39 protein-coding genes and 1 tRNA gene (1 of these 40 running past the window's edge) are annotated in these 44,830 nt (G+C 60.5%); 23 read left to right on the forward strand and 17 right to left on the reverse strand.

The genetic code is table 11. The features are described 5' to 3' along the window. Nucleotides 1-2,332, reverse strand: the 5' portion of a protein-coding gene (locus tag P9L99_21590) for a formylglycine-generating enzyme family protein (GenBank protein ID MDP8225969.1). It extends 275 nt beyond the left edge of the window; only the first 2,332 of its 2,607 coding nucleotides appear in the window; its start codon is at nt 2,330-2,332; the stop codon falls past the left edge of the window. A 155-nt stretch (nt 2,333-2,487) separates the two neighbouring features. On the opposite strand from P9L99_21590, the gene P9L99_21595 reads away from it, so the two are divergent. From P9L99_21595 to dapF, 4 genes are read left to right on the forward strand one after another with little or no spacing between them, the layout of a single operon-like run. Then, nucleotides 2,488-3,438, forward strand: coding sequence for a hypothetical protein (locus tag P9L99_21595; GenBank protein MDP8225970.1), 951 nt, complete (start codon nt 2,488-2,490; stop codon nt 3,436-3,438). Beyond that, on the forward strand, nt 3,431-4,330 hold the full coding sequence (locus tag P9L99_21600) for a hypothetical protein (GenBank protein MDP8225971.1): 900 nt from the start codon (nt 3,431-3,433) through the stop codon (nt 4,328-4,330). The genes P9L99_21595 and P9L99_21600 overlap by 8 nt, the downstream gene beginning before the upstream one ends. Nucleotides 4,331-4,340: 10 nt before the next feature. Beyond that, the gene (locus P9L99_21605) at nt 4,341-4,649 is read left to right on the forward strand and encodes a hypothetical protein (protein MDP8225972.1); all 309 of its coding nucleotides are present in this window, start codon (nt 4,341-4,343) and stop codon (nt 4,647-4,649) included. Beyond that, entirely contained in the window at nt 4,646-5,488 is an 843-nt protein-coding gene (dapF, locus tag P9L99_21610) for a diaminopimelate epimerase (GenBank protein MDP8225973.1), read from the forward strand. Before P9L99_21605 ends, dapF begins: the two co-directional genes overlap by 4 nt. Here the strand turns inward: dapF and P9L99_21615 are convergent. Further along, nucleotides 5,415-7,097, reverse strand: a complete 1,683-nt coding sequence (locus P9L99_21615; GenBank protein MDP8225974.1) for a glycosyltransferase family 39 protein — start codon at nt 7,095-7,097, stop codon at nt 5,415-5,417. The two genes, dapF and P9L99_21615, sit on opposite strands and share 74 nt — an antisense overlap. 71 nt (nt 7,098-7,168) lie before the next feature. After that, a complete protein-coding gene (locus P9L99_21620; GenBank protein ID MDP8225975.1) occupies nt 7,169-7,579 on the reverse strand; it encodes a Rid family detoxifying hydrolase in 411 nt (136 codons plus the stop codon). 596 nt (nt 7,580-8,175) lie between these two features. On the opposite strand from P9L99_21620, the gene P9L99_21625 reads away from it, so the two are divergent. Next, nucleotides 8,176-9,414 (forward strand): hypothetical protein, encoded by a 1,239-nt coding sequence (locus P9L99_21625; GenBank protein MDP8225976.1) that lies wholly within the window; start codon nt 8,176-8,178, stop codon nt 9,412-9,414. A 196-nt stretch (nt 9,415-9,610) separates the two neighbouring features. Next, a complete protein-coding gene (gene alaS, locus P9L99_21630; GenBank protein ID MDP8225977.1) occupies nt 9,611-12,220 on the forward strand; it encodes an alanine--tRNA ligase in 2,610 nt (869 codons plus the stop codon). A gap of 48 nt (nt 12,221-12,268) precedes the next feature. Here alaS and P9L99_21635 read toward each other — a convergent pair whose 3' ends face one another. Together P9L99_21635 and P9L99_21640 are read right to left on the reverse strand one after the other, a co-directional pair. Continuing rightward, nucleotides 12,269-13,510, reverse strand: coding sequence for a pentapeptide repeat-containing protein (locus P9L99_21635; protein MDP8225978.1), 1,242 nt, complete (start codon nt 13,508-13,510; stop codon nt 12,269-12,271). Nucleotides 13,511-13,587: 77 nt separating this feature from the next. Further along, a complete protein-coding gene (locus P9L99_21640; GenBank protein ID MDP8225979.1) occupies nt 13,588-14,490 on the reverse strand; it encodes an HDOD domain-containing protein in 903 nt (300 codons plus the stop codon). A gap of 79 nt (nt 14,491-14,569) precedes the next feature. Between P9L99_21640 and P9L99_21645 the strand changes: the two genes are divergently transcribed. Next, nucleotides 14,570-16,729 carry an ATP-dependent RecD-like DNA helicase gene (locus P9L99_21645; protein MDP8225980.1) on the forward strand — a complete coding sequence of 720 codons (2,160 nt, stop codon included), beginning with the start codon at nt 14,570-14,572 and terminating at the stop codon, nt 16,727-16,729. An 85-nt stretch (nt 16,730-16,814) separates the two neighbouring features. Here the strand turns inward: P9L99_21645 and P9L99_21650 are convergent, their stop codons facing one another. Then, nucleotides 16,815-18,224 carry a hypothetical protein gene (locus P9L99_21650; GenBank protein MDP8225981.1) on the reverse strand — a complete coding sequence of 470 codons (1,410 nt, stop codon included), beginning with the start codon at nt 18,222-18,224 and terminating at the stop codon, nt 16,815-16,817. A 527-nt stretch (nt 18,225-18,751) separates the two neighbouring features. Between P9L99_21650 and P9L99_21655 the strand changes: the two genes are divergently transcribed. The 9 genes from P9L99_21655 to P9L99_21695 all read left to right on the forward strand — a co-directional run bounded on the left by P9L99_21655 (nt 18,752) and on the right by P9L99_21695 (nt 25,349). After that, a complete protein-coding gene (locus tag P9L99_21655; GenBank protein MDP8225982.1) occupies nt 18,752-19,432 on the forward strand; it encodes a hypothetical protein in 681 nt (226 codons plus the stop codon). 14 nt (nt 19,433-19,446) lie between these two features. After that, on the forward strand, nt 19,447-20,094 hold the full coding sequence (fsa, locus tag P9L99_21660) for a fructose-6-phosphate aldolase (GenBank protein ID MDP8225983.1): 648 nt from the start codon (nt 19,447-19,449) through the stop codon (nt 20,092-20,094). Between the two features lie 163 nt (nt 20,095-20,257). Beyond that, a complete protein-coding gene (locus P9L99_21665) occupies nt 20,258-20,608 on the forward strand; it encodes a phosphomannose isomerase type II C-terminal cupin domain (protein MDP8225984.1) in 351 nt (116 codons plus the stop codon). A gap of 10 nt (nt 20,609-20,618) precedes the next feature. Next, the gene (locus P9L99_21670; GenBank protein ID MDP8225985.1) at nt 20,619-20,969 is read left to right on the forward strand and encodes a DsrE family protein; all 351 of its coding nucleotides are present in this window, start codon (nt 20,619-20,621) and stop codon (nt 20,967-20,969) included. A gap of 7 nt (nt 20,970-20,976) precedes the next feature. After that, complete coding sequence (gene tsaA, locus P9L99_21675; protein MDP8225986.1) at nt 20,977-21,510, forward strand: tRNA (N6-threonylcarbamoyladenosine(37)-N6)-methyltransferase TrmO; 534 nt, start codon at nt 20,977-20,979, stop codon at nt 21,508-21,510. Between the two features lie 79 nt (nt 21,511-21,589). Continuing rightward, nucleotides 21,590-23,311 carry an arginine--tRNA ligase gene (argS, locus tag P9L99_21680; protein MDP8225987.1) on the forward strand — a complete coding sequence of 574 codons (1,722 nt, stop codon included), beginning with the start codon at nt 21,590-21,592 and terminating at the stop codon, nt 23,309-23,311. Between the two features lie 57 nt (nt 23,312-23,368). Beyond that, complete coding sequence (locus P9L99_21685; protein ID MDP8225988.1) at nt 23,369-24,706, forward strand: 4Fe-4S binding protein; 1,338 nt, start codon at nt 23,369-23,371, stop codon at nt 24,704-24,706. Between the two features lie 38 nt (nt 24,707-24,744). Further along, nucleotides 24,745-24,826 (forward strand) — tRNA-Leu (locus P9L99_21690). 4 nt (nt 24,827-24,830) lie between these two features. Beyond that, on the forward strand, nt 24,831-25,349 hold the full coding sequence (locus P9L99_21695; GenBank protein ID MDP8225989.1) for a hypothetical protein: 519 nt from the start codon (nt 24,831-24,833) through the stop codon (nt 25,347-25,349). Here P9L99_21695 and P9L99_21700 read toward each other — a convergent pair. The 4 genes from P9L99_21700 to P9L99_21715 form a co-directional block, all read right to left on the reverse strand. Beyond that, nucleotides 25,333-25,791: a hypothetical protein gene (locus P9L99_21700; GenBank protein MDP8225990.1), complete on the reverse strand. Its 459-nt coding sequence runs from the start codon at nt 25,789-25,791 to the stop codon at nt 25,333-25,335. The two genes, P9L99_21695 and P9L99_21700, sit on opposite strands and share 17 nt — an antisense overlap. A 61-nt stretch (nt 25,792-25,852) precedes the next feature. Further along, a complete protein-coding gene (locus tag P9L99_21705) occupies nt 25,853-26,968 on the reverse strand; it encodes an SUMF1/EgtB/PvdO family nonheme iron enzyme (protein MDP8225991.1) in 1,116 nt (371 codons plus the stop codon). A gap of 52 nt (nt 26,969-27,020) precedes the next feature. Beyond that, on the reverse strand, nt 27,021-27,884 hold the full coding sequence (locus P9L99_21710) for an ARMT1-like domain-containing protein (protein MDP8225992.1): 864 nt from the start codon (nt 27,882-27,884) through the stop codon (nt 27,021-27,023). Further along, nucleotides 27,881-28,570, reverse strand: a complete 690-nt coding sequence (locus P9L99_21715) for an HAD family phosphatase (protein ID MDP8225993.1) — start codon at nt 28,568-28,570, stop codon at nt 27,881-27,883. Before P9L99_21715 ends, P9L99_21710 begins: the two co-directional genes overlap by 4 nt. Before the next feature lie 180 nt (nt 28,571-28,750). Between P9L99_21715 and P9L99_21720 the strand changes: the two genes are divergently transcribed. Then, the gene (locus P9L99_21720) at nt 28,751-28,987 is read left to right on the forward strand and encodes a hypothetical protein (protein MDP8225994.1); all 237 of its coding nucleotides are present in this window, start codon (nt 28,751-28,753) and stop codon (nt 28,985-28,987) included. 261 nt (nt 28,988-29,248) lie between these two features. Here the strand turns inward: P9L99_21720 and P9L99_21725 are convergent, their stop codons facing one another. The 4 genes from P9L99_21725 to trmD all read right to left on the reverse strand — a co-directional run bounded on the left by P9L99_21725 (nt 29,249) and on the right by trmD (nt 34,787). Further along, a complete protein-coding gene (locus P9L99_21725) occupies nt 29,249-30,559 on the reverse strand; it encodes a glycosyltransferase family 39 protein (GenBank protein MDP8225995.1) in 1,311 nt (436 codons plus the stop codon). A gap of 15 nt (nt 30,560-30,574) precedes the next feature. After that, the gene (locus tag P9L99_21730; protein ID MDP8225996.1) at nt 30,575-33,100 is read right to left on the reverse strand and encodes a bifunctional YncE family protein/alkaline phosphatase family protein; all 2,526 of its coding nucleotides are present in this window, start codon (nt 33,098-33,100) and stop codon (nt 30,575-30,577) included. 171 nt (nt 33,101-33,271) lie between these two features. Next, on the reverse strand, nt 33,272-33,619 hold the full coding sequence (gene rplS, locus P9L99_21735) for a 50S ribosomal protein L19 (protein ID MDP8225997.1): 348 nt from the start codon (nt 33,617-33,619) through the stop codon (nt 33,272-33,274). Between the two features lie 67 nt (nt 33,620-33,686). Further along, nucleotides 33,687-34,787 carry a tRNA (guanosine(37)-N1)-methyltransferase TrmD gene (gene trmD / locus P9L99_21740; GenBank protein ID MDP8225998.1) on the reverse strand — a complete coding sequence of 367 codons (1,101 nt, stop codon included), beginning with the start codon at nt 34,785-34,787 and terminating at the stop codon, nt 33,687-33,689. A 148-nt stretch (nt 34,788-34,935) separates the two neighbouring features. Here trmD and P9L99_21745 point away from each other — a divergent pair, with 148 nt between their 5' ends. The 6 genes from P9L99_21745 to P9L99_21770 all read left to right on the forward strand — a co-directional run bounded on the left by P9L99_21745 (nt 34,936) and on the right by P9L99_21770 (nt 41,883). After that, a complete protein-coding gene (locus tag P9L99_21745; GenBank protein MDP8225999.1) occupies nt 34,936-36,888 on the forward strand; it encodes a zinc-ribbon domain-containing protein in 1,953 nt (650 codons plus the stop codon). Then, entirely contained in the window at nt 36,885-37,199 is a 315-nt protein-coding gene (locus P9L99_21750; protein ID MDP8226000.1) for an aspartyl/glutamyl-tRNA amidotransferase subunit C, read from the forward strand. Before P9L99_21745 ends, P9L99_21750 begins: the two co-directional genes overlap by 4 nt. Continuing rightward, a complete protein-coding gene (gene gatA / locus P9L99_21755) occupies nt 37,196-38,581 on the forward strand; it encodes an Asp-tRNA(Asn)/Glu-tRNA(Gln) amidotransferase subunit GatA (GenBank protein MDP8226001.1) in 1,386 nt (461 codons plus the stop codon). Before P9L99_21750 ends, gatA begins: the two co-directional genes overlap by 4 nt. Before the next feature lie 64 nt (nt 38,582-38,645). After that, on the forward strand, nt 38,646-40,088 hold the full coding sequence (gene gatB / locus P9L99_21760; protein MDP8226002.1) for an Asp-tRNA(Asn)/Glu-tRNA(Gln) amidotransferase subunit GatB: 1,443 nt from the start codon (nt 38,646-38,648) through the stop codon (nt 40,086-40,088). A 16-nt stretch (nt 40,089-40,104) separates the two neighbouring features. Then, nucleotides 40,105-40,743, forward strand: a complete 639-nt coding sequence (locus tag P9L99_21765) for a hypothetical protein (protein ID MDP8226003.1) — start codon at nt 40,105-40,107, stop codon at nt 40,741-40,743. Between the two features lie 9 nt (nt 40,744-40,752). After that, entirely contained in the window at nt 40,753-41,883 is a 1,131-nt protein-coding gene (locus tag P9L99_21770) for a hypothetical protein (GenBank protein ID MDP8226004.1), read from the forward strand. Nucleotides 41,884-41,947: 64 nt separating this feature from the next. On the opposite strand, the gene P9L99_21775 is transcribed toward P9L99_21770, so the two are convergent. The 3 genes from P9L99_21775 to P9L99_21785 form a co-directional block, all read right to left on the reverse strand. Then, nucleotides 41,948-42,754 carry a hypothetical protein gene (locus P9L99_21775; protein ID MDP8226005.1) on the reverse strand — a complete coding sequence of 269 codons (807 nt, stop codon included), beginning with the start codon at nt 42,752-42,754 and terminating at the stop codon, nt 41,948-41,950. Between the two features lie 302 nt (nt 42,755-43,056). Then, nucleotides 43,057-43,641 carry a hypothetical protein gene (locus P9L99_21780; GenBank protein MDP8226006.1) on the reverse strand — a complete coding sequence of 195 codons (585 nt, stop codon included), beginning with the start codon at nt 43,639-43,641 and terminating at the stop codon, nt 43,057-43,059. A 26-nt stretch (nt 43,642-43,667) separates the two neighbouring features. Then, nucleotides 43,668-44,654 carry a hypothetical protein gene (locus tag P9L99_21785; GenBank protein ID MDP8226007.1) on the reverse strand — a complete coding sequence of 329 codons (987 nt, stop codon included), beginning with the start codon at nt 44,652-44,654 and terminating at the stop codon, nt 43,668-43,670. Between the last annotated feature and the right edge of the window lie 176 nt (nt 44,655-44,830).

The raw sequence follows: 44,830 nt of genomic DNA on the forward strand, positions 1-44,830 counted from the left end.
TGGTAAGCGGCAACCCGCTGGTGGCGCAGACGAGCATATACGAGGCCGTGTCGGCGTCGTAGTCGCGGTGCTCATCCTGCTTGCTGTTGTCGAAAATGTAGTCGGTGCGTTCGGCCAAGCCTTCTAGTAGTTCCAACGCCTCATCGTTGTAGCCGTGCATGATCGCCAACAGCACCGCGTCGATGTGAAAGATGCGGATGATGTTGCGGTCGTTGAAGTAGTGCTGCGCCGAGGCGATGTAATCGTAGATCAAACTTTGGCCGCCGCCGCAGTCGTTGGCCAGCGGCTCACGATAGGCAATAAAGGCGGTGCTGATCTCGGCGTCGCATTCGGCGTCGGGCACCACCGGATCGAAGATGACGAAACTGGCCAGGTCGTTGACGAGAAACTCGTACTCGGCGCTCATCGGAATGTACGTGTCACCGCTTTCGTCCTTCGTGCGGATGAAGTAGCCGGCGTTGACGATATCCTGCGTCCACTTCTCCATGTAGTATAACGCTTCCGCGGCGGCCTCACGCACGGTCGCGTCGGGCGCGTCGTCAACCAAACGATACAGATGCGGAATCATCCGGTAGAAATGCGGTACGTCATCCTTGCTGCGGTGCGTCCGCACCCAGATGTCGCCGTAATAGGGGTTGCCGTCGTTGGGAATCGTCCACCCGTTCCAGTCGTATTGCAGTTCGTCCTTGATCGGGTCGTAATTGACGAACAGTTCCCGCCCGTCTTCGATTTGTGTGTAGTTTTGCGGGAAGATCGTGCGCGGCATGATCCAGAGTTCCGGGTCGTCCTCGCTCCATAGGAAACCTTGCATCAAGGCTATGAGCCCGAGGCTGTATTTTTCCACCAAATACGCGGCCGTGGCGTCGCCGCTGGCCAGATACAATGCCGCCGCGGCGTTGAAAATCTTGCCGGTGCGAATCATCAGGTTGTCGCTGTTGCCGCCGACCGGAAGCTCAAGCACGTCGCCGTCCTTCACGGCCGAGCTATCCTGGTAAAAGAGCCGGAACTCCGGCCATCCCTGCGGATTGTCCGCGTCCATCCCATGGCTGAGCCACTGATACCGGGGGAAGAAGTGCGTGTCGATCCAATACTGCGTGATCGCCTGCGTAAACTCCGTAACCTCCTGCGCAGTCACCGGGTCGCCGATCTGGGGCCGCGTGAAGGTAAAGGGCAGCGAGTCCGGCCAGTCCCGCGGGCTCCGGATCGACTCCGTCACTTGGATCGGCGGGGGTGCGGGGGCTTCAAGCAGTTTGGCTGCCTGCGCCGGCAGCGTGCGGACGGTGCGGAATCCCAACGTGAACAATCGTTGATCGGGGGCGTGTCCCGTGCGGAACGCCGCGCGCGTGTTGGCCGCGCCGTGGAAGCGCGCCGCCCCGCCGCGCACACCGCGGAAGTTACCCTCGGCGCCGCCGAGCGGGTCGGAAGTCTGCGCCGTGATGTCGTGCGCGTACCAATCCCACACCCATTCCTTGACGTTGCCGAGCATGTCGTACAGATCCCAGGTGTTTGGGTGCTTCTGGGCCACGTCGTGCGTTTTGCGTCCGGAGTTGGCGCAGTACCAGGCGATCGGCGCCAGATTCGGGTCGCGCGGGAGGCAGGAGGGGGTTTCGATATCGCCGGTGTATACGGCGGTCGTCGTGCCCGCCCGAACCGCATGCTCCCACTCGGCTTCGGTGGGTAGGCGGAATCCTTCGCACTCGTAGACCGTCGCCGCGTTGAGGCTCACTTCGGCAGCGGCGATGCCGCCGTTGTCGCGGCAATAGGTGTCGGTATCGCCGGTTGTTTCATCGGCGCACAGCAGGTCGCTTAGCGTGTAGCACGCGGCGTAGCCCGCGCCGGTCGAAAGCCGGTTGGCGTAGGCCAGGGTGTCGAACCACGAAACCTGTTCCACCGGTTGGTTCGCGTGGTCTCCGAGGAAATTGAAGTAGGCCGGGTTGTAGCCCATGAGTTCTTCGAATTCCCCCTGCGTAACCTCGGTTTGTTTCACCTCGAAGTGGCGGGTGAGTGCTACCGTGTGTTGGGTTTCGTTGAAGCGGTGGCCGATTTCGGTTTCGGGGCTGCCCATGTTGAACGAGCCGGCCGGGACATAAGCGTACCCCTCGCTGGTTGGCGGCGGGGGCGTGGTGTCGTCGTTGTTATCGTCGTCATCATCATTGTTGTCGTCATCGTCGTTGTTGTCGTCGTCGTTGTCGTCATCGTCGTCACCCGGTATCGTGGTGTCGTCGTCGTTGTCGTCGTCATCGTCATCGTCGCCGCAGGCGACCAGAGAGAAGACCGACGCCGCCATGACGGCCATCAACAAACAAATGAAAAGGAGTTTCCTGAGTTTCATGAGAGGGACCTTTCAGCGAGTCGTTCCCGGCAACTTAAGAACATGCAGATTAGTACGCCCGTTAGCGACGTTCAAGGCAACCCGTAGCGCTTCTCTTGCAGTTCTGGCCTGACTCGCTAACATATCTTTGTGGCTCAACCGACGGGAAGGGTAAAATGCGCCGCATCGTTTTTCTTATTGCTTTGCTTTGCCTGCTGCCGGCGCTTGCCGCAGCGCAGGCCTCCGAAGCGCGTGGCAAGATCATTGCTACCACCGGCGCCGCGTTGATTGAACGGCCCGGTTTGGACGAGCCGATTCCCGTCGACGTCGGCTTCGAGGTGTTCGAGGGCGACTGGCTCGTCACAGGCCAAGACGGCCACGTCAAGATCTTGCTGGCCGGGCAGTTAGTCGTTTTCCTCGCGCCCAACAGCTACCTGCGCATCAAGCATACGATTCACAATCTAAAGAACCGAGCCCGCGTCAGTTTCCTGTACCTGAAAAGCGGCGCGGTGCGCGCCCTGGTGCGCGTTCGGCCCAATTACAGCAACGCCGTGCGCTTGGAAGGCCCGAATCTTGTCGTGAGCTCAACCAACGCGTATTTCTTCGCGCGTCTGGACCGGGAAACCGGCAAAACCATTGTCTACAATCTGGCCGGAGACGTGCGCGCCACGCGCCCGCTTCCCAGCGGCGTGCCCCCCGTCGACCTTCCCGTCGCCACGATGGTGAAAGCGGAGCCGCGCAAGACGTTCAGCGAACCCATCTATGTCGATTCGTTCAACGCCGGGCAACTATTGGCCGACACCGAAATCGACAACCGCTACATCTGGGATAACCGGCCCGGCGCTCCCGAATACCTCGTCGAGCGACGCGGCCGCGGCGGCGCCGATGGGGCCGCACCGGTAGTCGAAGGCCTGGTCAGCGCCCACGAGGGCGAAGGCGGCGCGGATTTCGACGCCTTTCGCGCGCCCGGTCTGCAACAGCGGCTGCGCCAGGAAGATTTGCCGCGTCCCGACAATGCCGACGTTTTCCCCTCGCCGCGCGGGTTTGGCAGCACGTCCGAGGACGCCACGGCGCGTATTCGTCTCATCTTCCCGGACGCGAAAGACAAAGAGGATGACGATGACTAAGTGGCGGCCGGGAGCCATTGTCGTGTTGGTCCTGCTGGCGGCTTGCTTGATCGGCGGCTGCCAAGGCGGGGATGCCGACACCGCCGAGACCACGTCGGTCGTCAAGGCTTACATGGGCGCCAAAGCCGATTTGCCGCCCAGCGTGACGCAAATCGAATTGACGGTGACCGGCGACGATATGCACACGATTGTCAAGATTCTCTCGCTGAACGATTTCGGCGAACTCGAAGATGTTTTCTTCGAAGTCAAAGTCTCGCCGGGCATTCGCCTGTTCACCGTGATGTGCCGCGACGCCGGGAGCTTCAGCTTGTATCGGGGCCAACGCCAGGTACGTATCGATCCAAAAGAAACCGTTGACCTCGAAATCAACCTGGCGGCGTGGGCGGCGGTGGGTGGACGTGTCACCTATCCCGACGGCAGCTTACTTTCCGACTACGACGAAATGGCTTTCGACCCGGAAATCGCGACGAATGACCTCGGCCTGTACGAAGTGGAGTCGCGCCTGACGACCCTGACTTTGCGGCTTCAGCCCGCGGCCGACGCCTATGCCTTCGCCGAAGTCGACTTGGTGGAGGCCGGGCAGCAGACCGTCACCAACCTCGTGTTGATCGATCCCACCGATTCGTCGCGTCCCTGGATCTCCGCCGCCGTGCCTCATACCGACTTGGCCGCCGGTCAACAAATCTCCCTCTTCGGGCAAGGATTTACGGTGGGTGACGCGTTCACGGTATGGTTTGGAGCCCCAGGCGACGGCGCCGCGGCGGCGATTGTCGATGTCGCCACCGATTCCCGACTGCAGGTGACCGTACCGACCGACGTGCCGGTCCAAGGGCTTCTTTTTGTGTGCTGGACGAACGATGAAGAATGTTCCAACGGCTTCGGCTTTAACTAGGACGGTCGCAGTGACTCGATCCAAAACCATGGCCCTCTTGCTGATCATCGCGGTGTCGGTCGCGTGCCTGAGCGTCGGTTGCGGCAAAAAGGGCGACCTGGTCCCCCGCGACACCGCGCCATACAAGGAAGGCGAACTGCCGCCCGAGTGGCGGGCCGATACGATATCCGGCGATCCGCCCGCCGCATTAGGTATTGAGGAAGTGCTGACCGACGAGACCACGCCGGATCCTCCCGACCAAGACCAGACCCCGAATGCCACGCCGGCGCCGCCCGATCCCGATACGGCCGACGCGAACGACGATGGGGGGCAAGAATGACGAATCAGAAAATCGACTTCGTAAAAATGACCGGCAGCGGCAACGATTTTGTCCTCATCGACAATCGCCGGGGCGTGATCGACGCGAATCAAGCCGCCGCCTGGGCGGCGCAAGTGTGCCGCCGCGGCTTAGGCATCGGCGCCGATGGTTTGATTTTGCTGCACGATGATCCCGACCCGGAATTCGATTTCACCTGGCGTTTTTTCAACAGCGACGGCTCCGAAGCCGAAATGTGCGGCAATGGCGGACGCTGCGCGGTGCGCTTCGCCTATGACCACGGCTTAGCGGCGTCCAAAGAAATGGCTTTTCGCACGCTGGTCGGCAAGGTTCGCGGCTGGATTCTCGACGGTAAAGACATTCGGGTCGGCTTGACTGAACCCCAAGATTATCGACCGAAAGTGATGGTCTCCGTGCCGGCCGGCGAAATCCGCCTTTCCTACATCGACACCGGTGTGCCGCATGCCGTGTGGTTGGTCCGGGATGTTGAAGCGGCCGACGTCCTGCGTCTCGGACGCCAGATTCGCGAGCACGAAGAGTTCGCCCCGCGCGGCACCAACGTCAACTTCGTGCAGGTGACCGGCCCGGACTCCCTGTCTATCCGTACCTACGAGCGCGGCGTGGAAGCCGAAACCTTGGCTTGCGGCACCGGGTGCGCGGCGGCGGCCATTACGATGGGGCTGGTGGGCCGCGTCAGGCCGCCGGTAATGATACGAACCCGCAGCGGCGACGTGCTGTGCGTCGACTACACTCAGGAAAACGACAAAATCACGAACCTGACGTTTCAGGGGCCGGTCCGCTATGTGGCGCGGGGGGTGTTGGACCCGGAAAGCTGGGAATAACCCGCGACGTCCGCTGTTTCTTTCGATACAACAGGACGGGCGACGTACTTTCCGGGTACGGAAAGTGATCCACCAATTCGAACTCGCCCTTCACTTCAAAAAACGCTTTGAACACGCGCTGAGCGAATTTTCGGTTGACGTCCTGCGCCCAATTGAAGTTGCGCGTGTCGGTGTTGAATCCCGATTTGACCAAAATGACGTCCGCGGCGCGCAAGTACTCCACCAACGAGCCGTCGGGCTCAAATTCCGGCGGCGTTCGCCCCGCCGCGGCCCGCTCGAACAAATTGTCGATATCCAACCGCGGATCCGCCAACCAAAGCTCACCCTGCAAAAGCGAGGTGTAGGGCGAATCAAGCAACATGACAAACTTTTTGTTCGCCGCCCCGGCCGCCATCTTGCTGGCGATCGGCTGAACGCTCCACCCCAATCGCTCCGGGCGCGGCAATCCCTCGATGTGCTGGCGCTTTTCGAAATCGCGGAAGGAAAACGGCGTTTGCTCCGCGCGAAGATTGTCGTACGCAGCCGCGCCGCCGAGGACGAAAAACACCACCAAAACCCCGGCCACCGCCCGCTTGCGACCGGTTTCGATTAGCCACTTTTCCACTCCCAGGGCCCCCAATATGGCCCCGGCGGGTAGTAACGGCAGCAGATAACGGGTGCTTTGCATCCCAAATACCGCGTGCAGCAGCAAAATCGGCGGCACAAACCATAAAAACAGGGCCCGATTGGCCCATTCGGCCTTGGATACCAAGATGAATCCCAGAATGGTTAAGACGGTCAAAAATGGCCCTAACCCGGTCGAAATCAATAATTTGAGGTTGTCGACGAAGCCGATTTGGTCCACGGCGAGATAAAATGCCCGCACGACCTGACGAGTTGTGATCCACGACTCAAGTCCCGGTAAATACAACATAAAAACGATGGCCAAGAAGATCCCGCTGGACCACGCGGCGTTCCGCAGACGAACTTTGCGCTTTTCCGGTTTGGCCGCCCAAAGGTACTGTACAATGAGGTAACTACTCGGAAGTATTAGATAAAGCATGAAGGATTGCTTCGTCAGCATTCCCAACGCTGCCACCGCACCAAATTGCATGGCGCCGGCCCGCCGACCGAGTCCGTCGCTGCGTAGCAAGAAAAACATCGTGAGTGCGACCATGGCCGCCAAGGGAGCGTCGGTCGTCTCCAACCGGGCAAAGCGATAGAACCCGGGCGCGAAAGTTATGAAAAACGCTGCTAAAAGACCGGCGCGGTCTCCTGCCAGAAGGTGCCCGATGCCGAACGTGGCCAGGATCGTCAACAGGGACCACGCCGCGACGGTCACCGCACCGGCCCGCGGGTGATCGCCGACGACCAGGCGCACCGGCAAGGATAAATAATGGATCAGTGGTGGATACGCCGAACCGGCCACGGCGCCGCGAAAGGCGGGCCACGCGTCATTTTCACCTTGGACGGCGTGGGCAAGCAGACGCCCGGTTCGCTCCAGGTGCATGGTGTCGTAGACGTCGCCGACGTGGTCGTAGGCGATCACGATCAGATTTAGGGAAAAGGAGAAAACGCACAGGAAAACAAGTAAAAGCCAGATGTAATTCCGGACGCCCCCAACGCGCATCGTATTAACCTATCCGGGCCGGGGCACGCCGTAATCCGTATCGTTTGGTTGCCACGATAACGGATACGCGATCAAGCGCCGAGCGCGGCGATTGCCTCGATCTCCAATTTGCAGCCCGCCGGTCCGGGTAATTTGGCCACTTGGACGGCGCTTCGAGCGGGATAAGGCAATGCTCTCTCGTCATCGAACAGCTCTTTATAGACTTCGTTGACAGCCGCGAAGTCATCGATATTCAGAAGAAATACCGTCACCTTGACCACGTCGGACAAGGTGGCGCCGGCAGCCTGCAAAACGCCCATCACGTTACCCAAGGCTATGCGGGCCTGGTCCTGGACGTCGTCCGGGATTTTCTTGGAATCGGGATCGATGGGCAGTTGACCGGATGTGAACACCATGTTGCCGCATTTGATGCCTTGGGAATACGGACCGATAGCTCCTGGAGCTTTTTCGGTTGTGACTGCGTCCTTGTGGTGCATGGCCATAACCTCCGCGCAAAAACGTTTTACAGGGGTGGGGTCATACTCATAATACCGCAATTTTCAGTAAAGGCAAGGAAACAACCCCCCCCCCTCAATTGGGTTTTCTAAAACCTCGGTTGAAACACGGTGATGTTTTTTTCCTTGACATGGATTTGTGAATTGCGGTAAAAATTCTACGAATCCAGCGGTTTAGAAACGTCAACCAAGACCGGTTTTGATCTTTTACATTATAAGACGTTGATAAATAAGCGCTTTTTTTTGAAGCAATGCGGCGTCTTTTTGCAACCGGATTGCATTACATGGTCCATTTTTGCTTGACTTTGCCCACCGTGGGCGTTATACGTTTCGTAGTTTTTTCCAAGGGCCAATATTTTTATTTACGCGACCCGCGCCGAAAGTGTGGGTTTTGGACGTATCTGTGGCACGTGGAAAACGAGAAAGGAGTACTGGGGCAGGGGGTTCGATTGGACCCCATGTTTTCCGGAATCGGGCGACTCGGTCTTGAGGAAAGTTGTTCGACCCGGGGAGTAGATTAACCACTGTACTGTAGGGAATTCTTTTCGGCAAAAAAGGTAATCCAAAACGAGGAGGAACTTGATATGAGGAAACTAGTCGCAATCATGATCGTAGCGATGATGGTCTTCGCTGCGAGCTCCGTGTTTGCTGCCGGAAACGAAGTGAAGACGAAGTTTGGCGCGCTGGCACTGGGCGGGACCGTGAAAACCGGTCTGACCTTCTATGTGGGCGACGAAGTGCTCGATGCGGCCGCGTATCAGGCGAAAGATCGCACGAGCGACTTCAGCTTCACTCTTAACTGCTTCGTATTGAAATTCGGAGGCTGGGTGGTCGACGAACGGATCACCTACGTGATGAATTTGTATGCGAAAAGCAACGACGCTGAAAACATGGGCGTGCAGCTTTTGGACGCCATCGTGGGCTTCCACTACATCCCCTACACCGGGATTTATGTTGGGCACATGCGCCCCATGATGACTTACTTCAATAGTCTGCCTGTTCACATGTTCAAAACCATTGACCAGCCGCTGATGAACCGCATGGCGTTCCCGCGGACTCGCCAAACCGGTTTGAACTTCGGCCTGGTGACTCCGTTCATCGACGCCAACCTGGGCGTCTACAACGGTCGCCAGTTCTTCCCGGCTCGTTTCCCGGATGGTGCTCAGGCCCCGATGGGTAACGTGACCTATTTCGACCAGAACACCGGCAAAGACATTCACTTCGGCGTAATCGGCAAACCGCCGGTTGACGGCCTGAAGATTCGTGCCAACCTGTGGTACGGAACTCCCGTCGATGAATTCGAGAACGATGAAGGCGAATTGATCGCACACAACGCCAGCGTGATGTTCATCAACGGCGGCGTGGACTACCTCGCGCCCTTCGGCCTGACTCTCGTCGCCGAAGTGCTGTACGGCAATTTCAACTGGGACGAGAATGATCCCGCTTTGAACTTCGAAGATGCCGGCGACCGTGACTACGGCGATGCTCCGGATCTGACCGCGCTGACCACCATGAGTTACTACTTCATGGCCGGCTACAACTTCGGCCCGATGTTCGAAGTTCCGTTGGAAATCGTTGCTCGCTACGACTACATTGATCCTGACACCGAGAACGACGAAGACTACGCGGTGGGCTACAAAGACGCCTACACCGACATCGTTGCCGGTCTCAACTACTACATCAAGGGTTACCATGCGATGCTGTCGCTCAACTACACTTACCACGGCGAAGAGTGGGAAGATGTGAACAACAAAGCCGGCGACGACAAGCAGGACGGTATCAGCAACGACGAAGTCAAACTGCAAGCGCAGGTTGCCTTCTAAGCTGATTCCAATTTTTGGCCTATGGCCCCGCGGGCTTCGGCCCGCGGGGTTTTTCTTTTTTATGTCGCGTTTACCGGGCGAACGCCGCAGCGACAACCTCATCGCGGTCCGCTGGTGTTGACAGTGATACGGTCGGGGGATAATTTTTCACCCCCTGAATATGCGTTGCGCGAAATTTACTCGCGGGGAGATCATCATGACCGGCAACGAAGTGCGCAAAGCCTTTTTGGACTATTTCGCTCGGCAACAGCACAAGGTGCTGCCCAGTTCGCCCCTGGTGCCGCAAAAGGACCCCACGCTGCTGTTCGCCAACGCCGGCATGGTGCAGTTCAAAAGCGTCTTTCTGGGCGAGCAGGACATCGGCACCCGCCGCGCCACCACCAGCCAAAAGTGCCTGCGCGTCTCGGGCAAACACAACGATTTCGAAAACGTCGGCCGGACCGCGCGTCACCACACCTTCTTTGAGATGCTCGGCAATTTCAGCTTCGGCGATTATTTCAAGCACGACGCCATTCGCTTCGCCTGGGAACTCTTGACCCAGGTGTACAAGCTGGATCCCGATAAAATGTACGCCAGTGTCTTTGAAACCGACGACGAAGCCGCCGACATCTGGCTCAACGAAATCGGCGTCCCCAAAGAACACGTCGTGCGCTTCGGCGAAGCTGACAACTTCTGGTCCATGGGCGATACCGGTCCCTGCGGACCGTGCAGCGAAATCCTCTACGACCAAGGACCCGAATTCGCCGGCACCCTCGAGGATGGCGACCGCTACCTCGAACTGTGGAACCTCGTGTTCATGCAATATAACCGCGACGAATCCGGCGTGATGACGCCCCTGCCCCGCCCGTCGATCGACACCGGGGCCGGGCTCGAACGCATCACGGCCGTGTTGCAGGGCGTGGAAACGAACTACGACAGCGACCTGTTCACGGCGATTCACCGCGAAACCAGCCGCCTTTCCGGCCTCACCTACGGCGCCGATCCGGACATGACCGTCAGCATGCGCGTGGTGGCCGACCACGTGCGCGCCATGACCTTCCTGATCGGCGACGGCGTGCTGCCCAGCAACGAGGGGCGCGGCTACGTCTTGCGCCGCATCATGCGGCGGGCGGCGCGGCACGGCGTGCTGCTGGGCGTGCGCGAACCTTTCTTGTTCCAAGTCAGCGGCGCCGTCGTGGAAACCATGTGCGGCCAGTACCCCGAACTGCGCGACCGCGCCTCGTTCATCGCCAAGATCGTCAAGAACGAGGAAGAGCGCTTCCTGCGCACCCTGGAAAACGGCCTCAAGCTGCTCAACGCCGAACTGGGCAAAGCCGCCGGCGTGCTCGACGGCGAAGTCGCCTTCAAACTCTACGACACCTTCGGCTTCCCCTTGGATCTGACCGAAGACATCTGCCGCGACCGCGACGTCGCCATCGACCAGGAAAGCTTCGAAAAGGCCATGGCCCGGCAGCGCGCCCAAAGCCGCGCGGCTTGGGACGGCTCCGGCGCCGCCGAATTGGCCGACGGCCACCGCGAACTGCTCGCCAAGGGCTACACGACGGAATTCGTCGGGTATGAGACGCTGAAATCCGACGCCGAGGTCATCGGTTTGATTCTCGACGGCGCGCTCGTTGACCAGCTCACCGCCGGGCAAAAAGGCGAACTGGTGGTCGACGTCACGCCCTTCTACGCCGAGATGGGCGGGCAGGTCGGCGACCGCGGCCGCGTGCTGCACGGCGACGCCCTCGTGGACGTAACCGACGCGATCCAGCTTGGCGAAACACTCGTGTCCCATCACGTCAAAGTGCAAAAGGGTATCGTCAAAGTCGGCGACCGCGTGACCATGGCCATCGACCCGAACCGGCGGCGGCGCATTCAGCGCAACCACACCGCCACCCACCTGCTGCACAAGGCGCTTCAGGAAGTGCTGGGGCCCGACGCCAAGCAGGCCGGTTCGCTCGTCGCGCCCGATCGCCTGCGCTTCGACTTCACGCACTTCACCGCCATGACGCCCGAGGAACTAGCGGCCGTCGAGCGGCGGGTCAACGAACTGGTCATGGAAGACGAAGCGATCAGTGTCGATCAAGAGGACTATAAGGAAGCCGTCAAAAAAGGTGCCATGGCCCTGTTCGGCGAAAAGTACGACGCCGAAGTGCGCGTCATTTCCATCGGCGCGGATACCAGCTGCGAACTGTGCGGCGGCACCCACTTGCAACGCACCGGCCAAATCGGCCCCTTCGTGATCGTCCACGAGGGCTCGGTCGCCGCCGGCGTGCGACGCATCGAAGCCGTGACCGGCGACGGCGCCGTGGCCCACCTGCAAACCAACGAGGAACGCCTGCGCACGACCGCGGAACTGCTCAAAACGACGCCCGGCGACCTGGTCGACCGCACCGAAAAGCTGCTGGGCGAACTGCGCGCCGCGCACAAGGATATCGAGCGCCTCAAAAACCAACTCGCAGGCCAGGCGGGCGCGAATATTTTGGATGAAGTCATCGAGCATGATGGCGTCAAGGTGTTGGCCGCCACCACGCACGTCGCCGACGCGGCCGAACTGCGCCAGTTCGCCGTGGGCCTGCGCGACAAGCTGGGCTCGGGCGTGATTTTCCTGGCCGCCGACGGCGGCGGCAAAGCCCTGCTGCTGGCGATGGTGACCGACGACCTGACCGGCCGCTTCCACGCGGGCAAAATCGTCGGCCCGGCGGCCAAGGCTATCGGCGGGGGGGGCGGCGGTAAGCCGGACCTGGCGCAAGCCGGCGGCAAAGACGTGACTCGCCTCGACGACGCCGTCGCCGCTGCGCTCGAAGTCATTAAGTCGATGTAAATCCGTTCTCGAGGGACGCGGGAAACAACCGTAGCCGAATTCTTCTATTCATTCGAGTAAGCGCGTGATCCCTGCTTTCTCCGGGTCGAAACCCTCAGGGAATTTCGCCTCTCCCGGCAGATATTCGCATTCTTCAAATCGGACGTCGTCGAAATACGCCTGTGACAAATCTATCTGGAACAACATACCCCTAAACGTCATAAAAGCGAAATAAGCCTTGGTCAGTGCTACACTAGGCCCCCAAGAATTTTCGTACTCCGAATCAAAAAAGCGGCAGCCCCCAGCTTCCACATACTCCCAAATGCCATCTTTAAAAATGGAATAATACACCCGTGCTTTACGAAGAGACGAACTGGATATTGTCGATGATCCGAAATCGATATGCCGGAATTCTCCCCGATCCAAATTCGTAAAGTGGAATATCGCGTTATCCAACAAACATTCCGTGAATCTCACTCCTTCAAGATTCATTCTAATGAATCTCATTCCCCTCAAATCGATATTTTGAAATTTCGGTCTCTGTTCTTCGGCAACGTCTGAAAAATACTTTCCAATTGAATTTATGATTACCTGTAAAAGGACTTTTGTTGGCCCGTCCAATGGCGTGGATCGATCTTTTATGTTTTTCCTTTCTCCAGTTTCTCCATCTTGCTCGATGTGAACTTCCGCCGGTGCGATACGGCGAGCTAACGCCATAAAGTAGTTGATGATCGTCGCACGATCCTTCTCGGAATCGCCGGCGAGTCGATCGAGGGCGTAAACAGCGCCCAGTTTAACGTCGATGTCATCGTTGCCGAGAAGCTCAATTGCCCGCGCATAGCGTTCGTTGAACAACCTCTCTTTTCCTTCTTCACATCGCGTTACAAACTCTTTTTCTCTGTGCGCATTTTCCCGCCGACGTTCGATAAGCTCTCGTTCTCGTTTATCCAATTCTTGGTGGCGATGAACGCTCCTGATATACCAAGTCAGAAGCACGGCAAATACGGTACCGAGCGCCGTTAAGAGCGTCCACGGTGGGCTCTTCGCAATTAGCGCACAAATGCCCGGATTATTGTATTCGCAAGGCAGGCAATGATAATTGATCCAAGCGATGGCCCCGTATACAGCAGCGAGGCCGAAAAACGCCGCAAAGATAATTGAAATGCCCGTGTGGGCGATAACCCATTCCTCGAAACGGCCTTGTTTTCGCTGTTCGTATTCCGCCGGTTCGGTCGTATTTGTTTCGGCTTGTTCGTTCTCGACTTGCTCGTTCTCGACTTGTTCGTTCTCGGCTTGCTCGTTCTCCGCCATCGCGCACCTCGGGGGGATGATGGCGAACATAATACGCGTATATGTTTCTGCGGAAAAGGCAAAAAAAGAAACGGATATTACATCGGCGTGGCGGCGCCCATAATCAGGTCGAGCAGGATTTCATCTTCCTTGTAGCGCGTGACGGTGTCGGCCAGCCACTGCTTGTCCAGCGGCATGCCGGCCTCGGCGAGTTGCTGCGCGTCGGCGGAGTCCAAAAAGCCCTCCACGGTCGGCGCTTCACTTTGGGCGTAGGCCGGGTAGCCGATCAGTTGCGCCAGCAGGTTGCCGTAGTAAAGCGCCCGGACCAGGGGCGCGGCGGCAGCCGGCGCATCCCACGGGTTGTGGTGGGTTTCCACGACCTTCACCAGCAATTTGGGCAACTGCCAACGCCGCAGCAACACGGCGCCGATCGCGGCGTGGTTCACGCCCATGAAGCGGCCCTCGGCGCGGAGGGGCATTTCGTTTTCCTGCTGAATCGTCTCCACGATGTCCTTGAACTCCGGCCTGAAAAACTGGTCCATCACCACGATGCCGATGTCGTGCAGCAAGCCGGCGGTGAAATAAAGCGCCTTGTTGTCGGCATCGGGAAACTTCGTGAACAGTTCCCGCGTCAGGTGCGCCACCAGATAGGAATGCCGCCAGAAGGCCTCGCGGTTGAACACGGTTTCGCCTTCGGCCGCTTCGAACATCGAAAACACGGTGGCCGACAGGGCGATGCTGCGCACTTCGTTGAAGCCCAAAAGCACCACCGCCTGCTTGGCCGATTGAATGCGGTTGGGCACGCCGAAAACGGGGCTGTTGGCCACCCGCAGCAAGTTGGCCGTCAGCGACTGGTCGGCGTCGATAACACCGATGATGTCGGCGGCGCCGGTATCTTCCTGCGAGGTGATTTCCAACACCTGCTGCAACACTGTGGGCAGGGTGGGCAGGTCGTCGATCTTCTTCAAAATACGGGACAAGATGGGGGAACTCGCTGACATGACGCAATCCAATATTTTCGTTATTGAAGTTCGGTGATATAGTAGGGCGCGTTTCACTGAAAAAAGCAAGTCGCACAACATGACCGAGAAGCTTTCGGGCCAAATCCGGCGTATCGTATTCCGCAGCGACGACTCCGGCTACACCGTGGCCAGGATGGCGCGCGACGGCGGCGGCTCGACTACCGTCTGCGGCGTCATGCCCGAATTGGCCGCCGGGGAAACCATCCGCGCCCACGGCCGCTGGGAAGACAACCCGCGACACGGACGCCAATTCCGCATCATCTCCTACGAGCCGACCGTGCCCAGCGACCGCGACGCGATGGTCCGCTATCTGGGCTCGGGCCTCATCAAAGGCATCGGGCCGAAAATGGCCGAGGCCATCGTCGCCCATTTCGGCAAAGATACCTTCGAGGTGATCGACGAAGACCCGCGCCGCATCCGCGATGTGCCCGGTATCGGCGCCAAAAAAGCTGCGACGATCCAAGCGGCCTGGCAAAAGATTCGCCACGTCCGCGAAATCGGTCTGCTGCTGCAAGCCGCCGGCGCGCCGCGCTCCTTGGCCGCCGGGATCTTGCAGGCCTTCGGAGGCCGCGCGCTGGAAATCGTACGCCGCGACCCGTACGCGCTGGTCGGCGAAATCCGCGGTGTCGGCTTCAACACCGCCGACCGCATCGCCGGGCGGCTGAACGTCAAACCCGAGGACGAACGACGCGTACGCGCCGGGCTGATGCAAGCCTGGACCGACGCCACGTCCGAGGGCCACACCTACGTGCCCACGGCCGAAATCGCCGAGCGGGCCCGCGTGCTGCTGGGCGTGCCGCGGGAGATCGTCGCCGCGGGGCTCGAGGCCTTGCGGGATGACTCGCGACTCGTGCGCCAAACCATCGAGGACGAGGACGTGCTGGTCCATGCCACGCGGGACACGGCCGAACGCAACCTGGCCCGTTCGCTGGCCTCGCTCTTTGCCGGGCCGAGCCGCTTTCGGCAGATCGACCGCCCCCGCGCCATCACCTGGGTGGAAGAGCGCTTGGGCATGCCCCTGGCCGAGCGGCAGCGGCAGGCGGTCGTCGACGCCATCGCGCAACGCGTGCTGGTCATTACCGGCGGGCCGGGCACGGGTAAAACGACGATCGTGCGGGCGATCTGCGATATTTGCGAGGCGATGGATCGCACGGTTGCGTTGTGCGCGCCGACCGGCAGGGCCGCCAAGCGCCTGTCGGAAGCCACCGGTCGGGAAGCCAAAACCGTCCACCGCTTGCTCGAATTCAACAGCGCGCAGCGTTTCTTCGACCGTCACAGCCAAGCCCCGCTCGAAGCCGACATGGTCATCTGCGACGAAACGAGCATGCTCGATGTCTTTCTCGCGATGAACCTGGTCGACGCCGTGGGCCCCGGCGCGCACCTGGTGCTCGTGGGTGATGCCGACCAGTTGCCGAGCGTCGGCCCCGGCTCCGTGCTGGCCGACCTGATCGCCTGCCCCTGGATGACGACGGTGCGCCTGAACGAAATCTTCCGCCAGGCGGCGGGCAGCCGCATCATCAGCGGCGCGCATCGTATCATCGAAGGACAAACGCCCGATTTTTCCGGCGGCAAGGACAGCGATTTCTTTTTCCTGGAAGAAGACGACCCGGTGGCGCTGCGGCAAATTGTGGTCGACCTCGTTTCGCGCCGCCTACCCGACGCCTACGGGCTTGATCCGCTGGAAGACATCATGGTGCTGGCGCCGATGCACCGGGGCGAGGCGGGCGTCTCGCAACTCAACGAGCACCTGCGCGCCGCGCTCAACCCGACCGGCGACGAGTTACGCGCCGGCGATCGGATCTACCGGGTCGGCGACAAGGTGATGCAGACCAGTAACGATTACGACAACGAAATTTTCAACGGCGATGTCGGCCGCCTGGAGCGCGTGGATGCCGCGGCGCGACGGATGGTGGTGAACTTCGACGGCCGCCCGGTCGTTCTTGAGGGCTCGCGAATCGATGCGGTGGTCCCGGCCTTTGCCGTCAGCGTGCACAAGGCGCAGGGCAGCGAATACCCTTGCGTCGTCGTGCCGTTGCACACGCAGCACTACATCATGCTGGCCCGCAACCTGCTTTACACGGCGGTTACGCGCGGCAAGCGGTTGGTGGTGCTGTGCGGCTCGCGCCGGGCGCTGGATATCGCGATTGCCAATCAACGCGCCGACCAGCGACGGACCCTGCTGTTGGATAAACTCCAAGCTGTAAGAAATTCGATTTAGGCATCACAAGAAACCACGTAGCCGGCCCGCGGCAATTCGTTTCCCAGCTAATATGGTTTATTGCGCCTATTCGAGACAAAAGAAATCATTTTGCTGGTTTATTCTCATTCAATGCAATATTTCGGATTGTCCGATAAGCCGTTCCTTGTGGCTTTAAGAACAAAAGGACTTGTTCCTCACTAAATCCGAGTTCCAACAAGAACAATATTTGGACCAGCAAATCCATTCGCCAAGCAGTAACAAGAACTTCATTGAAATTCGCTTGAATAAACCCCGAAGCTTCAGACATTCTGTGTACTAGTCTATTCCGAATTTGTAGTACTTCATTACAAAATGCTTTTTTATCTTTGAGAAAACTCTCTGAAACCACCCACGTTTTCTCGACTAACTCGAGGAGCCGCTTCCTAAAAGATTTTTCATTTGAATATTTTAGTTTCTCCATAAGCCATTTTCGGTGTTTAGCGCTCACGGAGTCGCAAATATTCTCGATTTTCTTCTTATGCATATCTTCCGTATTTACTTCGCCGTCGCACGTCAATCTGTGAATTGCCTCCAACGATTGGCACATGTTCAGAAATTCGTTTTCCAAATGGATCGTCGGGTTGGATTTAGTCGCCAGGAATTGATTAATAACTGCTTCGAACCTCTCGTAAAATTGAAACAGCTTTTCTAGATGCTCATCTAGCGTTTTTTCGATAGCCGAAAGCGGAAAATTGACCTGAGTCGATGTAATGTCTTTCGTTTCCTCCTCATCTACGTGGAAATCGACGTGACAAAAAACAACTGCTCTATTATCGCCTTCCTCGCTGGAGCCCGCAAACATTGATGAGATATTCGTATACTCTCCGACACCAAGGGTAAGTAATAATCGAAGAGCGCCGGCATGGCGCAACGCCTCGGCAAACGAAACCTTCGCCGGATGGCGAAAACGAACAAAGCTCCGATGTTCAAAGGCCAAGAACCGTCGTTTACTCCAGGATATCTGATACTTATAGGCGGAAACAAACTCAATCGTAATACCAGATGACAACGTGACCGCTTTTGGCTTTGGCGACGTCACGTCTATCGTAACACCGTCCACACCGTCCCGAGAAATGCGTTTTTTCGGAATACTGACCTCACTTTTTATATCATTCCAAGTGTGAAGGTGTTGGTATTTGACGGTATATTGCTCATACATGATTTCCGACTCGGCCGTTGTATGAACACCAACTGCTATCAGTCGAGAAAAGAATCTAAGTCGATGTAGACCGCCAGAAATCGGCTGATATGATTCGAGAATTGAATCTAAAACGCTGATTCTTAACCCGGACTCGTCGAGACCATGAATTACGTCGCGCCTCCCTTCACTCTTCCACTTGGAAATTGCAGTGTTATCTCCTCGAACGAAGAACTCCCAATTTCCGTTGCGCAAACGACGCAGCCGGCCGTGCAGGCGTACCTCTTCCTCCTCCGGTAACCACCAAAAACCCTCAAATTCTCCATTACTTTCCACAACCGCCCTCACAGAAAAAAGTGATTATATCTATTGTTTGATGAGCGCTCAACCCCATTATTGAAATACACGGTAATATGTGTTTTCTTGCGCCGTCCAATAACCGGTTCAGTCACCCGCGGCAAGCGGTTGGTGGTGCTGTGCGGCTCGCGCCGGGCGCTGGATATCGCGATTGCCAACCAACGCGCCGACCAGCGGCGGACATTACTGACCACCAAGCTCGCGGATAACCGGCCTCCTGGGTAGGAAAACCGCCCGATTCCCCTTGTCATTGTCCAATATGTGTTCATAACTAGCCAATGGCGCTCATCGGGCGGCGGGTGTCTTCACGCCGCGGTCGCGCCGCGCTCCACGAGCCGTTTCGGCATGGCGGTCAAGGCCCGAAAACAGGTCGCAAATGAGCCTCAAAATCAACACGTTGGGGATTTTTTTTGCCGGGTCCGAAAAACACCTTGACATCAATCGGACGATGTCGATAATGATCCAAAGTGCAATATGTAGTGGTCATCACCCTTTAGAATATCAAGATGTTGAACAAAAGAGCCTTTCTTGCATTGGTCGTTATGGCGGTGATCGTCCTTTGGGCGGGGCCTGCTTTGGCATTGGGACTCGGCGGGTTGAGTTACAATATCGGCCCCTCATTCTCGATCGGAGCGGGCATCGGCTGGACGATGCGCGACGTGCACGTCATCGAAGACGACGACATCACGGACGAAATGACATCGGGACGCTTCGTGCTCAAGGGCAACGTCGCCCCGGTGCGGTACGTGGATGTCTACGGCCTGTTCGGGGCGAGCGACCTGCAGCTTGACGACGGTGATTTCGAAGGCACGCTGGGCATGTTGTGGGGCGTCGGGCTACGGCCGCAGCTTTTCCCGCTTACTTGGGACAGCCCGCTGAACATCACGCTCGACGCACAGTATTTCGAGATCGCAACCCGAGACGATACCGCTCAAGCCCGCCTGAACGAATTGCAGGCGAGCCTGGTTTTCGCATACGTGATGCGGTCGCTGACGCCCTACGGTGGCATCAAGTACGACCACATGATCACCCACTTTGACGATTCGAACGACGATATCACCGGCGACTTGGAATGGGGCATGTTTATCGGGTGCGATTATTTCGTCACGCAGAACGTGTTTTTCACCGTCGAGCTATCCATCTTCGCCGAGACGTCGTTTTTCCTGTCCACCGGCTATAAATACTGAGAGGCACGCAGCCGATGAAATTCTTTTTGGACACCGCCGACATCGAGGAAATCCGGCAAGGCATCGCCATGGGGTTGGTCGATGGCGTAACGACTAATCCATCGCTGGCGGCCAAAACCGGCAAGACCTTCGACGAGGTCGCCAAGGAAATATGCGCCCTGGTCAAAGGGCCGGTGAGTTTGGAAGTGATCAGCTCCGATTTCGAGGGCATGATCGCCGAAGCGCGCGAACTGATCAAATACGGCGACCAGGTCGTCGTGAAAATACCCATGACCGCCGAGGGCATGAAGGCGGTTTCCGCGTTGAAAAAGGAGGGCATCCGAACCAACGTGACGCTCGTGTTCTCATCGATGCAGGCATTGATGGCCGCCAAAGCCGGCGCCGCCTACGTAAGCCCCTTTGTGGGCCGCTTGGACGACATCAGCTCGGCGGGCATGAGTTTGATCGAAACAATCAAGGTGATATTCGATAATTACGGATTCGACACCGAGATATTGGTCGCCAGCGTCCGCAGCCCCATGCACGTGGTGGAATCCGCGGTGATGGGCGCCGATGTGGCGACGATACCATTCAAGGTGTTACAACAAATGTTCACCCACCCTCTCACCGACATTGGGATTGAGCGGTTCGAAGCGGACTATGCAAAAATCCCTAAACGGTGACGGATACGCCTGACCATCATCCTAATCCGGGCCGTGATCCTTCCCCCCCAAAACCCCGTCACGGCCCACTTTTTTACCCTTTTTCCGGTAGCTCCCGCGACGCTTGCAGTCTATATTTAACCCACATCGGTACCGGCAGGTTATTCATCCTCGGAGAAGCGGTATGAATGAAATCGAGCATCGGCCATGGGGCAGTTTCGAAGTACTGCTCGACGAGCCGGATTATAAAACCAAGCGCATCGTGGTGTCGCCCGGCGGGCGGCTCAGCCTTCAATATCATCATCGCCGCCAAGAGCATTGGTTCGTGGTAGCCGGCACAGGCGACGTAACCCGCGGCGACGATCTACTGCCCGTGCAAGCCGGGGTCGCGGTGGATATTCCCGTCAAGATTCCCCATCGTATCGCCAACACCGGCGCGGAACCCCTGGTGTTCATTGAAGTGCAGACCGGCGAATATTTCGGCGAGGATGATATCGTGCGGTTGGAAGACGACTACGGCCGCGAAACCGAATGAGGAGACTCAGGTGAAAAAAGTGGCGCTTTTCGCATTCAACGGCGACCCGATGTGCTTCATTCACGTGTTGCTGCACGCCTTCGACATGCACTCGAAGGATTACGAGGTGCAAATCGTCATCGAAGGCTCCGCGTGTAAGTTGGTCAAGGATTACCCCGAGAATCCCGACCATCCCAACGCTAAGCTGTTCCGGCGGGCGAAAGAAGAAGGCCTGATCGGCGGCGTGTGCAAAGCCTGCGCGAGCAAGGTCGGCGCATTGGAAGCAGCGATAGAACAGGAATTGCACCTGTACGACGACATGATGGGCCACCCCAGCATCACCGCGTTCCTGGAAAAGGGATACGCCGTGTTCACATTCTGATCGCGCCATGACCGACCCGCACGAGAACGTGTTCGAAGTCCGACCCATCGGCTACGTGCGCAGCGAGCATCGCGAACCGGTGGGCGTGCCGATCAACGCCGCGTTCGCCAAGGGCGTCACGGCGCGCATCGAGATCCTGCCCGAGTACGCGCCGGGCCTGCAAGATATCGAGGGCTTTTCGCACCTGCACCTGCTTGTGTTTCTGCACCGGTCCGAGGGCTACCGCTTGATCACCACACCCTTTGCCGACGACCAACTCCGCGGCCTTTTTACGACACGCAGCCCGCGTCGCCCCAACCCCATCGGGCTTTCGGTTGTGCGCTTGATAAAAGTCGAAGGCAACATTTTGCACGTGGAGGAAATCGATTTCATCGACGGCACACCGGTGCTCGATATCAAACCCTTCCACCCGCAGGCCGACCACCGCACCCAGGACGTGCGCGTCGGCTGGATGACCGACAAATTCGCCGTCGACAAAAAAACCGGCGAGGTAATCTACCGCGACGAGCTGGTGCCGCGCCAATCGCGCAAAAAAAACTAGCCGATTACGCGCGTGTGGCGCTCGCTAAATCCTCAACCCCGTGTTAAATTCTGCGCGAACTGAAACAGAGAGTCACAACATGCGCATTCGACAAACCCTCGACCAGGAACTCAACGCGGCGCTCGGTGAAGCGCTCGGCTCCCCCGCGCCGGCCATCGTGCGCGAGGCCAAGGATCCGAAATTCGGCGACTACCAAGCCAACGGCGTCATGGGCGCGGCTAAGCAGGCGGGGCTAAACCCCCGGGAATTGGCGGCCCGCGTGGTCGAAGCCGCCGACCTGGACGAGTGGTGCGCGCCGCCGGAAATCGCCGGGCCGGGTTTTATCAACCTCCGGCTGACCGACGGCTTTCTCGGCAAGCGTATTACCGCCATGGCCTGCGATGAGCATTTGGACGTGGGCGCGGTCGAGCAGCCACGCACGGTTGTCGTCGATTTCTCCAGCCCCAATGTCGCCAAGCCGCTGCACGTGGGCCACCTGCGCAGCACGATTCTGGGCGATGCCCTGGTGCGCGTGCTCAAGTTTCTGGGTCACAACGCCATCGGCGACAACCACGTGGGCGATTGGGGCACGCAGTTCGGCATGCTCATTTACGGCTTTCGCCGTTGGGGCGACGAGCAGGCGCTGCAAACCGATCCGACCAACGAACTCGAGCGCGTCTACAAGCTGGCGAACGACGCGGGGAAAAGCGACGAGACGGTCGCTCAAGACGCGCGTCAGGAATTGGCGAAGCTGCAAGCCGGTGATGAGGATAACAAAGCGTTGTGGGACCACTTCGTCGCCGCCAGCCGGATCGAAGTCGACAAAGTCTACGCGCGGCTTGGCGTGGCCTTCGACGAGTGGCGGGGCGAAAGCGCCTACCACAACAACCTGGGCTCGCTGGTCAACGACCTGCTGGCCAAGGGCCTGGCCCGCGAGGACGAGGGCGCGGTGCTGATCTACTTCGACGAAGACGCCGATCCGCAACTGGGCGACAAGCCCTTCATGATCCGCAAGTCGGACGGCGCGTTCAATTACGCCACGACCGATTTGGCGACCATCGCCTACCGCGACCAGGCGCACGACGCCGACGAGATCGTGTACGTGGTCGATAAGCGGCAGAACCTCCATTTTCAGCAACTCTTCGCGGCGGCGCGCGCGCTTGGTTACGACCAACGTTTCGTGCACGTGGGCTTCGGCACGATCCTGGGGCCCGACGGGCGGCCGATCAAAACGCGCGAGGGCGGCACCGTTCGCCTGGCCGATTTGCTTTCAGAAGCCGTGACGCGCGCGGCGGCGATCATCGCGGAGAAAAACCCCGACCTCTCCGAAGCCGAACGCCGCAACGTGGCCGAGGCGGTGGGCGTCGGGGCCGTCAAGTACGCCGACCTTTCCCAAAACCGCAACAGCGACTACCGCTTCGATTGGGATAAGCTGCTGGCTTTCGAGGGCAACACGGCGCCCTACCTGCAATACGTGCATGCGCGGATTCGCTCGATCTTTCGCAAGTACGGCGCGCCCGATTGGCGGCTGCCCGCCAACACGCTGGTGACGATCCAGCACCCGGCCGAGCGCGGCCTGGCGTTATCGGTGGCGCGATTCGCCGATGTCGTCCATGACGTGCCGGATGACTATTACCCGCACCTGCTGACCGACCACTTGTTCACGCTGTCGCAAACCTTCAACGTGTTCTATCGTGATTGCCCCGTGCTGAGCTCTACGGGCGACACGTTGATTTCGCGCCTCGCCCTGTGCGACGTGACCGCGCGGCAACTCAACCTAGGCCTGCATCTGCTGGGCATCGACGCTCCCGAGCGCATGTAGCGCCGCCGCGGCGAGACCGCTACAATAAAACAGAATTCCATCTGCCAAGGAGTTGCCATGAAGGCGCATGTCGCTCTTGTCTTCGCACTTTTGCTAATGGCCGCAACCTTCGCCCAAGCTGCCACCGAAGAACCCCTGCCGGCGGACTTAACCCTGCGCGAAGTCGCCCACAGTCGCGGCGTGCGCGGCGGTGATCTGGCCGAGGCGCTCGGCTTGCCGCGCGACATCAGCAAAGAGATGCCGCTGGTCGAGCTGAATATCACCCGGCCGCAGTTGGACGAAGCCCTGCAAAAGCTCGCCGGACCCGGGAAGGAACTGCCCGCGCCGGGCGCGAAGAAGTTCACACCGGAGAGCACGATCCGCGATATCGCCATGGCATACGATTTAAACGGCAAGGCGCTGGCCCACGACTTCGGCCTCGCGGTGGGGGTCGACAAGGATACGCCGGTCGCGCAGTTCGGCGTGACGCAAGAGACGATCGACGAGGCGATTACGCACAATCTGTCGCATGAAGAAACGCCACTGCAAAACCTGAAATACCCGCTGTACGCCGTCATGACCCTCTTTGCGCTGGCCTGGCTGGTGCGTTTCGGCCTCGGCAAGAATCCGAAAAGGCGCAAAGACTACTACCCGCAAAGCGTGTACATCGGCGTGTTGCTGTTTTCCGTGATCGTGCTCGGCTTCGTGCTGGGCAAAAGCCCGAACCCCATGGAAGGCGCGGTGAAAGTCTTCAAATCGACCGTCGGGCTTTACGACGCGGTGCTGCCCAAACTTCTGGCGCTCGTGTTTTTCTTGTTGCTGGCCGTGGTGGCGAACAAGGCGATTTGCGGTTGGGTCTGTCCCTTCGGCGCGTTGCAGGAATTGGTTTACATGATCCCCGGCTTCAAAAAAGTGAAAAAAGCCAAGCTGCCGCTGTGGGTGAGCAACTCCGTGCGGGCGCTGCTGTTCGCGGTGTTCCTTCTCGGGCTGTACGGAGCCATCGCGCCCAAGGGCTTCGTGTGGTATCACTACGTCAATCCCTTCAACCTCTTCAACTTCGATTTCTTCCCGTGGACGCTGGGCGCGTCGGTGGCAGTGTATCTACTTGTCAGCCTTTTCTTCTACCGCCCCTTCTGCCGTTTCATTTGTCCCTTCGGCTTTCTATCGTGGTTCGTGGAATGCCTCAGCCTGACGCGCATTCGCATCGATTTCGACCGCTGCATCGACTGCGGGGCTTGCGCGAAAGCCTGTCCCCTCACCGCGGCGGGTGACCGCCTGGCAAAAAAATCTTTGCCCGCGGATTGCTTCTCGTGCATGCGCTGCCTGCGCGTTTGCCCGACCGACGCCATTCACTTCCGCCCCGCGTGGGGGCCGCCGTCGCCGCCGGAAAAGGACGCGGAGCAAGCGCCGTCTTGACGCTGCGGTGCGGCTTACATATTTTCAGTGAGCCTTCAGCGAGTGTGGCGGAACTGGCAGACGCGCTGGACTTAGGATCCAGTGTCTTCGGACATGGGGGTTCGAATCCCCCCGCTCGCAATTTATGAAACGTTGCTACGCCATAGGGGTGCTGATCCTGTTTCTTGTCGGCTGCGCGTCAAGCCACGGCATCGGTTTGACGCTCCTGGACGCGCGAAGCGGCGAGCAGCCGATGGTGGTCGACCACGAGGGACCGGCGGCCGTGACACGCGATGCAGAGTTGCGCTTGACACTCTTGCCCGGCCGGTCGGCGTTGCTGCTCACGGTGCAGGCGGTCGGCGAATCCGAAATATGGATCGATTGGGACGCCTGCCGCTTCGTGTGGCCCGACGGTCACGCCGAGGCTGTGCTGGGTAGCGCGCCGGGCCTGGGCGCGGGAGATGTCGGCTTGCGTACGCCGACACGTTTGCGGCGCGGGGTGCCGCATGCGTTGGTGCTCACGCCGCAAAGCCGGGCGGGACGGCGGTTGGTGGATCGTTCCGCCGGGCCGCCGTCGCCGGATGCCGTCTATCAGTTGGAGCTTGCCCTGCGCGTGGGCGACCGCGAGCGCCGTTACACGTTGCGCTTTACTCTTTCTTCTTGAACATCGCGTCGAGCGGATTGTCGGATTTTCTGGCCTTGGACGGATCGGCCAACTTCGCTTCGATATCGGCCGTCTGCTCCGCTTTCTTAGGATCGACGTAGCCCTTTTCGAAACGGGTCGCCAGTTCCTTGTTTTTTTCCGCCGCCGCCGCCTGAAAGGCCGCCACTTCGTCTTCGATGCCCGGCGCGACATCTCTGCCTTCGAGATCCTCGATCACGTGATGGTCGTCGATCAACACGCGCGCGCCGTACGCTCCGGTCATCACCCGTACCGCGCCCACGTCGGCCATTTTATTCACCACGTGGTGCACTTCTTCCACATTTATCTGCAGCGCTTCGGCGATATCCTCGGGCGCGGGCGGCGTGCCGTGAAGATGCAAATGCACGCGCACCGCGGCGGCGACTAGGTGACTTTTCTCGTAAAGCGTCAAGACCTTCGACATGGCAACCTCCTACTTGGGCGCGCCCACTTTAACGCAGGTTCGGGCGTCGACGCAAAACCTTTCAATCCTCGCTGGGCGGCGACAGCACGAAACACCGAAAGCCGTTGTGATTGTTGCGGGCGTGCGGCACGTTGGTTTCGTTAGCGTCGTTGAGCACCCAGCGGGCGTCGGTCGCCCAGGCGCCGCCGCGTAAACGCACGCCGCGGTCGTGGGAGGTCCATTCAAAAACATTGCCGGCCATGTCCAACAAGCCGTGCTTCGTCGCGCCGCGGGGGAAGGACCCAACCGGACTGCTGTTGATGTATCCGTCCTCGCTCCCCGACACGTTGGCGTATCTCGACACGTCGGCGTCCTCTCCCCAAGGATAGGGCCGCTTGGTGGCGCCACGCGCCGCGATCTCCCAAAATCGGTCGGGAGGCAACGCGCGATCGATGTGCTCGCAATAAGCCTGCGCTCCGGCGTAGGAAACAAAGGCCATGGGGAAGGCGGCGCATTCGGCGGGCACCCCGTACGTGTCGTCCTTGCGCACGATCGGATTGTCCGGGCGACTCAAGTCGGTGAACTGGGCCAGTACGTTTTCACTGTGCTTCGTCTCGTTTAGAAACGCCGCGAATTGTTCGTACGTCACTTCCGTTTTTTCCATCGCGAAGGAATCGAAACGAACGCGACGCAAGCCTTGTGCCTCCTCGTCGTAAAGCCAAGCTTCACCGCCGGGAATGGTCACCAGCGGGCTGGGTTTCACTTTGTCGCCACGGCTGATTTTCAAATCTCGCCGTCGTTCCCAAAGAGTGTACTCGTGAGCCTGCGGGCCGACCGTGCGCCCCACCGGGTTCCACAACGCGCTGGCGCAACCCAACGCCGAGCCGATGGCCTGGGAGCGCAACAGGAAGTAGTTGACCTCCGAGGCGTAGACCGCCGGCGGATGAGGAAGCCGAACGATCGCTGTGGCCGCGCCGCCCGCCGGCCCCTGGGAAGAACCAATCAGGTTCGAGGGCAACTGCACGGGCCTCACGCCGGCGCGCGCCAGGTGTTTGAGGCTGTTTTCGATAAACACCCGTTCACCGCCGGGGATTTGCACCAGCAGACCGCGCAGTTGGCCGGTTTGCGGATCCTCGGTCACCTGTCTGTTACACGCCAGTAAAAGCAGGAGTAAAACTAGCGGAAGTAAGCGTCGCATGGCCCCATCTTATATGCGCGGTCGCGGTTGCCGCAACAGGCCGCCCGCGCGGTCATGGCGTCCAGCGCCATACGATACCCGTGCCGACGGGGTGGCCGACGGCTTCGACGACGTGCTCGCATTTGACCAGGAAGACGAAATAGACCGGGCGCAGCGCGTGGCCGTAAAGCGCTTCGAAATTGCCCTGCCCTTTGCTCACGACCACATCGGCCGTCTCGAGCAATTCCCGCGTGCGATCGTTGAGCAATTCGGGAATGGCGCCCGGCGCGTCGCTGCCCGAGGAAATCAATTCGCAAACCTGGTCGAGACCGGCTTGCCGGGCCTCCACGAGCGTAGCGTCGTTGAGCACCGGCGACTCCCGCGTGGCGAAGGTGATCGCCGGGCCGGGCGGCAGCGTCTCGATGAACAGGCGGTCGCACCACACCTCACCGGTGTTGTCGCCCAAATACAGTACGCGCCGAGCGGCGCCGATTTCCTCGCGCAAGCGTTCGGTATCGTCGATGCCCAACTCCGCTTCGGCCAGGCGTTCGACCGTGGCGGGCAAATCCTGTTCGCCCACGTACGCGAAATCGATCACGTTGCCCGCCAGCGCGGTGCGCAGCGCGGTGCGAAATGAATCGTCGGAAGCAACGATGCGGTCGCGCAAGGTTTCGACGACGGCCGCGGCGTGTTCGTTGCCCAGGCGCTTCACCTCGGCGAACGGATCGGTCACGCCCAGGTGGCGCTGCAGCAAACCCCGCAAGCGGCGCGCCGCCTGCGGAGGCCCTTGATCAGCGGGCGTACTGGCGATGAGTTGCCGCGTTTCGTCCACCAGCGTGGCGATGCGCTCGGCCGATAAGCCGTGCATCTCCGCCACGCGGATCACGGCTCGGGCGAAGCAGTCCTGACAAATGGGATCGAGACGAATAGTTTTCAACGTGCGTTTCCTTTCCCGGTGCGAACGAGCCAGTCGTAATCGCAACCGTTAAAATCGGCCACCCAGGCGAAACAGCCCGGCAACCGTTCGGGATCGGTGCGCGCCGTGACACCCACAACCGCCATGCCCGCGGCCAAGGCGCTCTTCACCCCGTTGGTGGAATCTTCGATGACGACGACCTCCCCCGGCCGAACCGCGCGTCCGACCGCTTCGTTCAGTTTCGCCAGGCCCGTCAAATACGGTGCGGGGTCGGGTTTGGGCTTTGCGTATTCACCCGCCGCAAGGACCGCGGCGACGCACTCGGCGATATCCAAGCGCGCCAAGTGGTATTCGATCTCGTGGCGCAACGCGCCGCTGACCACACCGACCGGCACGTGACCGGCCAGGTCGCGCACGAAAGCGGCCAACCCCGGCAGGTCGACGGGCCGCTCGCGTACCAAACGGTCGTAGATTACGCTTTTCGCCGCGAGGAGTTCGAGTTGCCGCGACGGGCTCATCTCGACGCCGCGACGGGCCAGCAGCAGGCGCAGGAATTCGGCGTCGGGCACGCCGAGTAGGGGGCCGTAATATTCCTCGTCGGTGTAGTTGATGTCCAACGGAACGAGAACTTCCCGCCACGACTCGTCGTGCAGCGGTTCGTCGTCGATCACCACTCCGTTGAAATCGAAAAGGACGGCGTCGATCATCGCAGTTGCCTCCGGTCAAAATCCGCGCCTACCTTAACGGATCGGCGGGCAATGGCAAACCGCGAGCGGTCGCCGGGCCTTCCCGATAGGCCGCGGTGCCAAAATCCGAACCGGCGTTGGCTCTGCGTGACAAATCTGCCTATACTTATGGAACCCCCCCATGCCAAGAGCTCGTGGACGATGAGAAGGATACTGTTCGCTATCCGTGTAGCTATCGTGCTGATCGTGCCTCCCACCACCGTGCGGGACGGCCTGGATCGCTCGGGCTGGAAAACGCCGCGTCAATATCGCCACCGGCTCACCATCGACATCGCGTCTTTCCTGCTGGATCAACCGGTGACGACGATGACGACAAAGACGACAACAGCGAGGGGTGCGGCTGCTGACCCGTCGCCGGGAAAATATTCCGTAACGTGAATCACACCTCACGCACGGGAGAAGCTCATGTATCGGAAATCTGTCCTCGGTCTTTGGGTCGCCTCCACGTTACTATTTATCTTCACCCTGGGAGTCGCGGCGATTGGCGCAAGTTTTTTCGAGCGCATGGTATCCAGCGTGCATCTCACGCTGCCTCCATTAACCGCGGCAATGATATGGGCGGGGGCGAAAGTTTCCACGCTGTGGTTGCCCGTTTTTTGGATACCCTATCTGGCGCTCCTGGCGCTTACCTACCGGCTATCACCGCAGCACGTCGGTCGCCTTCTGGTCTCCGTGGGAACCTTCTTCTTTTTCCTGACTGTCGCCATTTTCGAACTGATCGCGATGCGTCTCCCGATGATGTAACCGCGAAAGGCGACCCGCAAGAATACGGCCACCCCACATGATCGCCATCGAAGCAAACAACAAACGAAACGGCGTGAGCGTCAACGCCATGCGCTCGTCGTAAAAGACGATCGCGTACACCAAGCCCAAACTCCCCGCGGCGGCAACCACGTAAAATGCATCCTTCCTGCGACGCCACAGCAGCCCCGCCAATCCGACCCATGCAAGCAACGACCAGAGCGCCGGCCGCGTCCCCATGCGCCAAACGCGTTCGGCGACCCTGCCCAAAAACGCACCCGGTCGTGCGGCGATTTCGCGCGCGGCGGCTCGCAGGTACGCGGCGTTCTGGTCGGCCTCGTTCACCGAATGCGAAGAGCTTCGTTTGTGAAGTTCGGTCCACACTTCCAGGTGACTGCGCTCGGAATTATCCAAGGTGAGATTGAAACCGGTGTTGGTCGTCAGCAACGTCAAGCGACCGTTAACCAGCGTGTTGCGGATCATCCACGGCGCGACCACCACAAGCAACGCGACAACAAAGGCGGCCAAGCGACGTCCGCCGCCCTCTTTGCGAACCGAATACGCCACCGCGCCCAATGCCATCAGCCAAAACGGGTACAGCACCGGCCGCGCCAGTGTCGCCAAGCCCAGCACCGCGCCCGCCGCCGCGTCGGCAGGCCACGCGCGCCGCCGTTGCGCAAACACCAACAACGCCAGCGACGCCATCATAAGGGCCAAAAAAAGCGGTTCGGTCAGCGGCAGCTTGGCCACATCCATCGACAGCGGGTCGCGCGCCCACACCGCAGCCGCCAGCAGCGCAGCCCAGCGGTCGCCGAGCACCTGCAGCGCCACGATGCCCAGCAACAACACGGCCGCGCCGCCGCATAGTGCCTGCAACCACGTCGTCGCCGCCACGCGGCGGGCGGGGTCGTCGACGGCTTTGAAAACCACGGCAAGCAGTGCGGGAAACAGCGGCGCGCGCCACGCGGTGCGACGGCTTTGATAGGGCGGCCCGTGGTCGGTTTCGTATTCGGTGAATCCGCGGCCCGCGGCCAGGTTATCGGCGAGCGCGAGATAACTTTGCGTGTCTTGAGAAACGATGCGCCCGTCGTAGGGTTCGACAATGCGCCAGAAAACGGCAAGCAAGGCGATGGCCGTCAATGCAGCGAAAAAACCAAAGAGACGATGCGGCATGCCCTTACCATCGGCGCCGCGGCCCGGCAGGTCCACGCCCGGCGCCGCCGGTTATTGCTTCGTGTGGCCGACTTTCAGCACGCCATCAGCGACGAGTTCCTTGATCGTCGGCAATCGCTCGCCGTTCCACAAACCGGCGCGGCGCGCTTCCTGCATCATCCACTCGGCGGCGGCGCGGTATTCTCCAGCGTCGTCGTCTTCGTCCTCATCCTCGTCAACGTAGTAGGAATCTACAGAAAACTCCGCCGGCCAGCGCTCTCCCGGCCGCATCACGGACCAGACGATTTCGCCCAGTCGCTGCACCTGGTCGGGCGCGTCCCATCGTTGGTTGCGCGAGTAGTCGGCCAAGGCGAGGCCTGCCGGGTTGTACTCAAGCGGGACGGGGTTGGGCACCGCGTCGTAGGGCGTCATGTCGGTGTCGGTCGTGAAGCAGTCGTACATCGGGCTGGTGTGCTCGTCGTAGACGGTCAGCGGCGGCAGGCCGAAGATCATCTCGACGGTCATCCAAATCGAGGGCATGGAATACAGCACGCTCGAAATGTAGCCGCGCTTGGCGTAGGGCGAGGCGACCAGGGCGATCGTGCGGTGGGCATCGACGTGATCGATGCCGGATTGCGGATCGTCTTCCGTGATGATGATAGCCGTCTCGTGCCAGTAGTCGCTGTGAGTGATGTACTCGACCAACTTGCCCAGGCCCGCGTCGTTGTCGCCGACGTAGTAGGGAATCGTTGGTTCCCCTTCGTCCGAGCCGTTGGTGTGGTCGTTGGGCAGGCTAATGTAAACGAACTGCGGCCAAATGCCGGCCTCCATCTCCCGGATGACTTCGTCAGCCTTCGTCTCGTCGGATACGCCCAGGTTCCAGAAGCCGTATTTCAAGTCGAAATAGGGAAGCAGGTCGGGCGTGTCGCCGATCGTGATCACCTGCCCGTACGCCCGGAACGTGACGTCGTTTTCGTACATGTGGCGGAAGATGCTGCCCCGCACGCCCTGCGCGGCGGGCTCAATGTTCGTCAATGGATAACGGCTGCTGCTGCTCATCATGCGCGCCCGCTCCATGTAGTCGTTGGAGTACATGAGCGTCGACCACATGTGGCCCTGCACGCTGGCGTCGGCCTCGGAGTAGTAGTTATCGCAATTCGTGAACTGCTCGGCGAGCTCGTGCGTGTTGGGCGTGATGCCCGCGCCGAATTCGAGAAACGCCGGCTCACGCTCGCCGCCGGGGATGTCGGACAACACCTGATCGTAGGTCTTGTTCTCTTTCATGATGAACACGACCCGCTTGATCTGCGTCGAGGGCACGCCGCGCTCGGTGGGGATGGGGCTGTCGAACATCTGGGTTTCCCAGAACAGCTCCGTGCGCGTCAGGTTGTCGGTCACCTGCTGCGTATAATCGGCCAGTTCCGACGGCGTCGGCAGCGCGATTTTCTGCAGCGTGCCGGTTTGGTTCACGCCCCAACTCGGCGTGTCGGTCGGGATGCCGCCGCCCTTGCCGTTGGTGACCAGCAGCGCATCGCGCGCCTCATCCAACGCCACGGTGGTCGGGTAATAGCCTGTCGGGATCGAGCCGAGCCGCTCGCCGCTTTCGGTATCGAAAACCACCACGGCGTCCAATCCGGCGCAGACGACGTACAGCGTGTCGCCGTCGCTGCTCAACGCCAGATCGACCGGGCTGGCGCCGGCCATTTCAGCGGCGCGGTACACGTCGAGCGTCGCCGTTTCGGTGCGCGAGGCCACGTCGATGACACTGATGGTGTCTTCGTCGCTGTTGGCCGCATACAGCGTGCCGCCGTCCGCCGACAGCGCCAGCGACTCCGGATGAAACCCGACTTGGATTTCGGCCGACCGCTGCGCCGTTTGCAAGTTGACAACGGTCACGGTTTCGTCGCCCCAATTGGCGGTGTACGCCTCGTGGCCGTCAGGCGAAACGACGACATCAACGGGATACAAGTTCGTCGGCGCGTGCGCTTCCATCAGGCCGTCGTCCAGATCGACGATCTGCAAACCGGCGCCGAAGGAACTGGTGACCAGCAGCTTTTCCTCGTTCGGAACCAAGGCCAGATTGGCCGGCAGCAGCATGCTCGGGATATCCCGCACGTGGAACGCCTCGCCGGCGACCAGATCGTATTCCATCACGCGCTGCCGCTTGCCGCCCGAAACCCATAGCTTATCGCCCGCGGCGTTGGCCGTCAGACCGAAGAAGGGGGCGGAGACGACCACGCGTGAAATCTCGTCGAGGGTGTCGCCGTCGAAAATCGTGAAGCCGCGCTCGTCGCCGCGCATCGTGATCACGACCAGGTTGCCGTCGGGAAGCACGATCACGTTGCCGGGGAAAGCCTGCGTGGCGCGAATCTCACCCACGGGCGTGATCGCGCGGCCGTTGACCATGATGATGCTCTGCTCATCGCCCACATCGCCGGGACGAGCGAGGGCAGCGGCGGTCGGCGACGGCGGCGCTTTGCCGTCGATCGCGGCGGCCTTGGCGGCGTTCGTTCCATCGGCATCCACCGGAGAGTCCACCGGCTGACAGGCAACGGTCACCACCAGCCACAAAACAACTAATACAGCAAATCGACGCATAAGCTTCCCCTTGGCTAAAAATAGCTCCGCGCCATCCTATCAAAAGGTCGCACCGCCGCAAAGAGACGAATCACCGCCCGGAGGCCGGTCGCCGCCGGCGCAAAAAGGCGCTTAAGCACAAAAACTCCCCCACCGAAGTGGAGGAGTCGTGGTACTCGTTGCGTGTCGGACTTACCAGTCCCGCTTTTCTTTGATGCGAGCCGCTTTGCCGCGCAGATTGCGCAGGTAGTAGAGCTTCGACCGGCGAACATCGCCGCGCCGCACCACTACCAGGCCATGCAAGGCGGGCGAAAAACACGGAATGACGCGCTCGACGCCGATCCCGTAACTGACCTTGCGCACCGTGAAGCTGGACCGCGATCCGGCATTCCGCTTGGCGATCACCACGCCTTCAAAGGGCTGCAAGCGTTCTTTCTCGCCTTCCCGGATTCGCAAATTCACGCGCACGACATCCCCGATGTTGAATTCCGGGAGATCGCTACGCGTTTGGCTTTTTTCAAATGACGCTATCACGTCCATGGCTCATGCTCCTGACCATACAAGGGCCCAAAAAGAGGCGTAAATATGCTCAATCATAGGGTCTTTGTCAAGCGCTTTTTTCCGGGGAGGCAAAGAGCCGATCAAGCCAGGCCACCAACGCCGCGGGCGTTTCGCAGACCCTTTCAACGGCCGGAGCCGCAAGTACCGCCCCTTCCGGAGACAAACCGCCGAAGCTGACCACCAGCGGCTTCTCGCCGCCGATCAGCCGCCGAATCGCTGCCGGGGACTCTTGCCCCGCCGCCGCTTGCGACGCCACGTGAACCCACAGATGATCCGACCAGCGCCGCGCCGCCTTGGCCAGCGACCCCCAAACCTTCATGTCTTTATTTTCACTCGACAATCTCTCGCGAAACGCCGCGTCCTCGACCGCCAGCCCGATGCGCCCGACGCCGTACATGCGCTGCACCTCGCGCAACCAATCCGGCGAAAAGCGCTGCGGATCGGCGCTGACCAGCGTTGTGCGTTCGGCCAGCGCCGCCCCGATGAGGTCGGGTCGCCGCGCCGCCGTGCGCCGTTGCGCCTGCTCGCGCCGCCATTGGTCGATCTCGCGGTGGTTGCCCGACCGCAGCACCGGCGGCACTTCCCAATCACGGAAAACCGGCGGCCGGGTGTATTGCGGGTACTTGAGCCCCGCGCTGAAAGTGTCGGTTTCGACCGATTCGCTGCGCCCCACCACCCCCGGCAGCTTGCGCGCCACGGCGTCGATCGCCACCAGCGCGGCAGCCTCGCCGCCAGTCAGCACGTAATCGCCGATGGAAAGCTCTTCGTCCACCAGGTGCTCGGCCACGCGCTCGTCGACGCCCTCGTAGCGGCCGCAGCAAAACACGAGCGCTTCTTCGCGGGCCAGGCGGCGGGCCCCGGCGTCGTCGAGGGTGACGCCTTGCGGGGAGAGCAGCACGACGCGGCAACCGGGTAGGTCGTGCCGGGCGGCTTCGATGGCGGAGGCCCAGACGTCGACTTTCATCACCATGCCCGCGCCGCCGCCGTAGGGTTCGTCATCGACGGTGCGGTGGCGGTCGGTGGCGTAGCCGCGCAGGTCGTCGGTTTCGATCTCGACCAAACCCCGCTCGGCTGCCTTGCTCAGCAGGCTTTCGCCCAGGCAGGAGTCGAAAAAACCCGGAAAAATGCTGATGATCCGTACCTTCATAACCGCCTTTCATGCCCTCGAACGTGCTACGTATACCGGTTTTTACCCACCGCGGCAACAGATTCGGTTGACGGCGCGCGGTGAAACGGTAGATTATGGCGCAGGTTCGGTTCCTATTTTGGTTCGGCGTTTGGTTGGGAGTTTATTGATGAAGGCAACATGCCCGATTTGCACCGCGACTTACCCCATTCCCGATGAGGTGCTGCGCGGCAAAGAAGCGGGGCTGCCGGTCCGCTGTAAAAAATGCGGCGCGATTTTCCGCGCTTATGAAGACGAACGGCCACCCACAATCCAATCCCCGCCTACGGCCGCGCCCTGGTCGGAAGGACTCGTGGGCCCCACGGACATCGAACCGGATATCGAAAAGCCATCCATCCACAACCTGGAACCCTCCGCCCGCGAAACCAGCGGCGCGCGCCGGGTGGTGCGATCGACTTACATCGACCGGCCGATTCCCGACCTCGACCGCCCCCCGCGCAAACCGGAACCGCCTGAGGTATCCGAATCCTCGTGGGACGATCACGGCGAACTGCCCGACCTGGTCGACGAGCCCGCGCCGTCGGCCGAACCCAAGGCGCCCCCCGAGCCGGTCAAACCACCGCCCCTGGATGTTCCGCCGCCGCCGCCCAAGCCCTCTCCCCTGTCTTCGAAATCCGAGCAGTTGGTGATGACGGATCTCATCCCACCCGAGCGCACTGCCGCCGAGGAACCGCCGCCCGAGCCGGAACCGGAGCCGCCGCGTGTCGAAACGCCGACTCCCGAGCCCACGCCGCCCGCGCCCCCGGAACCCGAACCGAGCGCGGAGGAAGTCACGTTCGAAGAAAGGTCGCCGGAACGCGAGCCCGACTTTTACATCGACGACGAGGATTTCGCCGAGCCCGAAAGGCCGTTTGGCGCCGACCTGTTCCCTGACGAGGATGATGACGACGACATCGACATCCACTCCGATGAATTCCTGCAGATACGCCGCTTCGGCACGATCTCGAAAAACACGCAACTTCTCCTTCTCGCCGCCGTGGCGCTGGTGGTTGTGTTGTTGGGGTACTACTTTCTGACGGTGACGCGGCAGGTGGACGACGCCCACGTGAACCTGGCGGCGCGCGATAAGGATTCCGCTGCCTCGCACGAGGAAAGCCGCGCCAAGCTCGACTACCGCGGCAACTACCTGCGCGGCCGCCGTTGCGCCGAAATCGGCACCGAGCCCGCCTACAAAGAAGCCCTGGCGCTGTTCGACGCCGCGTTGCGCGTCCGGCCGGATTTCGTGCCGGCGCTCGCCGCCAAAGCGATGACCCTTGGCATGCTCGCGGCGCAGTATGGGCAGACGGCGAAAGCCGATCCGGCCTGCGCGGCGGCCAAGCAAGCCATGGAACGCAACGACACCTTTGCCTTCACCCAGCGGGCGCAGGCGGCGTGCGAGATGGCGTCCCATCGGCTTCCCGAGGCGCAAAACGCTCTGCAAGGCGCGTTGGCCGCTGCCGAAGGTGACGACCACGAGGACGCCGAAACCAACTACGTACTGGCGATGGTGTATCTAGCGCAGAACAACGCGGGCCAGGCGGCTGCGACGCTCGACACGGCAATTTCGCAGAACCCGCATCATTTCCGAATCCTGCATCTACGCGCCGATCTCCACGCGCAAAAGGAACAATGGTCCGAGGCGATCGCCCTGGAAAAGCAGGCCCTGGCGTTGTTGGACCCCGAGCACCCGGCGCATCTATCCGCGTTGCGGCAGACCAAGGAACGGTTGGCCCAATGGGAGAAGGGCAGCAAAGCGGTCGCCCTGACCGAGCCCACACCCAAACCGGTCGAGCCCGCGCCCGTGCCCACGCCCGTGCCCGCGGTGAAGGACAAGCCACCGGTGGCCAACTCGATGGCCCAATGCCGTTCGGCGCTCAAGCGCAGCGACTTCCAGGCCGCGATCGCGGCGTGCTCGGAGGCCCGCAGCGTCAACTCCGACGCCTACTACTTCCTGGCCGCCGCGTATGAAGCGACCAGCAATCAAGCGTTGAGCAAGCAGAATTATCAATCGTATCTCCAGCATCGACCGAACGGGCGTTACGCCGGCGAGGTGCGTTCGATTCTGGGCTACTCGAGGCCATGAGCGAGAAGCGACCGGTCGACCAAACCCTCATCGAATACATCGCCGCTTTGGCTCGTCTGAACGTATCGCCGGACGAATTGGCCGCCCTCACGCGCCAAATCGCCGACATCCTTTCTTACTTCGCCAAGCTCGATGAACTGGATCTCCCCGGCGACGAATCCGCCCCCGCAGCCGCGTCGCCGCCGCGCCCGCCCATCCACGAAACAGCGCGCCGCGACGATTTTCAGACCGTGCTTGCAGCCTTGGCGCCGGACTCGGCCCCGCCCTACGTGCGTGTGCCGCGGGTTATCGACGCCGAGGACGATTCGTGACCACCGTCGACTGGACGCTGCGCGGGATGATCCAGGCCCGCCGTGAAGGCCGCGTCACCAGCCGCCGCCTCGTGGAAGACGCGCTGGCCCGCATCGCGGCGGAAAACCCCATGCTCAACGCGTGGCTCAGTGTCGCGACCGAGGAAGCCCTGGCCGCCGCGGACGACATCGACCGGCGAGCTGCCGGCGGCGGGCATTTGCCGCCCCTGGCCGGGGTGCCGCTTGGCATCAAGGACAACCTCAACGTGCGCGGTCAGCCGGCGCGGGCGGCGTCGAAAATCCTGGGCGGCTACGTCGCGCCGTATGAATCGACGGTCACTGCACGTCTGCGTGAGGCCGGGGCGATTTTGCTGGGCAAAACCAACCTCGACGAATTCGGCATGGGAAGCAGCGGCGAGTTCAGCGCGTTCGGACCGACCCGCAACCCGTGGGACCACCAGCGCGTGCCCGGCGGCAGCAGTTCCGGGTCGGCGGTCGCGGTGGCGGCGCGGCATGTGCCCGGCGCGCTGGGCACCGACACCGGCGGTTCGATTCGACAGCCCGCGAGCCACTGCGGCGTGGTGGGGATCAAACCGACGTACGGCCGGGTGAGCCGCTACGGCCTGTTCGCCTACGCCTCCAGCCTGGACCAAGTCGGCCCCCTCGCCCGCACCGTGTATGACGCGGCGCTGTTGCTGCAAACCATCGCCGGCCCCGACCCGCGTGACGCCACCAGCGTCGACGAGCCGCTTTCGGACTATGTCGCCGCCGCCGGGCGTGGTGTGGACGGCCTGCGACTGGGCGTGCCGCGCGAGTATTTCGGGTCGGGTATCGCTCCGGATGTGGCGCGCGCGGTGCGCGAAGCGCTCTCCCTGCTCGAACGCCACGGCGCAACGTTGGTGGAAGTTTCGCTGCCGCACACCGAGGTTTGCGTGCCGGTCTATTACCTGCTCGCCGCAGCCGAGGCGTCCGCCAACCTGGCTCGCTACGACGGCGTGCGCTACGGGCACCGCAGCCCGGCGTCGCGGGACTTGTCCGCTCTGTACGGCAACACCCGGGCGGAAGGTTTCGGGCCGGAGGCGAAGCGCCGCATCTTGCTGGGCACCTTCGCGTTGTCGGCCGGGTACTACGACGCGTATTACGGCAAAGCGCAAAAAGCCCGCGCGTTGATTCGTCGCGATTTCGAAGATGCGCTGGCCGGGGTGGACGCGTTGGTCGGCCCCGTCGCGCCCGAAACCGCCGTCCGTCTGGGCGAGCGCGTCGACGACCCGGTGGCGATGTACCTCTCAGACGTGCTGACCATCGGCGTCAACCTGGCCGGGCTGCCCGCGCTGAGCGTCCCGCGGCGGGATTGCCCGTCGGCCTGCAGATCATCGGCGCGGCGTTCGACGAAGCCACGGTAATCCAAGTCGCCGGCGCGTACGAGTCGCTGGCCGGGCTCGACCTGCAACCGCCGGAGGCGTCGCCGTGAGTTGGGAGATGGTCATCGGCCTGGAAGTGCACGTGCAATTGGCCACGGCGACCAAGGCGTTTTGCCGGTGCCCGAACCGTTTCGGCGACGAACCCAATCGCAACGTCTGCCCGGTGTGCCTGGGCCTGCCCGGGGCGCTGCCGGTGGCAACGCGGGACATGGTCGAACAGGGCGCGCGCCTTGCCCTGGCGCTGGGCGCCGATGTGCGGGAGCATTCGGCCTGGGTGCGCAAGAACTACTTCTATCCGGACTTGCCCAAGGGGTATCAGATCACCCAATTCGAGTTCCCGCTGGCCGTCGGCGGCGAGTTGCCGCTGCGCGACGGGGACGGCCGCGTGACCGCCGTCGGTCTGGAGCGGCTGCACCTGGAGGAAGACGCGGGCAAGCTGCTGCACGGCGAGGGCGACGCGGCGGATTTTAGTTTCGTCGATTTCAATCGTTGCGGCGCGCCGCTGGTGGAAATCGTCTCCCGCCCGAACCTGCGGCGACCCGAGGACGCGGCGTCGTTCCTGCGCGAATTGCGCCGGCTGGTCGTGCGCCTCGGCGTTTCGGACGGCAACATGGAAGAAGGCTCGCTGCGTTGCGACGCCAACATCTCCGTGCGGCGTCGCGGCGAATCCGCTTTTCGAACGCGAGCGGAAATCAAGAACCTCAACTCCTTTCGTTTCGTCAAGCAGGCTCTCGAGTTTGAAGCGAAGCGGCAGATCGACGTCTACGAAAACGGCGGCCGCGTCGTGCAGGAAACCCGGTGGTTCGACAGCCGCCGCGGCGTTACGCACTCCATGCGCTCGAAAGAAGAGGCGCACGATTACCGCTATTTCCCCGAGCCGGATTTGCCGCCGCTGGTGCTCGACCGCACGAGGATCAACGCCTGGCGCGAGGCTTTGCCGGAACTGCCTTGGCACATGCACGAGCGCTTTGTGCGACAATACGGGCTGTCGCATTACGACGCCGCGCTGCTTAGCGACGACGCCGAGGTGGCGGCGTTTTTCGAGGAGGTCGCCACGCAAGCCGATCCAAAGCAGGCCGCGAACTGGATCAACGGCGAACTGGCGGCCGTGTGGAAAGCCCGCGACGGCGGACCGGCCAAGGGACCGATCAGCGCGGCCGACGTATCCGAATTGCTGAATTTGATTGCCAACGGCGCGATCAGTGGCAAAATTGGCAAAGACGTCCTGGCGGCAACGGTCGCCGGGGAAGGCAGCCCCGCGCAGGTCGTGCGGCAACGCGGCTGGATGCAGATCCGCGACGTCGATACGCTGCGCAAAATCATTCGTGAGGTGCTGGCGGCGCACCCGAAGCAGGTGGCCGCGTACCGGGCGGGAGAAACGAAACTGCTGGGCTTTTTTGTGGGCCGGTTGATGGAACGCACCGCGGGCCGGGCCAATCCGCAATTAGCCAACGAACTCATCGCCGCAGAGTTGCGGGAAACCGATTGATCAATGGGAGGGCGCAATGGTTTGGCGTAAAACCACGATGCTACTGATCGTCACGATATTCATGCTGGGCTTGGCGATGCCGGCTGCGGCGGCCAAGAAAAAGAAGGGCAAAAAGAAGCGGCCCGATCGCGTCGAGCAACAGGATCCCTGGGCCAATCGCTGGGGGCTGTCGTTCGGCGGCGGCGGCGTGAGTTCCTCGGCCGGGTTCGGATTCGAAGGCCGCGTCGGCGTCACGTACTACATCAACCGCTACTTCCACCTGACGTTGTCGCCCGGCTTCGGCACCTACCCGATTGATTACGACAGCCCCGACGGCACCGAAACGACGTACATCAAGTACGTGCCGGTCGACCTGTCGCTGATCGTCACGCCGATCCGCTTTAGCTCCTTCTCGCCGTATTTCGGCCCCGGCGTCGGCGTCACCTATTTCTGGTGGACGGAAAAAGTGCGCGACCCCGACGACCCGAAGGAAACTATCGACGAAGACCAAAACGAAACCCTCTACCCCGGCTTCCTCACCGCGGGCGTCAGTTCCTCGGTCGGCGGACCCTTCGTGCTCAGTGTCGGCGTGACCTACACGATCCCGAACTTGCAGGAATTCAACACGGATGACGGCTACCTGACCTTCGGTTTCGGCGGCGGCGTCGTGTTTTAGGACTTCGATATGCGCTGGCCCTGGTCCCAAAAGAAAGACGACTCCGCCGTGGCGGAATACGTTAAGCAACGCCTCGTGGAACTCATTGCCGAACTGCGGGGCATCGATCCGTCCCAAGCGGAGGTCGCCTACCACCTGCCGTTGCTGCAGCGGATCATCACGCTCTTTCTGGAACTGGGTCACGTGTACGAAAAAAACGGGCAGGCCCGCGACGCGGCGCAGGTCAAGGCGCAGGCCGCGAAGTTCATGCTCGTCTTGCCCGCCCGGCAGGAAATCAACCACTGGGCCGTCGCCAAGGATCTACTCGGCCAAGCGATTGAAGCGCTGACCGAACAGGACGACCCCTCGCTGCAACTGGCCGACGCCCACATCGTGCGGGCCGAGTATCTCACCCGCGAGGCGGCGCAAACCGCCGGTGCCCCGGATCGAGGCGCGCGACGCGATGAAGCCAAAAAGCACCTGCTGAGCGCGCTGGAAATGCTCGGCGTACTTGCCCCTGACGCCCCAAACAAAGCGGCCGAACACCTGTCCATTCAAACCGCCGACCTCTACAACAAACTGGGAAACCTGGAAAAGGCCCGCGCCCTGGACGCCCCCCCGGACGCCGATCGACATCTGCGCGCCGCCCTCGAATATTTCACCGCCGCGCTTCCCCATTGCGCAGCCGGCAAGTCCGACGACCTGCTGGCGCTGACCGAAAACAACCTCGGTTCCGTGCGCGTGATGCTGGTCGGTGACCGGGCCGACGAAACGGCGCTGCGGGAAGCCGGCGAGCATTTCCAGGCGGCGTTGCGCGTGCTGGACCGCGCCCGCCAGCCGCATCTCTACTCCATGATCCACAGCAATCTCGGCGAACTCGCCCTCGCGCTCCACGAGTCCGCCGGTCGCCGTAAGTTTGAATTGCTGCAAAGCGCGCTCTCGCACTTCGGTGAGGCGATGCCGGGCTTCCCGTCGGAACAATTCCCGCAGCAGTATGCGAAAATTCTCTACGGCCAAGGACGCGCGCTGGCCGCGATGGGCCAAAAGGACGAAGCCCGCCGCTCGTTCGAAGAAGCCCTGGAATTCAGAGACCACCTACCCGACGCCGGGCGACAGATCAAAGAACGCCTCCAACGCCTGTCATCCCGCGAACCGGGCTGAGCCTGGCCCCGAAACCGCCTGCACCGCACGACGTGGTTGCATCAACGACCGCTCCCGTTGTCTTCTACTCGGTGATTTCACCGAGAAAATTGTCGAGGGTGACCGTACCACCATAGCCTTCGGCTGACGTTTCCATCACGCCGAAATACGAAAACGGATTCTGCCCCCCGGTCAAAAAGTCCATGTCGGCACATAGAGTCGCGTCACCGTCTAAAAGTACATCAAAGGTCTCATCAGCGATATGCACAACGACCGTTGCCGTATGCCAGGTGTCGTAATCCGCCACTCCACAATTCCTTCCGCTGGACGACCCTTTAATATATGCGAGAACGTAACCGTTGGGGGGCTGCATTTCAATTATCACTTCTTCCGTCGTGTTGATTGAGCCCTGTTCGTAGAGCCCGAAAGCAAAATAGGCCCCGTCCGCGGGCATAAAATCGAACTCGACAGAAAAATCGGCGTCTATGGATTCATACTGATAAAAGTACTGAACGATATCACCTTGCGCCGTCCCGCCTTGAACTTGAAGAGCTTGTCCGCCGCCGTCTTTTCCAATATCGACAATTTCCATCCTACTGGCCCCATCTTCCCTTCCCTTTTCCCAATCCGGATGATCAAGATAACCTAATTCATAGTCTTCGAAGTCAATTTCAAATATCGGTAACGGCGCGTCGTCGTCATTGTTGTCATCGTCATCATCATCGTCGATTGGTGTGAAAGTATCATCGTTGTCATTGTCGTCATCATCGTTGCCATTGTCGCTACAACCGTTGACACTCCAAACGATAATGAGACTAACCAACACAATTAGGCTGAAGATAGATAGAACCCTAAGACTACGGGTAAAGGTCGGATTTCCGAAGGTACACATCAACTTAGCCCTCCCATGTTATTTCATATTTCACAGCACACCGATCAGAAACTCACGAAATTGCTAAACGCATGAACCAACAAGAGCCGATGTTCGTGCCTATAACGACGTGCTAACACGCTCCGTCCGGTTGGTGCCACATATCACCGTGCAACCACCCTGCATCCATCATTGTATTGCTGTTTCTATGAGCAATACAATGTCAACATATATTTAACATCCGTTATTCCACAGAATCCATTCCCTCCTTCTCGCACGGATCGTTATCGTCGGTTATCTCAGAAATTCAGAAAAACAAGTGGTCAATAGTTTCCTGCTCCAACGAAATGCTCAATGGCGATGACAAAAGCGACAAAAAACGGAAGAGGCTCCGGTAATATAGTGTCGCCGTCGTCGTCATCGGGATCGTCGCCTTCCTCCTCCTCTTTCTTTTTTTCCCACTCTTTGTGCGCAGCGGACCACTCATTGAATGATTCCGCAGCGTCGCTCACCGCTTTGAATTTCGAAAACGGGCTCGAATATGGCCCTTTGAACATATTAAAGAAATCATACATAAACTCGGCAGCTTTGCCCCAAGGGTACCCCCCGCCTGCGCCGTAGACGCCGCTACGAAAAAGATCCAACAGTTTTTCAAGGTCGGGAAGGTAATTTCCGTTTGGTAGGACAAAGCCTTCACCGACAATGCCTAAGTCTACCGATTCAATCGGCGCGTCCCGAAGCGAGTCGTCGATTTCGATTTGCGGCTCATTTCGTATGAGGCTGCCTATCATCTGCGAAACAAAGTTCCGCAACGCCGCCTCATCCATGTAACCGCCCTCGCCACCCACGGTGAGCGGCAAAAGTTTTTTCGTTTGCGATCCATAGGAAAGCGGAATGTAATTCTTCATTTTTTATCTCCTGTGAATCCCTTTGTCTATTTCAGCAACGTAACGCCTTCACCCGCGGCGCCGCGAAACTGCTGCTTCGCCGGCATCGTTACGTAATCCCCCTTCTTGTTCTTGGTCCTGAAACTCATCAGGCTCGCGCCCTGCAGCACCGACGCCGACTCCAGCACCACGCCATAGTAATTCGGCGGCAAGACATCCAGGTCGTTCGTGATCTCCACGCGCGAAACCGACAAATCCCACGGGTTGATGTCGCCGCTTTTCACAAACACATAACTGCTCCCCACCGCCTTGATCGCCGCGAAATCCGTCTGCCGCGGACTCGTCGTCTTGATCTGCAGCGTGTAATAATCGGTCGGCTTCTCGCCCCACGGCGCGATGTACACGTGGCTGTTCACCAGCGCCCATACGCCGGTAATATACGGATTGACGATGTACACGTCGCCCATCAGGCTCACCGTCGAATTCGCGTACGCCACCACCGGCAGCGGCATCGAATCCAGATAACAATTCTCCAGCGTCAGCCCGCCGTAGCCGTTGGCAAACGCCATCGCGTCCTCACCCTCAAAGCGCGAATACGCCACGAGCACGTGCGCCATCTCCTGCGAGGTCAGCTTGCCCTCGAACTCCATTCCCAAGAAATCCACGACGCTGTCGATCACCGTGATGTCCATCGTCAGCACGCAGGGCTTGTCGTCGGCGGTGATGTCGAAAATGCCCGTGGCCGGCGTGGCGTTGAAGGGATCACCGTCCGCGTCGTCGTAATTGCTTTGCGTCCAAATCTCCGGCTGGATCGTGAGGCCGGCGTCCGCACCCAGCGGGCGGATACCGCGGATCGTCACCTCTTGCGTGTATTCGGCGGTCGTGCCGGCCTTGAGGTGGATCGTCGTCTGGTCGTTCACCACGCCGGTGATCAAATCGATCGCCGCCTGCAAATGCTCTTTGGCGTCGCCCCAACTGGTGCCGCCGTTGGCGTCGCTACCCGAATCCGCGTCCACGTAATAATCAGTCGCCATGAAAAAAACTCCTTGTGTCGATGAAAAAAAGCCCGCGGACCGCTGCCGGTGAAAGGACTCGCTGTCGAAAAATCAGGTGGGAAATCTACGTCGCGCCGCATCCAACAAAACCCATTCTACCCCCCCCCTATATAAAATCAAGGGCGGGTCTATCACCTATTTTAATTATTCGTATA

The organism is Candidatus Lernaella stagnicola (assembly GCA_030765525.1).
GTDB classification, from domain to species: Bacteria; Lernaellota; Lernaellaia; order Lernaellales; family Lernaellaceae; genus Lernaella; species Lernaella stagnicola.

Excerpts from the sequence above, each read along its gene's own strand:
- P9L99_21595 (MDP8225970.1), top strand. The coding sequence starts at position 2,488 with ATGCGCCGCATCGTTTTTCTTATTGCTTTGCTTTGCCTGCTGCCGGCG.
- P9L99_21600 (MDP8225971.1), top strand. The coding sequence starts at position 3,431 with ATGACTAAGTGGCGGCCGGGAGCCATTGTCGTGTTGGTCCTGCTGGCG.
- dapF (MDP8225973.1), top strand. The coding sequence starts at position 4,646 with ATGACGAATCAGAAAATCGACTTCGTAAAAATGACCGGCAGCGGCAAC.
- P9L99_21615 (MDP8225974.1), bottom strand. The coding sequence starts at position 7,097 with ATGCGCGTTGGGGGCGTCCGGAATTACATCTGGCTTTTACTTGTTTTC.
- P9L99_21620 (MDP8225975.1), bottom strand. The coding sequence starts at position 7,579 with ATGGCCATGCACCACAAGGACGCAGTCACAACCGAAAAAGCTCCAGGA.
- P9L99_21625 (MDP8225976.1), top strand. The coding sequence starts at position 8,176 with ATGAGGAAACTAGTCGCAATCATGATCGTAGCGATGATGGTCTTCGCT.
- alaS (MDP8225977.1), top strand. The coding sequence starts at position 9,611 with ATGACCGGCAACGAAGTGCGCAAAGCCTTTTTGGACTATTTCGCTCGG.
- P9L99_21635 (MDP8225978.1), bottom strand. The coding sequence starts at position 13,510 with ATGGCGGAGAACGAGCAAGCCGAGAACGAACAAGTCGAGAACGAGCAA.
- P9L99_21640 (MDP8225979.1), bottom strand. The coding sequence starts at position 14,490 with ATGTCAGCGAGTTCCCCCATCTTGTCCCGTATTTTGAAGAAGATCGAC.
- P9L99_21645 (MDP8225980.1), top strand. The coding sequence starts at position 14,570 with ATGACCGAGAAGCTTTCGGGCCAAATCCGGCGTATCGTATTCCGCAGC.
- P9L99_21655 (MDP8225982.1), top strand. The coding sequence starts at position 18,752 with ATGTTGAACAAAAGAGCCTTTCTTGCATTGGTCGTTATGGCGGTGATC.
- fsa (MDP8225983.1), top strand. The coding sequence starts at position 19,447 with ATGAAATTCTTTTTGGACACCGCCGACATCGAGGAAATCCGGCAAGGC.
- P9L99_21665 (MDP8225984.1), top strand. The coding sequence starts at position 20,258 with ATGAATGAAATCGAGCATCGGCCATGGGGCAGTTTCGAAGTACTGCTC.
- tsaA (MDP8225986.1), top strand. The coding sequence starts at position 20,977 with ATGACCGACCCGCACGAGAACGTGTTCGAAGTCCGACCCATCGGCTAC.
- argS (MDP8225987.1), top strand. The coding sequence starts at position 21,590 with ATGCGCATTCGACAAACCCTCGACCAGGAACTCAACGCGGCGCTCGGT.
- P9L99_21685 (MDP8225988.1), top strand. The coding sequence starts at position 23,369 with ATGAAGGCGCATGTCGCTCTTGTCTTCGCACTTTTGCTAATGGCCGCA.
- P9L99_21695 (MDP8225989.1), top strand. The coding sequence starts at position 24,831 with ATGAAACGTTGCTACGCCATAGGGGTGCTGATCCTGTTTCTTGTCGGC.
- P9L99_21700 (MDP8225990.1), bottom strand. The coding sequence starts at position 25,791 with ATGTCGAAGGTCTTGACGCTTTACGAGAAAAGTCACCTAGTCGCCGCC.
- P9L99_21705 (MDP8225991.1), bottom strand. The coding sequence starts at position 26,968 with ATGCGACGCTTACTTCCGCTAGTTTTACTCCTGCTTTTACTGGCGTGT.
- P9L99_21715 (MDP8225993.1), bottom strand. The coding sequence starts at position 28,570 with ATGATCGACGCCGTCCTTTTCGATTTCAACGGAGTGGTGATCGACGAC.
- P9L99_21720 (MDP8225994.1), top strand. The coding sequence starts at position 28,751 with ATGAGAAGGATACTGTTCGCTATCCGTGTAGCTATCGTGCTGATCGTG.
- P9L99_21730 (MDP8225996.1), bottom strand. The coding sequence starts at position 33,100 with ATGCGTCGATTTGCTGTATTAGTTGTTTTGTGGCTGGTGGTGACCGTT.
- rplS (MDP8225997.1), bottom strand. The coding sequence starts at position 33,619 with ATGGACGTGATAGCGTCATTTGAAAAAAGCCAAACGCGTAGCGATCTC.
- trmD (MDP8225998.1), bottom strand. The coding sequence starts at position 34,787 with ATGAAGGTACGGATCATCAGCATTTTTCCGGGTTTTTTCGACTCCTGC.
- P9L99_21745 (MDP8225999.1), top strand. The coding sequence starts at position 34,936 with ATGAAGGCAACATGCCCGATTTGCACCGCGACTTACCCCATTCCCGAT.
- P9L99_21750 (MDP8226000.1), top strand. The coding sequence starts at position 36,885 with ATGAGCGAGAAGCGACCGGTCGACCAAACCCTCATCGAATACATCGCC.
- P9L99_21765 (MDP8226003.1), top strand. The coding sequence starts at position 40,105 with ATGGTTTGGCGTAAAACCACGATGCTACTGATCGTCACGATATTCATG.
- P9L99_21770 (MDP8226004.1), top strand. The coding sequence starts at position 40,753 with ATGCGCTGGCCCTGGTCCCAAAAGAAAGACGACTCCGCCGTGGCGGAA.
- P9L99_21775 (MDP8226005.1), bottom strand. The coding sequence starts at position 42,754 with ATGTGTACCTTCGGAAATCCGACCTTTACCCGTAGTCTTAGGGTTCTA.
- P9L99_21780 (MDP8226006.1), bottom strand. The coding sequence starts at position 43,641 with ATGAAGAATTACATTCCGCTTTCCTATGGATCGCAAACGAAAAAACTT.
- P9L99_21785 (MDP8226007.1), bottom strand. The coding sequence starts at position 44,654 with ATGGCGACTGATTATTACGTGGACGCGGATTCGGGTAGCGACGCCAAC.